The sequence below is a fragment of the Curtobacterium sp. ME12 genome (assembly GCF_903970855.1).
Taxonomy (GTDB): domain Bacteria; phylum Actinomycetota; class Actinomycetes; order Actinomycetales; family Microbacteriaceae; genus Curtobacterium; species Curtobacterium poinsettiae_A.
Genome location: NZ_CAJCKD010000014.1, coordinates 1 through 54,847, shown reverse-complemented (window position 1 = coordinate 54,847; position 54,847 = coordinate 1). Strand labels below are relative to the sequence as shown.

The 54,847-nt window shown below is 71.5% G+C and carries 59 protein-coding genes, 3 tRNA genes and 1 riboswitch (1 of these 63 cut by a window edge); of the genes, 20 read left to right on the top strand and 42 right to left on the bottom strand.

Annotated features, from left to right (window positions below; all coding sequences use genetic code 11):
• The 3 genes in view from H7A73_RS09065 to H7A73_RS09055 are tightly spaced (at most 2 nt apart) and all read right to left on the bottom strand, a layout consistent with a single transcriptional unit that may run on beyond the window.
• Window positions 1-573, bottom strand: the 5' portion of a protein-coding gene (locus H7A73_RS09065) for a UDP-N-acetylmuramate dehydrogenase (RefSeq protein ID WP_182065682.1). It extends 456 nt beyond the left edge of the window; 573 of the gene's 1,029 nt are visible here — the first part of the coding sequence; the start codon lies at window positions 571-573; its stop codon lies beyond the left edge, outside the window.
• A 2-nt stretch (window positions 574-575) separates the two neighbouring features.
• Window positions 576-1,001 (bottom strand): MaoC/PaaZ C-terminal domain-containing protein, encoded by a 426-nt coding sequence (locus H7A73_RS09060; RefSeq protein WP_182065681.1) that lies wholly within the window; start codon window positions 999-1,001, stop codon window positions 576-578.
• A complete protein-coding gene (locus H7A73_RS09055) occupies window positions 998-1,447 on the bottom strand; it encodes a MaoC family dehydratase N-terminal domain-containing protein (RefSeq protein ID WP_082047026.1) in 450 nt (149 codons plus the stop codon). The genes H7A73_RS09060 and H7A73_RS09055 overlap by 4 nt, the downstream gene beginning before the upstream one ends.
• A 131-nt stretch (window positions 1,448-1,578) precedes the next feature.
• Between H7A73_RS09055 and H7A73_RS09050 the strand changes: the two genes are divergently transcribed.
• On the top strand, window positions 1,579-1,977 hold the full coding sequence (locus H7A73_RS09050; protein ID WP_182065680.1) for a hypothetical protein: 399 nt from the start codon (window positions 1,579-1,581) through the stop codon (window positions 1,975-1,977).
• A 111-nt stretch (window positions 1,978-2,088) separates the two neighbouring features.
• Window positions 2,089-3,984, top strand: a complete 1,896-nt coding sequence (locus tag H7A73_RS09045; RefSeq protein WP_182065679.1) for an ABC transporter ATP-binding protein — start codon at window positions 2,089-2,091, stop codon at window positions 3,982-3,984.
• A gap of 75 nt (window positions 3,985-4,059) precedes the next feature.
• Here H7A73_RS09045 and H7A73_RS09040 read toward each other — a convergent pair.
• From H7A73_RS09040 to H7A73_RS09020, 5 genes are all read right to left on the bottom strand, one after another.
• Window positions 4,060-4,133: transfer RNA gene (locus tag H7A73_RS09040), tRNA-Met, on the bottom strand.
• Between the two features lie 32 nt (window positions 4,134-4,165).
• Window positions 4,166-4,237, bottom strand: a tRNA-Thr gene (locus H7A73_RS09035).
• A gap of 93 nt (window positions 4,238-4,330) precedes the next feature.
• The gene (locus H7A73_RS09030; RefSeq protein WP_182065678.1) at window positions 4,331-5,488 is read right to left on the bottom strand and encodes a M23 family metallopeptidase; all 1,158 of its coding nucleotides are present in this window, start codon (window positions 5,486-5,488) and stop codon (window positions 4,331-4,333) included.
• A 148-nt stretch (window positions 5,489-5,636) separates the two neighbouring features.
• A complete protein-coding gene (locus tag H7A73_RS09025; protein ID WP_182065677.1) occupies window positions 5,637-6,467 on the bottom strand; it encodes an inositol monophosphatase family protein in 831 nt (276 codons plus the stop codon).
• 58 nt (window positions 6,468-6,525) lie between these two features.
• Window positions 6,526-6,610 (bottom strand) — tRNA-Tyr (locus H7A73_RS09020).
• Between the two features lie 163 nt (window positions 6,611-6,773).
• On the opposite strand from H7A73_RS09020, the gene H7A73_RS09015 reads away from it, so the two are divergent.
• Window positions 6,774-7,262, top strand: coding sequence for a YajQ family cyclic di-GMP-binding protein (locus H7A73_RS09015; RefSeq protein WP_182065676.1), 489 nt, complete (start codon window positions 6,774-6,776; stop codon window positions 7,260-7,262).
• 39 nt (window positions 7,263-7,301) lie between these two features.
• Window positions 7,302-8,762, top strand: coding sequence for a cardiolipin synthase (gene cls, locus H7A73_RS09010; protein ID WP_182065675.1), 1,461 nt, complete (start codon window positions 7,302-7,304; stop codon window positions 8,760-8,762).
• 79 nt (window positions 8,763-8,841) lie between these two features.
• On the opposite strand, the gene H7A73_RS09005 is transcribed toward cls, so the two are convergent.
• From H7A73_RS09005 to H7A73_RS08990, 4 genes are all read right to left on the bottom strand, one after another.
• On the bottom strand, window positions 8,842-9,957 hold the full coding sequence (locus H7A73_RS09005; RefSeq protein WP_182065674.1) for a heparan-alpha-glucosaminide N-acetyltransferase domain-containing protein: 1,116 nt from the start codon (window positions 9,955-9,957) through the stop codon (window positions 8,842-8,844).
• A 7-nt stretch (window positions 9,958-9,964) separates the two neighbouring features.
• Window positions 9,965-11,338: an FAD-dependent oxidoreductase gene (locus H7A73_RS09000; RefSeq protein WP_182065673.1), complete on the bottom strand. Its 1,374-nt coding sequence runs from the start codon at window positions 11,336-11,338 to the stop codon at window positions 9,965-9,967.
• Window positions 11,339-11,420: 82 nt separating this feature from the next.
• Entirely contained in the window at window positions 11,421-12,497 is a 1,077-nt protein-coding gene (locus H7A73_RS08995) for a polyprenyl synthetase family protein (RefSeq protein ID WP_182065672.1), read from the bottom strand.
• A 31-nt stretch (window positions 12,498-12,528) separates the two neighbouring features.
• On the bottom strand, window positions 12,529-13,320 hold the full coding sequence (locus H7A73_RS08990) for a demethylmenaquinone methyltransferase (RefSeq protein WP_017888622.1): 792 nt from the start codon (window positions 13,318-13,320) through the stop codon (window positions 12,529-12,531).
• Between the two features lie 86 nt (window positions 13,321-13,406).
• On the opposite strand from H7A73_RS08990, the gene H7A73_RS08985 reads away from it, so the two are divergent.
• On the top strand, window positions 13,407-14,666 hold the full coding sequence (locus H7A73_RS08985; protein WP_182065671.1) for an isochorismate synthase MenF: 1,260 nt from the start codon (window positions 13,407-13,409) through the stop codon (window positions 14,664-14,666).
• 93 nt (window positions 14,667-14,759) lie between these two features.
• Here the strand turns inward: H7A73_RS08985 and menD are convergent, their stop codons facing one another.
• Both menD and H7A73_RS08975 read right to left on the bottom strand, forming a co-directional pair.
• Entirely contained in the window at window positions 14,760-16,508 is a 1,749-nt protein-coding gene (gene menD, locus H7A73_RS08980; protein ID WP_182065702.1) for a 2-succinyl-5-enolpyruvyl-6-hydroxy-3-cyclohexene-1-carboxylic-acid synthase, read from the bottom strand.
• Entirely contained in the window at window positions 16,501-16,860 is a 360-nt protein-coding gene (locus H7A73_RS08975; RefSeq protein ID WP_182065670.1) for a PLDc N-terminal domain-containing protein, read from the bottom strand. The genes menD and H7A73_RS08975 overlap by 8 nt, the downstream gene beginning before the upstream one ends.
• A gap of 64 nt (window positions 16,861-16,924) precedes the next feature.
• On the opposite strand from H7A73_RS08975, the gene H7A73_RS08970 reads away from it, so the two are divergent.
• Window positions 16,925-17,260 (top strand): DUF4229 domain-containing protein, encoded by a 336-nt coding sequence (locus tag H7A73_RS08970; protein WP_182065669.1) that lies wholly within the window; start codon window positions 16,925-16,927, stop codon window positions 17,258-17,260.
• Between the two features lie 47 nt (window positions 17,261-17,307).
• Here H7A73_RS08970 and H7A73_RS08965 read toward each other — a convergent pair whose 3' ends face one another.
• From H7A73_RS08965 to H7A73_RS08950, 4 genes are read right to left on the bottom strand one after another with little or no spacing between them, the layout of a single operon-like run.
• A complete protein-coding gene (locus H7A73_RS08965; RefSeq protein WP_182065668.1) occupies window positions 17,308-18,309 on the bottom strand; it encodes a 1,4-dihydroxy-2-naphthoate polyprenyltransferase in 1,002 nt (333 codons plus the stop codon).
• 40 nt (window positions 18,310-18,349) lie between these two features.
• On the bottom strand, window positions 18,350-19,489 hold the full coding sequence (locus tag H7A73_RS08960; protein ID WP_182065667.1) for an AMP-binding protein: 1,140 nt from the start codon (window positions 19,487-19,489) through the stop codon (window positions 18,350-18,352).
• Window positions 19,489-20,418: a 1,4-dihydroxy-2-naphthoyl-CoA synthase gene (locus H7A73_RS08955; RefSeq protein WP_182065666.1), complete on the bottom strand. Its 930-nt coding sequence runs from the start codon at window positions 20,416-20,418 to the stop codon at window positions 19,489-19,491. Before H7A73_RS08955 ends, H7A73_RS08960 begins: the two co-directional genes overlap by 1 nt.
• A gap of 31 nt (window positions 20,419-20,449) precedes the next feature.
• Window positions 20,450-20,794 carry a hypothetical protein gene (locus tag H7A73_RS08950; protein ID WP_182065665.1) on the bottom strand — a complete coding sequence of 115 codons (345 nt, stop codon included), beginning with the start codon at window positions 20,792-20,794 and terminating at the stop codon, window positions 20,450-20,452.
• Window positions 20,795-21,114: 320 nt separating this feature from the next.
• On the opposite strand from H7A73_RS08950, the gene H7A73_RS08945 reads away from it, so the two are divergent.
• Window positions 21,115-22,110 carry an o-succinylbenzoate synthase gene (locus H7A73_RS08945; RefSeq protein WP_182065664.1) on the top strand — a complete coding sequence of 332 codons (996 nt, stop codon included), beginning with the start codon at window positions 21,115-21,117 and terminating at the stop codon, window positions 22,108-22,110.
• A gap of 275 nt (window positions 22,111-22,385) precedes the next feature.
• On the opposite strand, the gene ccsB is transcribed toward H7A73_RS08945, so the two are convergent.
• The 6 genes from ccsB to H7A73_RS08915 all read right to left on the bottom strand — a co-directional run bounded on the left by ccsB (window position 22,386) and on the right by H7A73_RS08915 (window position 28,715).
• Window positions 22,386-23,405, bottom strand: a complete 1,020-nt coding sequence (gene ccsB / locus H7A73_RS08940) for a c-type cytochrome biogenesis protein CcsB (RefSeq protein WP_182065701.1) — start codon at window positions 23,403-23,405, stop codon at window positions 22,386-22,388.
• A 5-nt stretch (window positions 23,406-23,410) separates the two neighbouring features.
• Window positions 23,411-25,135: a cytochrome c biogenesis protein ResB gene (locus tag H7A73_RS08935; RefSeq protein ID WP_182065663.1), complete on the bottom strand. Its 1,725-nt coding sequence runs from the start codon at window positions 25,133-25,135 to the stop codon at window positions 23,411-23,413.
• Window positions 25,119-25,817, bottom strand: a complete 699-nt coding sequence (locus H7A73_RS08930; protein WP_110861628.1) for a cytochrome c biogenesis CcdA family protein — start codon at window positions 25,815-25,817, stop codon at window positions 25,119-25,121. The genes H7A73_RS08935 and H7A73_RS08930 overlap by 17 nt, the downstream gene beginning before the upstream one ends.
• A 45-nt stretch (window positions 25,818-25,862) precedes the next feature.
• A complete protein-coding gene (locus H7A73_RS08925) occupies window positions 25,863-26,501 on the bottom strand; it encodes a TlpA family protein disulfide reductase (protein WP_182065662.1) in 639 nt (212 codons plus the stop codon).
• Window positions 26,498-27,154, bottom strand: a complete 657-nt coding sequence (locus H7A73_RS08920) for a histidine phosphatase family protein (RefSeq protein ID WP_111038113.1) — start codon at window positions 27,152-27,154, stop codon at window positions 26,498-26,500. The genes H7A73_RS08925 and H7A73_RS08920 overlap by 4 nt, the downstream gene beginning before the upstream one ends.
• Window positions 27,155-27,221: 67 nt before the next feature.
• Window positions 27,222-28,715: a SulP family inorganic anion transporter gene (locus tag H7A73_RS08915; protein ID WP_182065661.1), complete on the bottom strand. Its 1,494-nt coding sequence runs from the start codon at window positions 28,713-28,715 to the stop codon at window positions 27,222-27,224.
• 42 nt (window positions 28,716-28,757) lie between these two features.
• Here H7A73_RS08915 and H7A73_RS08910 point away from each other — a divergent pair, with 42 nt between their 5' ends.
• Window positions 28,758-29,159: a MerR family transcriptional regulator gene (locus tag H7A73_RS08910; RefSeq protein WP_371830603.1), complete on the top strand. Its 402-nt coding sequence runs from the start codon at window positions 28,758-28,760 to the stop codon at window positions 29,157-29,159.
• On the opposite strand, the gene H7A73_RS08905 is transcribed toward H7A73_RS08910, so the two are convergent.
• Together H7A73_RS08905 and H7A73_RS08900 are read right to left on the bottom strand one after the other, a co-directional pair.
• Complete coding sequence (locus H7A73_RS08905) at window positions 29,136-29,357, bottom strand: hypothetical protein (protein WP_182065660.1); 222 nt, start codon at window positions 29,355-29,357, stop codon at window positions 29,136-29,138. The two genes, H7A73_RS08910 and H7A73_RS08905, sit on opposite strands and share 24 nt — an antisense overlap.
• On the bottom strand, window positions 29,357-29,692 hold the full coding sequence (locus H7A73_RS08900) for a hypothetical protein (RefSeq protein WP_182065659.1): 336 nt from the start codon (window positions 29,690-29,692) through the stop codon (window positions 29,357-29,359). Before H7A73_RS08900 ends, H7A73_RS08905 begins: the two co-directional genes overlap by 1 nt.
• A 171-nt stretch (window positions 29,693-29,863) precedes the next feature.
• Between H7A73_RS08900 and aspS the strand changes: the two genes are divergently transcribed.
• Entirely contained in the window at window positions 29,864-31,204 is a 1,341-nt protein-coding gene (gene aspS / locus H7A73_RS08895; RefSeq protein WP_182065658.1) for an aspartate--tRNA(Asn) ligase, read from the top strand.
• A gap of 125 nt (window positions 31,205-31,329) precedes the next feature.
• Here the strand turns inward: aspS and H7A73_RS08890 are convergent, their stop codons facing one another.
• From H7A73_RS08890 to H7A73_RS08870, 5 genes are all read right to left on the bottom strand, one after another.
• Window positions 31,330-31,623: a Dabb family protein gene (locus H7A73_RS08890; protein WP_182065657.1), complete on the bottom strand. Its 294-nt coding sequence runs from the start codon at window positions 31,621-31,623 to the stop codon at window positions 31,330-31,332.
• The gene (locus tag H7A73_RS08885) at window positions 31,620-31,874 is read right to left on the bottom strand and encodes a glutaredoxin family protein (protein WP_182065656.1); all 255 of its coding nucleotides are present in this window, start codon (window positions 31,872-31,874) and stop codon (window positions 31,620-31,622) included. Before H7A73_RS08885 ends, H7A73_RS08890 begins: the two co-directional genes overlap by 4 nt.
• A gap of 87 nt (window positions 31,875-31,961) precedes the next feature.
• Complete coding sequence (locus tag H7A73_RS08880; RefSeq protein ID WP_003792170.1) at window positions 31,962-32,060, bottom strand: 30S ribosomal protein bS22; 99 nt, start codon at window positions 32,058-32,060, stop codon at window positions 31,962-31,964.
• A 109-nt stretch (window positions 32,061-32,169) separates the two neighbouring features.
• Entirely contained in the window at window positions 32,170-32,364 is a 195-nt protein-coding gene (locus H7A73_RS08875) for a helix-turn-helix domain-containing protein (protein ID WP_182065655.1), read from the bottom strand.
• A gap of 157 nt (window positions 32,365-32,521) precedes the next feature.
• On the bottom strand, window positions 32,522-33,037 hold the full coding sequence (locus tag H7A73_RS08870; RefSeq protein ID WP_110861584.1) for an ArsR/SmtB family transcription factor: 516 nt from the start codon (window positions 33,035-33,037) through the stop codon (window positions 32,522-32,524).
• Between the two features lie 74 nt (window positions 33,038-33,111).
• Between H7A73_RS08870 and H7A73_RS08865 the strand changes: the two genes are divergently transcribed.
• Window positions 33,112-34,545 carry a TrkH family potassium uptake protein gene (locus H7A73_RS08865; protein ID WP_182065654.1) on the top strand — a complete coding sequence of 478 codons (1,434 nt, stop codon included), beginning with the start codon at window positions 33,112-33,114 and terminating at the stop codon, window positions 34,543-34,545.
• On the top strand, window positions 34,538-35,233 hold the full coding sequence (locus H7A73_RS08860; protein ID WP_217499818.1) for a potassium channel family protein: 696 nt from the start codon (window positions 34,538-34,540) through the stop codon (window positions 35,231-35,233). Before H7A73_RS08865 ends, H7A73_RS08860 begins: the two co-directional genes overlap by 8 nt.
• A gap of 85 nt (window positions 35,234-35,318) precedes the next feature.
• Here the strand turns inward: H7A73_RS08860 and proC are convergent, their stop codons facing one another.
• Window positions 35,319-36,149, bottom strand: coding sequence for a pyrroline-5-carboxylate reductase (proC, locus tag H7A73_RS08855; protein WP_182065653.1), 831 nt, complete (start codon window positions 36,147-36,149; stop codon window positions 35,319-35,321).
• 64 nt (window positions 36,150-36,213) lie between these two features.
• Here proC and H7A73_RS08850 point away from each other — a divergent pair, with 64 nt between their 5' ends.
• Entirely contained in the window at window positions 36,214-37,170 is a 957-nt protein-coding gene (locus H7A73_RS08850; protein ID WP_182065652.1) for a cation diffusion facilitator family transporter, read from the top strand.
• On the opposite strand, the gene H7A73_RS08845 is transcribed toward H7A73_RS08850, so the two are convergent.
• The gene (locus H7A73_RS08845; RefSeq protein ID WP_182065700.1) at window positions 37,151-37,585 is read right to left on the bottom strand and encodes a nucleoside deaminase; all 435 of its coding nucleotides are present in this window, start codon (window positions 37,583-37,585) and stop codon (window positions 37,151-37,153) included. The two genes, H7A73_RS08850 and H7A73_RS08845, sit on opposite strands and share 20 nt — an antisense overlap.
• Window positions 37,586-37,661: 76 nt before the next feature.
• Here H7A73_RS08845 and upp point away from each other — a divergent pair, with 76 nt between their 5' ends.
• The 5 genes from upp to H7A73_RS08820 all read left to right on the top strand — a co-directional run bounded on the left by upp (window position 37,662) and on the right by H7A73_RS08820 (window position 43,169).
• On the top strand, window positions 37,662-38,297 hold the full coding sequence (gene upp / locus H7A73_RS08840) for a uracil phosphoribosyltransferase (protein WP_110861591.1): 636 nt from the start codon (window positions 37,662-37,664) through the stop codon (window positions 38,295-38,297).
• A gap of 518 nt (window positions 38,298-38,815) precedes the next feature.
• Complete coding sequence (locus H7A73_RS08835) at window positions 38,816-39,583, top strand: winged helix-turn-helix domain-containing protein (RefSeq protein WP_182065651.1); 768 nt, start codon at window positions 38,816-38,818, stop codon at window positions 39,581-39,583.
• A 258-nt stretch (window positions 39,584-39,841) separates the two neighbouring features.
• On the top strand, window positions 39,842-40,354 hold the full coding sequence (locus H7A73_RS08830) for a MarR family winged helix-turn-helix transcriptional regulator (RefSeq protein WP_182065650.1): 513 nt from the start codon (window positions 39,842-39,844) through the stop codon (window positions 40,352-40,354).
• Window positions 40,351-41,700, top strand: a complete 1,350-nt coding sequence (locus tag H7A73_RS08825) for a cryptochrome/photolyase family protein (RefSeq protein WP_182065649.1) — start codon at window positions 40,351-40,353, stop codon at window positions 41,698-41,700. The genes H7A73_RS08830 and H7A73_RS08825 overlap by 4 nt, the downstream gene beginning before the upstream one ends.
• Window positions 41,697-43,169, top strand: a complete 1,473-nt coding sequence (locus tag H7A73_RS08820) for a serine hydrolase domain-containing protein (protein WP_182065648.1) — start codon at window positions 41,697-41,699, stop codon at window positions 43,167-43,169. Before H7A73_RS08825 ends, H7A73_RS08820 begins: the two co-directional genes overlap by 4 nt.
• Window positions 43,170-43,198: 29 nt before the next feature.
• Here the strand turns inward: H7A73_RS08820 and H7A73_RS08815 are convergent, their stop codons facing one another.
• On the bottom strand, window positions 43,199-44,170 hold the full coding sequence (locus H7A73_RS08815; protein WP_182065647.1) for a carbohydrate kinase family protein: 972 nt from the start codon (window positions 44,168-44,170) through the stop codon (window positions 43,199-43,201).
• A 153-nt stretch (window positions 44,171-44,323) separates the two neighbouring features.
• Here H7A73_RS08815 and H7A73_RS08810 point away from each other — a divergent pair, with 153 nt between their 5' ends.
• Window positions 44,324-44,905: a TetR/AcrR family transcriptional regulator gene (locus tag H7A73_RS08810; protein WP_182065646.1), complete on the top strand. Its 582-nt coding sequence runs from the start codon at window positions 44,324-44,326 to the stop codon at window positions 44,903-44,905.
• A gap of 149 nt (window positions 44,906-45,054) precedes the next feature.
• On the opposite strand, the gene H7A73_RS08805 is transcribed toward H7A73_RS08810, so the two are convergent.
• From H7A73_RS08805 to H7A73_RS08785, 5 genes are all read right to left on the bottom strand, one after another.
• Window positions 45,055-45,669, bottom strand: coding sequence for a superoxide dismutase (locus tag H7A73_RS08805; protein WP_027466323.1), 615 nt, complete (start codon window positions 45,667-45,669; stop codon window positions 45,055-45,057).
• 44 nt (window positions 45,670-45,713) lie between these two features.
• On the bottom strand, window positions 45,714-46,223 hold the full coding sequence (locus H7A73_RS08800) for a flavin reductase family protein (protein ID WP_027466322.1): 510 nt from the start codon (window positions 46,221-46,223) through the stop codon (window positions 45,714-45,716).
• A gap of 233 nt (window positions 46,224-46,456) precedes the next feature.
• Window positions 46,457-47,980, bottom strand: a complete 1,524-nt coding sequence (locus H7A73_RS08795; protein ID WP_182065645.1) for an MFS transporter — start codon at window positions 47,978-47,980, stop codon at window positions 46,457-46,459.
• 212 nt (window positions 47,981-48,192) lie between these two features.
• Window positions 48,193-49,200 (bottom strand): LacI family DNA-binding transcriptional regulator, encoded by a 1,008-nt coding sequence (locus tag H7A73_RS08790; protein ID WP_182065644.1) that lies wholly within the window; start codon window positions 49,198-49,200, stop codon window positions 48,193-48,195.
• Window positions 49,179-51,215, bottom strand: a complete 2,037-nt coding sequence (locus H7A73_RS08785) for an aldo/keto reductase (protein ID WP_182065643.1) — start codon at window positions 51,213-51,215, stop codon at window positions 49,179-49,181. The genes H7A73_RS08790 and H7A73_RS08785 overlap by 22 nt, the downstream gene beginning before the upstream one ends.
• 155 nt (window positions 51,216-51,370) lie before the next feature.
• Between H7A73_RS08785 and H7A73_RS08780 the strand changes: the two genes are divergently transcribed.
• Together H7A73_RS08780 and H7A73_RS08775 are read left to right on the top strand one after the other, a co-directional pair.
• Window positions 51,371-51,919, top strand: coding sequence for a TetR/AcrR family transcriptional regulator (locus H7A73_RS08780; protein WP_027466318.1), 549 nt, complete (start codon window positions 51,371-51,373; stop codon window positions 51,917-51,919).
• A gap of 66 nt (window positions 51,920-51,985) precedes the next feature.
• Window positions 51,986-52,156, top strand: a complete 171-nt coding sequence (locus H7A73_RS08775) for a hypothetical protein (protein ID WP_017888559.1) — start codon at window positions 51,986-51,988, stop codon at window positions 52,154-52,156.
• An 88-nt stretch (window positions 52,157-52,244) separates the two neighbouring features.
• On the opposite strand, the gene ribH is transcribed toward H7A73_RS08775, so the two are convergent.
• Genes ribH through H7A73_RS08760 form a run of 3 tightly spaced genes read right to left on the bottom strand, consistent with a single transcriptional unit; the run spans window position 52,245 to window position 54,063 of the window.
• Window positions 52,245-52,724, bottom strand: coding sequence for a 6,7-dimethyl-8-ribityllumazine synthase (ribH, locus tag H7A73_RS08770; protein ID WP_182065642.1), 480 nt, complete (start codon window positions 52,722-52,724; stop codon window positions 52,245-52,247).
• On the bottom strand, window positions 52,721-53,410 hold the full coding sequence (ribB, locus tag H7A73_RS08765) for a 3,4-dihydroxy-2-butanone-4-phosphate synthase (RefSeq protein ID WP_182065641.1): 690 nt from the start codon (window positions 53,408-53,410) through the stop codon (window positions 52,721-52,723). Before ribB ends, ribH begins: the two co-directional genes overlap by 4 nt.
• Window positions 53,410-54,063 carry a riboflavin synthase gene (locus tag H7A73_RS08760; protein WP_071247477.1) on the bottom strand — a complete coding sequence of 218 codons (654 nt, stop codon included), beginning with the start codon at window positions 54,061-54,063 and terminating at the stop codon, window positions 53,410-53,412. The genes ribB and H7A73_RS08760 overlap by 1 nt, the downstream gene beginning before the upstream one ends.
• A 93-nt stretch (window positions 54,064-54,156) precedes the next feature.
• Window positions 54,157-54,291: riboswitch (FMN riboswitch) on the bottom strand.
• Window positions 54,292-54,847 lie beyond the last annotated feature (556 nt).

Genomic DNA, 54,847 nt, shown 5'->3' with positions numbered 1-54,847 from the left:
GTACCGCACGGGCACACCGCGCTCGCCCGCGAGCCCGAGTCGGAACTCGACCGTCAGCACGACACCGCGCCGACCGTGCTTGAGGGTCGACGAGCGGTAGCCGAGCGCCAGCTCGGCTGCCGGGACCCACGCGCGCTCCCCCGTGGCGGCATCGAGGAACTCGACGCGGGTGAGCACGTCGGCGAGTTCGACCCCGTAGGCGCCGATGTTCTGCACCGGGGACGCACCGACCGTGCCCGGGATGCCGCTGAGGGCCTCCAGGCCGGTCCAGCCGTTCGCGACGGTCGTGGCGACGAACGGGTCCCACGGCTCCCCCGCGGCGACGCGGACGGTGACGCCGTCGGCGTCGCGGTCGGCTCCGACGCCCGTCGTCCGGACCAGCACGACGGTGCCGTCGAAGCCCTGGTCGGCGACCAGCAGGTTGCTGCCGCCGCCGAGGACGAGCCACTCGTGGTCGTCGAAGGCGTCGAGCGCGTGGGCGACGAGTTCGTCGGTCGTCGTGGCCGTGAGCAGCCGGGTGGCGGCCCCGCCGACGCGGAGCGTCGTCAGGTCGGCCAGCGCCGGCTCGGACACGGTCAGCGGAACACCACCGTGACCTGCGCCTTGCCGAGCACGGTCTGCCCGGCGGCGGTCACGGTGAGGTCGATGCGCTTCGGCCGACCGTCCTCGTCGACGGTGCCGACCTTCGCGACGATGCCGACGGTGGCACCCTGCTCCGGGTCCACGACGACGGGACGCGTGAAGCGGACGCCGTAGCCCGCGACCCAGCCGCGGTCGCCGAGCCACTCGGCGACCGGCTGCACGGCGATGCCCATCGTGAGCATGCCGTGGGCGAGCACACCCGGCAGGCCGACCGAAGCGGCGACGTCGTCGCGGTAGTGGATGGGGTTGAAGTCACCCGAGGCGCCGGCGTACCGGACGAGCGAGTCACGCGTGATGTGCACGTCACGCTCGGCGACGATGGTGCCGACCTCGAGCGCGGTTGCGGGTGCGGCGGTCATGCGTCGTCTCCTCGGACCACGAGGGTGGAGGTCGCCGTGACGACGTGCTCCCCCTCGGCGTCGTTCATGGTGCTCTGGGCGGTGACCATCGCGTTGCCGCCGAGGGTCTTCACACTGGTGACCGTCAGGGTCGCGGTGAGCTCGTCGCCGGCGACGATCGGCCGGTCGTAGGTGAAGGACTGCTCGCCGTGCACCACGCGGGAGAAGTCGATGCCGGCGTCGGGCTCGTTCAGGAGCTGCGCGAGCGTGGCCTCCTGCACGACGACGGCGAACGTCGGGGGTGCGACCACGTCGGCGTACCCGGCGGCACGTGCGGCGTCCGGGTCGTGGTGGACGGGATTGGTCGCGAAGACCGCACGCGAGAACTCGCGCACCTTCTCGCGGCCGACCAGGTAGGGCTGGGCCGGCGGGAACGTCCTGCCGACGAGCTCGGGGTTCACTGACACCACGGCAGTCTACCGACGCCCGTCCGGGGGCCTGTGATCCATGAGAACGCATCAGCTAGACTGTCTGAGACCGATTCGGGGGAATCGGGGCGTGCCGTGCGGCACGGGTTCGTTCGGGACGGGGAGGGCCGATGGACACCACGACGGAGTTCGCCGTGCACACGGGAGACCGGTGCACCGCCATGGAGGTCGCGGCCGCTGCGCTGCGCCGCACGGGCCACCACGTCGAGTCGACGGGTGGCACGATGACCGTGACGGCGGGCAGCCGGACGCTCACCATCCTGCTCGGCGCGCTCGTCCAGCCGGCCCGGGAGTACCGCCGCTACGAGCTGTCGACCGTCGTGGACGGTGCCACCACCACGATCACCCTGTGCCGGGCCGGGCACGGCACGGCCGTGTCCGGCGGCAGCATCGGCGCGAACCGTCGTCGCGCCGCCTGGCAGCAGGTCACCGCCGCGGTCGAGGACGCGTTCCGTGCGGCCGGGGTGCTCGCGACGCGGACGGACACCGGCTCCCACCGCACGCAGTAGGCGGCCGGACGGCCTCCGACGGGTCGCCGCGCGGCGCACCGTCACGGGAGCGGTCACCGAGGACCCGGCGAGCCATCTAGGTTGGGCCAGGGGCACCGGAGAGGAACCGCCATGAGCATGGAGAGCGCAGCCTGGAGCTCGCTGTACAAGATCTCGTCCGCGCAGGGCGGCAAGCACGGGTTCTCCCGCGCGTCCGTCCGGCGGATCCTGACGTTCGCGGTGCCGTACCGGGCGAAGCTGCTGGTCTTCATCGGTCTGTCCGTCGTCGGCGCCTTCCTCGCGGTCGCGACGCCGGTCCTCGCCGGTCGGGTGGTCGACGTCATCGTCGCCCGTGGTGAGGTCGCGACGATCGTCCGCTTGGCCGTGGTCATCGCCCTGGTGGCCGTGGCCGACGCCGCCGTGTCACTGACCACCCGCTGGTACTCGGCGCGGATCGGCGAGGGCGTGATCCTGGACCTCCGCACCGCCGTCTTCGACCACGTGCAGAAGATGCCCATCGCGTTCTTCACCCGCACCCGGACCGGTGCGCTCGTGAGCCGCCTGAACAACGACGTGATCGGCGCCCAACAGGCCTTCAGCGGCACGCTGTCCGGCGTGGTCACGAACCTCGTGGCGCTGGTCCTCACGCTGATCGTCATGCTCAGCACCTCGTGGCTCGTGACGGTCCTCGCCGTCGTCATGCTCCCGCTCTTCCTGGTCCCCGCCCGCCGGATGGGCAGCCGCCTCGCCGCCCTTCGTCGCGAGGCCGCCGACCACAACTCCGCGATGAGCACCCAGATGACCGAGCGCTTCTCGGCACCCGGCGCCACCCTCGTCAAGCTGTTCGGCCGACCCGACGAAGAGGCCGAGGAGTTCCGCGTCCGCGCTGCCCGTGTGCGCGACATCGGGGTCCGGACCGCGATGCTGCAGTTCGTCTTCTTCACCGCGCTGATGCTCGTCTCCGCGCTCGCCCTCGCGCTGGTCTACGGGCTCGGCGGCTTCCTCGCGCTCGCCGGCCGCCTGGACACCGGCGAGGTGGTCACCCTGGCGCTCCTGCTCACCCGGCTGTACGCCCCGCTGACGAGCCTGGCGAACGCCCGGGTCGAGATCATGAGCGCCGTGGTCAGCTTCGAGCGCGTCTTCGAGGTGCTCGACCTCGAACCACTCATCCAGGAGCAGCCCGACGCGGTCACCATCGCCGACGGGCCGGTCTCCGTCGAGTTCGACGACGTCCGGTTCGCCTACCCGTCCGCCGACAAGGTGTCCCTGGCCTCGCTCGAGGAGGTCGCCACGCTCGACACCCGCGGCGGCGAGGAGGTACTGCACGGCCTGTCCTTCCGGATCGAGCCGGGGCAGACCGTCGCCCTGGTCGGCTCGTCCGGAGCCGGCAAGTCCACGGTCGCGCAGCTGCTCGCACGCCTGTACGACGTCGACAGCGGCGCCGTGCGCCTGGCCGGGACGGACGTCCGTGACGTCACGTTCGCCTCGATGCGCCACACCCTCGGCATGGTGACGCAGGACGGTCACCTGTTCCACGAGACCATCCGTTCCAACCTGCGGTTCGCCCGGCCCGAGGCGTCCGACGACGAGGTGTGGGACGCCGTCCGCCGTGCGCGGCTCGAGCCGCTCATCCGGTCCCTCCCCGACCAGCTGGACACCATGGTGGGCGAACGTGGCTACCGGCTGTCCGGGGGCGAGCGCCAGCGGATGACGATCGCCCGGCTCCTGCTCGCCCAGCCGCGCGTCGTCATCCTCGACGAGGCGACGGCGGCACTCGACTCGACGTCCGAGGCAGCGGTGCAGGCTGCGCTCGGCGAGGCGCTCGAGGGACGGACGGCGATGGTGATCGCGCACCGGCTCTCCACGATCCGCAGCGCGGACGTCATCCTCGTGGTCGAGGACGGCTCGATCGTGGAGCGCGGCACACACGACGAACTGCTGGCCGCGGGTGGCCGGTACGAGGAACTGCACCGCACCCAGTTCGCCGCGCAGGAGAACGTCGCGACCGGTGTGCAGGCGGCGGACTGAACGCGCGGCGGGTCGGGAGCGGTAACAGAGAAGGCCCCCTGACCCAGGGGATCCTGGACGAGAGGGCCTTGCGTGTAGCGAGGGCGGGACTTGAACCCGCGACCCCACGATTATGAGTCGTGTGCTCTAACCAACTGAGCTACCCCGCCAGAGATCCGGAGCGGCACGCGCACCGGGTCGGAGCCCCGAGTCAGGATTGAACTGACGACCCCCTCCTTACCATGGAGGTGCTCTACCACTGAGCTATCGGGGCGATGTGCCGTGAACGGCACCACACGAGGATAGCAGACCTCCGACGCTGCTCCGGAACCGGACGAGACGCCCGGGCGTGCCGCGTCGTGGGCCGCTAGTTCGCGTTGGTCTTGAGCCACGCCAGCGGGTCCACCGGGACCCCGTCGACGTGCACCTCGAGGTGCAGGTGCGGACCCGTGGAGTTGCCCGTGCTGCCGACGAGACCGAGGATGTCGCCGACCTCGACGTGCTGACCGGTGACCACCTTGAAGGAGTTGTCCTCCATGTGGCCGTAGACGCTGACGAACTGCTTGCCGTCGACGTCGTGCTCGACCCAGACGTCGTTGCCGAAACCGCCGTCGTTCGCCTGCACCTTGATCACGGTACCGGCGGCGATGACGCCGATCGGGGTGCCCTCGCCCGGGGCGAAGTCGACGCCCATGTGGTTCGTCGAGCAGAACGAGCATCCGGCGACCTGACGTCCACCGAAGCCCGAGGTGATCGGCACACCGGTCAGGAACGGCCACTGGATCGTGCCGGTCGGGTCGTTCGTGAAGCTGGAGGAATCGACGTTCGCGTACTGCGTGGCGTCCGAGACCGTGAACTGGTCGCGAGCGGTCGAACCGTCAGCAGCGGCACCGACCTGCATCGACTGGGTCGCACCCGAGCTGGCACGGGCCGCGGTCGAGCCGGACTCCGGCACCCAGAGCGCCTGGGCCGGCAGCGAGGTCGAGACGACCAGGCCGGCCGCGAAGAGCAGGGCACCGACCGCGGTCACACGGGAGGCCGACCGACGGAACGACGCACCACGCTTCGGGGCCGGTGCGCTGACGGGGGTGCTGGAACGGATGTGGCGGGTCGCCCGGTCGACCGGGACCTTCGGCGCCGGACGGCTGGTGCGACGACGCGACGCGGGGACCTGCCCGGCGACCCGCCGCGACTGCGACACCGAGGCAGCGGGAGCGGCCGGCTGCGCCTGCACGACGGGCGAGGTGGGGGCCGGCGGCGTCACGATGCTGGAGGCCGGGCGCGCGGGCGAGGCCGGTGCGAGATCGATCGGCGACACCGGAGCCGCTGGGGTTCCCGGCGTGACCGCACCGATCACGTCGTCGAAGCTCGGACCCGTCGAGTCCTGCACCTCCTGCGCCGTGACCGCGCCCTTCGCCGCTGCTCGCTCCGCCTCGATCCGAGCGCGTCGGGTCTGGTGGACGACCGGGGTGGCGGCGTCGACGGAACCGTCGGTGGGAGCGGACGACAGAGGAGTACGGGGCATGCGTGCGGTGGCGATCCTGATCGGAGAAGGGCTCACTCGTTGGTAACGAGCAGATAACGGGACCTGAGCACGCTAGCAAACGTCGTTGCACGTCGCCAGTCGTGGTCGCGTCCACCCGGCACCCCCAGACCTGGGGCCCGGCGCGTCGTCAGGCCCGCACGGCTCCGAGCGCACCCGCCTCGAGCCCACGGACCAGGGCCTCGAGCTCGTCGACGACCGCCGGGCTCGCGAACAGGAATGAGCGGGTCCCCCCGGCCTCCCAGATGCGGATCGCCGCGCCGGCCTCCTGCGCGACGAGGGCCCCACCCGCCATGTCCCACGGGTTGATCCCGCGCTCGTAGTAGGCGTCCACCACGCCCGCCCCGACGGCGCAGCAGTCGAGCGACGCCGCTCCCCCACGGCGGATGTCCCGCACCTCGCCGATGAGTCCGGCGAGCACCGCGACCTGCTCTCGGCGACGGTCGGCCGTGTACCCGAACCCGGTGGCGACGAGCGTCTCGGCGAGCGAACCGGGCGTGGCGACGGACAACGGTTCCCCGTCACGGGTCGCACCCCGTCCGACCGCGGCCCGGAAGACGGTGCCCGTCGCGGGTGCCACGACGACGCCCGCGATCGGCTCCCAGGTCATCGGGTCGGGCGCGCCGCGTACGACGCCGATGCTCACGCCGTGCTCCGCGCTGCCGTACAGGTAGTTGACCGTGCCGTCGATCGGGTCCACCACCCAGGTGATGCCCGAGGCGCCGGAGGCCGAACCGGACTCCTCGCCGTGGAAGGCGTCGTCGGGGCGGGCCTCGGCGATGCGGGCGCGGATGAGTGCCTCGACCTCGCGGTCGGCGGCCGTGACCACGTCGACGATGCTCGACTTCCGGTCCGCGACCTCGACCCCCTCGGCGCGGCGGCGTGCGGCCAGCGCCGCTGCGTCACGGGCGATCGACTCGGCGAGGTCGGCGAACTGGGACGGAGTGAGGTCGGATGCCATGCGCCCATCCTCCCGGAAACACCATCGGCCCCGTCCGCAGTGGACGGGGCCGATCAGATGGTGGCAAGTGAGGGATTCGAACCCCCGAAGGCTACGCCGGCTGATTTACAGTCAGATCCCTTTGGCCGCTTGGGTAACTTGCCATGCGCACCCAGCCGGTGTGATCACCAACCGAAGGCGCGCACAAAAGCATAGCGGATGGCTGACGGTGGTCGTGACCATCGGCCCTGGACGCGACCACGCGCCCACCAGGGCCCGCGCACGGGGGCCGAACCGGGCCTCCCGTCCGCCGTTAGGCTGTTCCGCATGGCAGACAGTTCCTTCGACGTGGTCAGCAAGGTCGACAAGATGGAGGCGGAGAACGCCCTCAACCAAGCGGCCAAGGAGATCGAGCAGCGGTACGACTTCAAGGGTGCCGACGCCTCGGTCGCGTTCAGCGGCGAGGACGTCCTCATCAAGGCGAACTCGGAAGAGCGGGCCAAGGCGGTCCTCGACGTGCTGCAGAGCAAGGTGATCAAGCGGAACATCAGTCTGAAGAGCCTCGACGCCGGTGACCCGTACCCCTCGGGCAAGGAGTACCGCATCGAGGTGAAGTTCAAGAACGGCATCGAGCAGGACGTGGCGAAGAAGATCGGCGCCTTCCTGCGCGCCAACGCCCCGAAGTCGGTGAAGAGCCAGATCCAGGGCGACGAGCTCCGCGTCTCGTCGAAGAGCCGTGACGACCTGCAGAACACGATCCAGCTCCTCAAGGGTGAAGAGTTCGACGTCCCGCTGCAGTTCATCAACTTCCGCTGACCCGCGGCGCCTGCGACCGAGACCCGACACCGGCACCCCGTGGAGCACTGGCTCAGCGTCGTCATCACCGTCCTGCTCGTCCTGCTGGACCTGGCGATCCGCGTCTTCTCGATCATCTACGTCCCGATCAACCGGAAGCCGCAGACCGCGACGGCGTGGCTGCTCGCGATTTTCCTCATCCCCTACATCGGCTTCATCGTCTTCCTGGTCATCGGGTCGACGAAGCTCCCCCGCGCCCGTCGCGAGAAGCAGACCGAGATCAACGCGTACATCCTCGAGCAGACGGAGGGCATCGAGCGGGTCCGTCGTGACCACCCGTGGCCCGCGTGGCTCGAGAGCGTCACGCGGCTGAACCGTGAGCTCGGCGCGATGCCGTTGGTCGGCGGCAACTCCGCGGAGCTCTACCCCGACTCCGAGGAGTCCATCGCCGAGATGACCCGGGCGATCGACCAGTCCCGCCGGTTCGTGCACGTCGAGTTCTACATCGCGACGCTCGACGACACCACGCGCCCGTTCTTCGAGGCGCTCGCGCGGGCGCGGGCCCGTGGGGTGACCGTGCGGTTCCTGCTCGACCACTGGGCCAGCCGCGGGTACCCGGGCTACAAGGACACGCTGGCGTTCATGGACCAGGCGGGCATCGAGTGGCACCTGATGCTGCCCCTCCTGCCGTTGCAGGGCAAGTTCCAGCGCCCCGACCTCCGCAACCACCGGAAGATCATGGTGATCGACGGCTCGGTCGCGTTCACCGGCTCGCAGAACCTGATCGACGCGTCGTACGACATCAAGTCCCACGTCGAGAAGGGCATGGTCTACAAGGACCTGTTCGCCCGGTTCGAGGGTCCGGTCGTCGCAGGGCTCAACGCCCTGTTCGTCACCGACTGGTACAGCGAGACCGACGAACTGCTGCTGCGCGAGAGCGACCCCGTGCAGCGGGCCGACCGCAGCGACGCGCTTGACTGCCAGGTGGTGCCGTCCGGCCCGGGCTTCGACGGCGAGAACAACCTGCGCCTGTTCAACGCGCTGCTCTACTCGGCGCAGCAGAAGGTCTCGATCACGTCGCCGTACTTCGTCCCGGACGACTCGATGCTCTACGCCATCACCACGACAGCGCAGCGCGGGGTCGACGTCGAGCTGTTCGTCGGCGAGATGGGCGACCATGCGATGACGTGGCACGCACAGCGCTCGTACTACGAGGGACTGCTCCGCGCCGGCGTGCGGATCTGGCTGTACCGGGCGCCGACGATCCTGCACGCCAAGCACTTCACCATCGACGACGAGGTGTCGGTGATCGGGTCGAGCAACATGGACATGCGCTCGTTCAGCCTGAACCTCGAGGTCTCCGTGATGGTGCGCGGTCACCGCTTCGTCGACGCCCTGCGCGAGGTGCAGGAAGCGTACAAGGAGCACAGCTTCGAGCTCACGCTCGACGAGTGGGTCGACCGTCCGCGCCGGTCCAAGGTGCTCGACAACGTCGCGCGGCTCACGGCGGCGCTGCAGTAGCCGTCTGGAGGCCCGGTGCGGGTCCGCCCCGCACGGTGCGGCTCCAGCACCGGCACCGGCACCGGCACCGGCAGGACGCTCAGCGCATCGGGACGAGGGATGCCAGGGCCCCGACCATCCGCTCGAGCGGGCCGCGGCCGAGGAACCGCCGCCACAGCATCGCGAAGACCACCGAGCCGAGGGCGAACCAGCCCCAGGCCTCGGCCGACTCGGGGTAAGTCGGCAGCATCGCGATGACCACGAGGTGCCCCGAGTACACCGTCAGCGGCATCGAGCCGACGGCGGCCAGAGGGAACGCGATCCGCTCGGCGACAGGCCCGCGGCCGTCGAACACGAGCAGGCAGAGGGCGATCACCGCGACCGCGACCCCGGCTGTGCCGACCACGTCGACGACCGACGACGAGTGGTCGCGCGGGGACAGGAACAGCTGTGCGAGGGCCTGGCCGGGGCTCGAGGCCTCGCCTGCGTACGGGACCCCGGGGAACGCCAGGGCAGCGTCGTCCGGCAGCGGAGCGAGGACCGATCCGGCGACGTACGCGGTGGCAGCGACCAGTGCGCCGGACACGAGGATCAGGACCTGCCGGCCACGGTCCTCCAGCCCGACCCGGGCGACCGCGAGCCCCACCAGGACGTACGCCAGGAAGGTGACCACGGGGTAGACCAGGCCGAGCTGCACGCCGATCATGCCGGCGTCGGCGTAGGCCGGCGCGATCGCCAGCGCGGCGAGCGGCGACAGCACCGCGCAGAGCACGGCGATGCCGAGCAGCGCCCCCGGTCGGACGCGGAGCACCGGGACCACCAGCAGGAACAGCACCCCGTAGGTCGGCAGGATCACGTACACAGGGGTGTCGAGCGCCATCAGGGCGAACCCGATGACGACGACCACCGCGGCACGGATCGCGAGCCGGGCTCGGATGCGGCCGATGGTGGGCGGGCCGGGCGGCTCGGTCCGTCCGCTGGTCAGGCCGATCGAGACGCCGGCCAGGACCGCGAACAGCGTGGACGGACGCCCGTGGGCGACGGCGGTCCAGGTGGCGGGGTCGGACCAGTCGAGCTGCTCCGCGATGCCGCCGATGTGGGCGGCCATCATGCCGAGCAGCGCGACCGCACGGGCCACGTCGACGCCCTGCAGCCGCATCCCCGACGCGGACGCGCCCCGCACCGCTGTGGGCGGGACGGGGCGCGTGTCGGTCATGGCGTCGTCAGCTCGTCGGGGTGTCGACGCGTCCGAGCGAGACGTCGATCATCTCGTCGCGTGGCACCACCTTGATGCGTTCGCGCCCGTCGACCGCACCGAGCGCCTGCTCGTGGGTGTCGAGGTGGTGCCAGCCCTCGAGGTCGGTGTACTCGACACCGCGCTCCCGGAGCAGGGCCGGGATCGCCTCGTCGGACGGGTCCTCCGGGGTCCACCAGCTCGCCTGGTCGCTGACGATGTGCTGCACGGTCTCCATGGCGTCGGACTTCGTGTGCCCGATGAGCCCGACCGGACCGCGCTTGATCCACCCGGTGGCGTACACCCCGGGGATCTGCTGGTTGTCGTCGTCGAGGACCTGGCCCTCGTGGTTCGGGATGACACCGTGCCGCTCGTCGAACGGCACACCGGGCAGCGGGGAGCCGAAGTACCCGACCGCGCGGTACGCGGCCTGGATCGGGACCTCGCGGATCTCGCCGGTGCCCTCCACGCCGCCCTCGCCGTTCGGGCGGGTGCGCTCGTAGCGGATGGCGGTGAGCTTGCCCTGCTCGTCGCCGACGAACTCGATCGGCTTCGCGTAGAAGTGCAGGTGGAGCCGACGGCTGGCCTGGCCGACCTCGCGCGTGCGCCACTGCTCGAGGACGCGGTTGATCACCATCACCTGCTTGTTCGTCGCGATCGCGGTCCTCGAGGCCTCGTCGTGGTCGAAGTCCTCGTCGTAGACCACCATGTCGACGTCACGGACCTCGCCGAGCTCGCGGAGCTCGAGCGGCGTGAACTTCACCTGCGCCGGACCGCGGCGGCCGAAGACGTGCACGTCCGTGACGGGCGATGCCTTGAGGCCCTCGTAGACGTTCGCGGGGATCTCGGTCGGCAGCAGGTCGTCGGCGTGCTTCGCCAGGATGCGCGAGACGTCGAGGGCGACGTTGCCGACACCGATGACCGCGACGCTCTCGGCGTTCAGCGGCCAGGTGCGGGGGACGTCGGGGTGGCCGTCGAACCAGCTCACGAACTCGGCGGCGCCGTACGAGCCGTCGAGGTCGACACCGGGGATGTCGAGGTCGGCGTCCTTGATCGCACCGGTCGAGAACACGACCGCGTTGTAGTGCTTCTTGAGGTCCTCGAGGGTGATGTCCTCGCCGTAGCGGACGTTGCCGAACAGCCGGACGACACCGCGGTCGAGGACGTCACGCAGGGCGTTGATGATGCCCTTGATGCGCGGGTGGTCGGGGGCGACGCCGTACCGGACCAGACCGTAGGGCGCGGGGAGCTGCTCGAACAGGTCGATCGACACGTCGTAGCCGTGCGCCTCGCGCAGCAGGATGTCCGCGGCGTAGATGCCGGCCGGGCCGGCGCCGACGATGGCGAGTCGGAGGGTGGGCACTGATCGTCTCCAGTTCGTTCGGGTGGGGGTTCCCGGGGGCCTCCCGGCCGGGCCGCAGCGCGTGCGCCGTCGGGAGGGGTGTTCAGCGGCTTCGGTCGACGACGGAGTCCGCGAAGCGGGTGAGCGCCCGTTTCACGGTGCCGTCCGGGAGCGGGGCGAGGGCGGCGACGGCTTCGCGGGCCCAGGCGACGGCGACGGCACGGGTCGCCGCGGTGGCCTCGTGCTCGCGGAGCGCGGCGACGGCCGACTGGTACGGGGCGGAGTCGACCACGTCGTCGGGCGCACCGTTGACGTCGCGCTCGATGCGCTCGACCAGGTGCTGGGCGGACGGGTCGGTCGCGGCCATCCGGCGCAGCTGCAGGACCGGCAGGGTGTCCACACCGGCGCGCAGGTCGTTGCCCGCGATCTTGCCGGTCTTGTCCGTCGCGGGGGCGAGGTCGATGACGTCGTCCACGAGCTGGAACGCCACGCCGACCTTCTCGCCGAAGGTACCGACGGCGTCGAGGTAGGCGCGGTCGGCACCGGAGAACATCACGCCGGCGCGTGCCGCGGTGGCGATGAGCGAACCGGTCTTGTCGCTGAGCACCTGGATGTAGTGCTCGAGCGGGTCGTCGTCCGGCTGCGGCCCCGTGGTCTCGTGCAGCTGCCCCATGCAGAGCCGCTGGAAGGTCTCGGCCTGCATCCGGATGCCCTCGGTGCCGAGGTCGGCCGTGATCAGGCTGGCGCGGGCGAAGAGCAGGTCGCCGGTCAGGATCGCCACGTTGTTGCCGTAGGTGATCTGCGCGGCGGGGACCCCGCGGCGGACGGGCGCCTCGTCCATGACGTCGTCGTGGTAGAGCGACGCCAGGTGCGTGGTCTCGATGCTGACCGCGGCCTTGACCACGGCGTCGGTCACCCCGTCACCGAGCTGGGCGATGAGGAGCGTCAGAGTCGGACGGATGCGCTTGCCGCCGGCCGACAGCAGGTACCGGCTGGTGGTGTCGGCGAGGGTGTCGGTGGAGCGCATGGCCTCCTCGAGCCCCTGCTCGACGAGTTCGAGCCCGTCGTCGACCGCGGAGATGAAGCGTCGGTCGGCGGGCGTGGCGAACAACCGCTCGCCGATGCCCAGCGATGCGCGCAGGCTCGGCGCGCGACGTGCGACCGGGACGCTCGGATTCAAGTGCTGCTCCGTCTTCGGGGGTGGTGACCGGTCAGTCGGCGGCCGGGTCGACGCGCGGCTGCTCGCCGGTGTTCTGGTGGTCACGGCGAGCCTTCGCACGCCGTGCCGCGGACTCGCGCACCGTGTCGGCGACGGGCTTGCGGCCACGGTGCAGTGCGACGATACCGGCCGTCAGGTTGCGGTAGGCGACCACCGAGAACCCGACACCGCGGAGCCACTGGGTGAGCACCTGCTGGTCGGGCCACGCGTCGATCGACTCGGCGAGGTAGCGGTAGGCGGCCGGGTTGCTGCTCGAGAGCCGCGCGATGCCCGGGAGCACGCGCTTCAGGTAGGTGCCGTAGCCGAAGCGCAGCAGGGCGCGGGGCGGCGTCGAGAACTCACAGATGACGACGCGGCCGCCGGGCTTGAGGACGCGCAGCATCTCGGCGAGCGCCTGCTTCGGGTCGTTCACATTGCGCAGCCCGAACGAGATCGTGACGGCGTCGAACGTGTCGTCGTCGAAGGGCAGCTGCTCGGCGTCGCCCTCGACGAAGGTGATCTCGGGGTGGCGTTCACGGCCGACGGCGATCATGCCGGCGGACAGGTCGAGCGCGGTGACCTCGGCGCCCTTCTTGGCGAAGGCCGCCGCGCTGGTCCCGGTGCCCGCGGCGATGTCGAGGACCTTCTCGCCGGGCTGCGGGTCGACCGCGCGGACGGTGGCGACACGCCACAGCGGAGCGTTGCCCGCCGACAGGATGTCGTTCGTGAGGTCGTACTTGGCCGCGACGTCGTCGAACATCGCCGCCACCTCGTCCGGGCGCTTGTTCAGGTCCGCTCTGCTCACACGGTCAATCCTAGAGGTCCCGACCGAGCGTTCACCGGACTCGCAGCCACCCGGGCGGTGCGGGATCGGCGCGTAGCATCGGAGCCGTGACCCGAACCACCACGGCGGCGCCCCCGCTGACGGTCTCGACCCGGATCCTCGACGACCCGGGCGCCGTCCTCCGCCACACGCTCCGCGACCGTCCACTCGCCTTCGTCCGGAACGGCGACGGCATCGTCGGCATCGGCGAGGCGCTCCGGTTCACGTTCACCGGACCCGACCGGATGCGTGACGCCGCGGCCCTCTGGCGCAGCATCGTCGAGACCGCCGTCGTCGACGACCCGGTGCAGCTGCGCGGTTCGGGGCTCGTCGCGTTCGGGTCCTTCGCCTTCGCCGACGACTCCGCCGACGAGAGCGTGCTCATCGTTCCCCGGGTGGTCCTCGGTCGTCGGCGTGGCAAGGCCTGGCTGACCGCGATCGACACCACGCTCGGCGCGGAGCCCCTGGCCTTCACCCGGACCTCGGTCCCGGTCCCCCACGTCGGGCCGCACGTCTCCGTGGCGTTGCGTCCCGGACACATCGACGAGGACACCTACGCCGCCAACGTGACCGAGGCGGTCCGGCGCATCGTGGCCGGCGATGCCCGCAAGGTGGTGCTCGCCCGCGACCTGGTCGGGACGCTGCCGCCGGGAGCCGATCGACGGGCGGTCCTGCTCGACCTCGCGTCGGCCTACCCGCAGTGCGTGACCTTCGCGGTGGACGGACTGGTCGGCGCCACCCCCGAGACCCTCGCCCGCACCGACGGCACGCGGTTGACCGCGCGGGTGCTCGCCGGCAGCGCCGCCCGGGGCACCGACGAGGTGTCCGACCGGGCCGCCGCCGAGGCCCTGGCCAGCAGCGCCAAGGACGTCGAGGAGCACACCTTCGCGATCGACAGCCTGCTCGCGGCCCTCGCCCCGCTCGCGACGGACCTGCGCGCCGACGCCGAACCGTTCCGGCTGCAGCTGCCGAACCTGTGGCACCTGGCGACCGACGTGCAGGCCACGCTGCCGCCCGACACCACGTCGCTGGACGTCGCCGACGCCCTGCACCCGACGGCCGCGGTCGCCGGCACCCCGACGGACGTGGCCGTGCGGCTCGTCGCCGAGCTCGAGGGCGTGGACCGCGGCCGCTACGCCGGGCCGGTCGGCTGGATGAGCGCGACGGGTGACGGCGAGTGGATGCTCGCGCTCCGCAGCGCCCGGATCGACGACGACGGCACCGTCCGGGCCTGGGCGGGCGCCGGGATCGTCGCCGGTTCGGAGCCGACGCGCGAGGTCGCCGAGACGGCCCTGAAGTTCCGGCCGATCACCGACGCGCTCGCCTGAGGCAGTCGCGCGACCCGCGCAGTGATGCAGCCGCGCGGCCACGCAGCCGCGCGGGCGCGCGGTCGCTCGGTCGCGCAGTCGCCGCTCGACCGGTCAGTCCGCCAGCGGGACCTCGATCACGACCCGCTCGGCGGGGTCGGTGAGCACCCGCTCGAGGTCTCCCCACGTCACCGCCCGGCGGTACTCCCACCCGAGGCCGGTGACGACCCGCTCGACGTCGACGTGCTGCGGGGTCGACATCATCCGCCGCATGTCGGCTTCCGGCGTGGTCTTCGCCACCTCGAGCCCGCGGAAGATCGCACCGCCGTGGTCGTTGCCGACGACGACCTGCACCCGGTGGGTGCGTTCCTCCGTCCCGGTGACGAACGCTCCGAGGTCGTGCAGCAGCGTCAGGTCGCCGAGGAGCACGCGGGTGGTGCCCACCGAGGCCGAGGCCTGCTCGAGCGCCGCGGCGATGCCCAGCGCGGTCGAGACGGTCCCGTCGATGCCGGCGAGCCCGCGGTTCGCGTGCACCCGGATCTTCTTGCCGAGCACCCGGGCGTCGGCTTCACGGATGAGCTGCGACGCACCGAGGACCAGCCGGTCGTGCGGCCAGGTCACCCCCCAGACGGCCTCGGCGAGCATGGCCCGGTCGACGGGTCGGCGACGGAGCGCGACCTCGTCACGCAGGAACTTGTTCCGCGCAGCGCGGTCAGCGGAGCGCTTGGCATCGAGGTCCGGGCCGGCGTCGCCGTCCCCCAGGATCCGGCGGCTCGCGCCGACCCAGCGGCCGACCCACGCACGGTGCTCCGGACGGGTGCGGCCCGTCACGCGGACGTCGGACACGAAGGTGGTCGCGGCGTCCGGTCGGGAGGCGCGGGCCGGGTCGAAGGGGTCGGCCGCCGGTCCGCGGACCACGATGGTCTCGACCCCGTCGCGCTGCAGGAGCGCGGGGACCTCCCTGCTGAGGGTCGGGTGACCGAGCACGACGGCCCGGCGGACGGCGCCGCCGTGGTCCGGGTCGCGCAGCAGTTCGCGGTAGGCCACGACCAGGTTGCGACCGAAGCGCGCGCCGCTCGAGACCTCGGCGAGGAGCGGCGCCCCGAGTTCCCAGGCGATCCGCTCGGCGTCCTCGCCGGCGTCGTGCCCGGCGATGACGACGGTTCCGGGTTCGTCGTCCGGGGTGAGCTCGGCGACCGGCAGACCCGTGTGCGCCCGGCGGGTCGCGAACACCAGGTCGACCTCGTCGTCCGGCACGGGGCTGACGTGCTCCGGGGCGAGCCCGGCGGACAGCGGCTCACGGAACGCGACGTTGAGCTGCGCGGGACCGGGTTGCCCGGTGTGCCCCGCTGCGGCGGCGACGGCCTGTCGGGCGAGGGTGCGCAGGGTGTCGCGGACCGAGGCGTCGACGCCGTGCGCCGACGGGGCCTCGACGTCGCGCACGAAGGCCACGGCCCGGCCGAAGATCCCCGGCTGGACAGTGGTCTGGTTGCTGCCGATGCCGCGCAGTTCATCGGGTCGGTCGGCACTCAGCACGATCATCGGCACGCCGGAGTGGTGCGCCTCGAGCACGGCGGGGTGCAGGTTCGCCACCGCGGTGCCCGACGTCGTCACGACCGCTGCCGGCCGGTGTGTCTCGACCGCGAGCCCGAGTGCGAAGAACCCGGCGGTCCGTTCGTCCAACCGCACGTGCACGGTCAGCCCACCGGCGCGTTCGAGGGCGACCGCCGCGAGTGCGAGCGCCTGGGAACGCGAACCGGGGCTCACCACGACGTCGGTGACGCCGGCACGCACGAGCTCCTGCAGGAGGGCGAGCGCGGTGTCCGTCGCCGGGCTGCCCGAACCGGCGGGGCCGTCAGCGATCGGTGCGGCCGTCGTCGTCGCGCTCGTGGAACTGGTCTTCGAGGTCTCGGAGGGTCGCGTCGTCCTGGTCCTTGTCCGTGATGGTGGTGCCCGGCTCCGGCGTGGTGCCGAGGAAGTCCGGGTCGTCCTCGGGTCCACGGTACCGGGCCGAAGCGCCGGGGTCGGCCGCCGGGGTGCGACCGAGCAGGAACCAGAGGACGCCGCCGACGACGGGCAGGACGATGACGAGCAGGAGCCACACGCCGCGGCGCAGGGAACGGACGCGCTGACGGGGCATCGTGCCGCAGTCGATGGCCGCGTACACCGTGAAGGCGACGGCGGCCACGGCGACGATCAACCACAAGCGGACCATGTGGTGAAGTCTAGGTCGCGACCCTGTGATGCCCCTGCCGGTCGGCCGTCCGTAGACTCACCGTGTGAAAGCGTGGCTCCTGTACACCCTGGCTCGGCTCGGCATCTTCGTGGTGGCGCTCGTGCTCCTCCTGCTCCTGACGCCGATGCCGTGGTACTGGGCGACGATCGTGGCCGCCCTGGTGGGCCTGCTCATCTCGTACATCGCCCTGTCCGGACTGCGCACGCAGGTCGCCCTGAGCCTGGCGAACCGCCGCGGCACCCCGGAGCGCGACGCCGACTCGGACTTCGAGGACGACTTCGTCGACGCCGCCGACTCCGACGCCGCAGCCACTCCCGTCGTCCGTCCGGTGTCCGACGCGGACCGGCACGAGGCGCGCCGCGACTCCGACTCCGCCTGATCAGACGGAGCCGGGCGCTGGGCCGTCGGATCAGGGAGCCGGGACGGCTACGGCTGGACGGCCAAGGTGATCCCGAGCACCACCCCGAAGGCGAGCGAGGCGAACGACGACAGCTGCAGGGCCGTGATGAGCTCACGGGGCTTCCGTGACGACACCCCGATCGCCAGGGCCGGCAAGGCCAGCAGCAGCGAGAAGTACGTGAAGCCCGTGCGGAAGTACAGCAGCACGAACCAGAGCAGCACGACGTACGGCAGCATCAGGAACAGGCCGAACAGGACGCGGGCGACCGGACGGCCGACGACCACGGCGAGTGTGCGCTTGCCCGCCAGCTGGTCCTCGTCGATGTCGCGGATGTTGTTCACCATGAGGACCGCGCAGGCGAAGAAGCCGGCGGCCACCGCGGCTGCCCAGCCGCTGACCGTGACCTCGCGGATCTGCACGAACTGTGTGCCGAGCACGGCGACCAGTCCGAAGAACACGAAGACGAAGACCTCGCCGAGGGCGTTGTACCCGTACGGCTTCTTGCCGCCCGTGTAGAACCAGGCGGCGACGATGGCGGCGGCCCCCACGAGCAGCAGCCACCACAGCTGGGTGAGCAGCACGATGACCAGGCCGGCGACCGCGGCCAGGCCGAAGAACGTCAGGGCGACGGTGAGTACGGTCCGGGGCCTGGCCAGGCCGGCTCCGGTGAGTCGTGCCGGGCCGACGCGGTACTCGTCGGTGCCGCGGACCCCGTCGGAGTAGTCGTTGCTGTAGTTCACGCCGATCTGCAGGAACAGCGCCACGGCCAGAGCGAGCAGCGCGACGGCGAGGTGGCCGTCCTTCGCCAGGTAGTCGCCGAAGTCCCCGGGTTCCCCGCTGTCGACGAACGCGACGGCGGTGCCGAGCACGACCGGGACGACACCGAGGGTCAGGGTGCGCAGGCGTGCTCCGCCGATCCAGTCGCGCGCGGTCGCCTTCCGCTTGGTGCGGGCGGGGGCAGCGGCCTTCGCCGGGTTGCCGGACCGGCCCTGCTTCTGCGTCGAGTTCTTCGTTCGTGCCACGAGCACCGATCTTATTGCCGATGCGGCACCCGGCGGCTCGCAGTCCCTACGGGCGCCCCGGGTCGACGAGCGCCTGCACGGCCCGGCGGTCGGGTTTGCCCGACGGCAGCATCGGGACCCGCTCCACCAGGACCACGTCTGCCGGGCGGGCGGCACGCCCCAGGGTGGCTCCGACGTGGGCACGCACGGCCTCGACATCGAGCGGTCGCTCGGTGACGACGACCGGGACCTCGCCCCACTCCCCCGCCGGGCGCCGGGCGACGACCGCGCTCTCCTGCCCGGGGAGGCCGCGGACGAGCCGTTCGACCGCACCGAGCTGGACCTTCTCGCCGCCGGAGATCACCACGTCGTCGAGGCGTCCGAGCACGCGCACCACGCCGTCGGACAGGGTCGCCGTGTCCCCGGTCCGGTACCAGCGCAGCCCGTCCCGTTCGACGAAGACCGACGCCGTGCGGGCGTCGTCGTCGAGGTACCCCTCGGCGAGCATCGGCCCGGCCAGGTGCAGCTCGCCGTCGACCAGCGCGGTGCGCACCGTGCCGAACGGGACGCCGTCGTACACGCATCCGCCGCTCGTCTCGCTCGCGCCGTACGTCGTCACGATCCGGACCCCGGCGTCGAGCGCCCGCTGCCGGAGTGGCGCCGGGGTGGCCTGCCCGCCGACCAGGACCGCGTCGAAGCGGGCGAGCGCACGGGTGGCGTCCGGGTCGTCGAGGACCCGGGCGAGCTGCACCGGCACCAGCGAGGTGTAGCGACGCGGCGCGGCCGGACCGGTGACGAGCCGTTCGGCCGCCGCGGTGAACGCGGCGGCCGCGAAGTGCCCGGGTGGGACGACGACGGGTTCGGTGCCCGCGGTGATCGAGCGGGTCAGGACGTTGATGCCGGCGATGTAGTGCGTCGGCAGGGCGAGCACCCAACGCCCGGGCCCACCGAGTGCCGCGTCGGCCGCGGCGGCACCGGCGAGGAGCGCCTCGGACGAGAGCGCCACGCGCTTGCCGGTGCCGGTGGACCCACTCGTCTCGACCACCAGGGCGACCGCCTGCCGGACCTCGGCCGGAGGCGGTGTCGGCAGCGCCGGGGCCCCCTCGGCGACGGGGAGCAGTGCGGGGCCGCCGGCGAGCGCTGCCTCCAGGCCGCGCAGCACGGCCGTCGGGTCCGACGTACCGGTCGCGACCAGCGGACGGGGCATCAGTAGTGCCAGGGGAACGCGGTCCACTCGGGAGCACGCTTTTCGAGGAACGAGTCGCGGCCCTCGACGGCTTCGTCGGTGCCGTAGGCCAGCCGCGTCGCTTCGCCCGCGAACACCTGCTGCCCGACCATGCCGTCGTCCACGGCGTTGAACGCGTACTTGAGCATCCGGATCGCCGTCGGGGACTTGCCGAGCACGATCTCGCCCCAGCGGATCGCCTCACGCTCCAGGTCGACGTGCGGCACCACGGCGTTCACCGCACCCATCTCGTACGCGCGCTGGGCGGAGTACTCCTGGGCGAGGAAGAAGACCTCGCGAGCGAACTTCTGCCCGATCTGCTTGGCGTAGTAGGCGCTGCCGTAGCCACCATCGAACGAGCCGACGTCGGCATCGGTCTGCTTGAACTTCCCGTGTTCGGCGCTCGCGATGGTGAGGTCGCAGATCGCGTGCAGGGAGTGCCCACCGCCCGCCGCCCAGCCGGGGACGACGGCGATGACGACCTTCGGCATCATCCGGATCAGCCGCTGAACCTCGAGGATGTGCAGCCGCCCCATCGATGCCTGTGCGGCCGCGGGGTCCACACCCTCGGGCGGTGCGCCCTCGTCGCCGACGTACTGGTAGCCGCTCCGCCCCCGGATGCGCTGGTCGCCGCCGGAGCAGAACGCCCACCCGCCGTCCTTCGGGCTCGGGCCGTTGCCGGTGAGCAGCACGACGCCGACACGGGGGTCCTGCCGCGCGTCGTCGAGGGCACGGTAGAGCTCGTCGACCGTGCGCGGACGGAAGGCGTTGCGGACCTCGGGGCGGTCGAAGGCGACCCGGACGATGCCCTCGGAGACGTGCTTGTGGTACGTGATGTCGGTGAACTGCTCCGCGATCGGAGCGGTGGTCCAGACGTCGGGGTCGAACAGGTCGGAGACGGGAGCAGGCATGCTCCCAACGTACCGCCGGGCGTCTGCCGGGTCAGGCGCCCATGTCGGTCAGGATCTCCGGCGCGACGAACACCATGATCACGATGAGGATCACGGGGTTCGCGAAGAACGCCAGGACGACCCCGACGGCGCCGTACCAGCGTCCGAACGAGCCGACGGCGGCGACGAACCCGAGCACGGCGGCGATGAGCGTCAGGAACACGACGACGAAGCAGATCCCGAAGGCGAAGTTCGTGTCACCGCCCATGAACACGGCGAACGCACTGGCGTCGACCGCGGCGGAGACCACGGCCAGGCCGAGGGCGATCTTGCCGACGACCGGGTTGCGGCGCTTCGTGCGACCCGTCTGCCGGACGTCGACGGTGCCGCGCTGCATGAGGCGTGCGAAGTCGTCGGAGTCTCGCCCTGGAGCCGCCGCGGATCGAACGCCCGCTGCCGGGCGGGTCGCCGCCGAGGGTCGGGCTGCAGCTGCCGGACGAGCCGACGCTGCCGGGCGTGCCGCTCCGGCGCTCGACGGGTCGGACGGGCGCTGCGATGCGCGCTGCTGTGCTGCGCGCTGCCGCGGATCCACCGCCACCGAGCCTCCCTCGTTCCGGGTCGTTCCCCTCGCCGACCGAGGCCGACCGATGCATGCTAGTGCCCTGCCCTGGCGGTCCCCTCCGAGGAACCGGCAGGGGCCCTGGGTGCGGTGGGAGGATGGCGGACGTGCTCCCCGACCTCGCCGAACTCCTCGCCGACGCCCACGTGGTCGCCCTGCCCATGCGGGTCCGGTTCCGCGGCATCACGACGCGCGAGGCGGTCGTGCTGCGCGGCCCCGCCGGCTGGACCGAGTTCTCGCCGTTCGTCGAGTACGACGACGCCGAAGCCGCCGCCTGGCTGCGGGCCACGGTCGACTTCGGGTGGATCGACCACGAACCCGCCGCCGACTCCGTGCCGGTCAACGCCACCGTCCCGGCGATCGCCGCCGACGACGTCGCCGACCTGCTCGGGCGGTACCCCGGCTGCACCACGGCCAAGGTCAAGGTCGCTGAGCCCGGCACGACCGTCGACGACGACGTCGCCCGTGTCGCCGCGGTCCGGCGGGTGATGGGGCCCGAGGCCGCGGTCCGGGTCGATGCGAACGGCCTGTGGAGCGTCGACCAGGCCGCCGCGGCACTCGAACGCCTCGCTCCCTTCGACCTGCAGTACGCCGAGCAGCCCTGCGCGACCGTGCCCGAGCTGGCCGAGCTCCGGACACGGACGGCCGGCCTCGGCGTCCGGGTCGCGGCGGACGAGAGCGTCCGGAAGGCGACCGACCCCCTCGCCGTCGCACGGGCCGGTGCCGCCGACGTCCTGGTCGTGAAGGCCCAGCCGCTCGGGGGGATCACCGCGGCGCGTGCCGTCATCGCCGACGCCGGGCTGCCGTGCGTCGTCTCGAGCGCGCTCGACACCTCGGTCGGGCTCGGGATGGGGGCGTTCCTCGCCGCCGCGGCGATGACCCCGGGGTACGCCGCAGGGCTCGGGACGGCGGCGATGTTCGCCGGGGACGTCACGGCCGATCCGCTGCTGCCGGTCGGCGGTCGGGTGCCGGTGCGTCGGGTCTACGTCACGCCGGAGCTGGTGCAGCGCTCCGCCGCGTCGCCAGAGCGCACGGCGTGGTGGCGTGAGCGGGTGGCGCGCGTGCACGCCGTGCTCGCGGCCGCCGCCGGGTAGCGCACCCGCACCCGGTCGGGTCCGTCGAAGGCGCAGGACACGCCGCTCGCGTTCACCGAGATCGCGCGTTCCGTCGTTCGGACGGCCCCGGAACGACGGTTCGTGCGCCCGCGCCGCTCCGCACACGGCATGTCGTGACCACTACCGGGGTCCACCGGACCGGTCGCGGCTCTCGACGCACCCCGGACGACGGACGGGAGGCACGGTGCCAGCTGGCACCGTGCCTCCCGTCCGATTGTGGTCGCGACCAGGGCCGCGTCAGCGACCCACGCGGCTCACAGACCCGAGTAGCTGTGCAGGCCCTTGAAGAAGACGTTCACGACCGAGAAGTTGAACATCACCGCGGCGAAGCCGATGAGGGCCAGCCAGGACGACCGCGCACCGCGCCAGCCGCGGGTCGCACGGGCGTGGATGTAGCCCGCGTAGACGACCCAGATGATGAAGGTCCAGACCTCCTTGGTGTCCCAGCCCCAGTAGCGACCCCACGCACGCTCGGCCCAGATCGCACCGGCGATGAGGGTGAAGGTCCAGAGGACGAAGCCGACGAGCAGGACGCGGTAGGTCAGGACCTCGAGCCGGTCGGCGTCGGGCAGCGTCGCCATGAAGCGGAGCCTGCCGGTGGCCGTGCGGCCCTGGCGGTACGTCTGCACGAGTTGCGCCACCGCGAGACCCGCGCCGAGCGCGAAGAACCCGGTGCCGGCGATCGCCACGAACACGTGGATGACCAGCCAGTACGACTGCAGGGCCGGCTGGAGCGGGACGACGGGGACCCAGTAGTTCACCGTCGCGATGCCGAGCAGGATGATCGTCAGGCCGGTGATGAAGACGCCGAGGAACTTCAGGTTCTGCCAGAACTGCACGAGCAGGAAGATCAGGGTGATCAGCGCCGTGCCGGTCAGCGAGAACTCGAACATGTTGCCCCACGGCACACGGTCGGCCGCGATGCCGCGGAGGACGACCGAGGCGACGTGCAGGACGAGCGCGAGGATCGTCATCGCCATGCCGACGCGCTCGAACTTCGTGCCGCGTCCGGCGGAGCCACCCGACGGTGGCGCGGCGACCTGCTCGAGCACGACGGTGCCGCCGCGGACGGTCGCCACCGTCTTCGCTCCGCGTGCTGCCGCAGCGCTGGACGCCCTGGCCGAGCTGTCGTCCGCACCCGCGTTCTTCGCGGCGGCCGTGACGTCGCCGGAGCGTTTGGCCATGTCGAGGGCGAACGAGATGAACGCGACCACGTACACCGCCATCGCGGAGTACGTGAGCACGACCGAGTAGGTCGCGAGGTTCGTGGTCATGTCGTTCACTGGGGCATCCTAACTCCGAGGTCCGACGTGTGGCGCTGTGCGATGTCCGCGACGGCCCGTTCGAGGTTCGGGTCCTCGCCGCGCGCGAGTCCGGCGTACTCGAGGTCGTACTCGCCGCCCGGTGCGTCGCGGCGCGGGACGACCTTCACCCAGACGCGGCGGCGCGGGACGAACAGCGAGGTGAGCAGGCCGAGGGTGGAGAGCAGGGCGAACCCGCCCACCCAGAGCTGCGACGGGTCGTGGTGGACGTCGAGGGAGACGTACCGCTTGACGCCGTCGAACGTGATCGACCCGGCGCCCTCGGGGAGCTTCTTCGTCTGGCCGGGCTGCAACGCGATGCTCGCGGTGTCCGACTGCCGACCGGCGATCTGGTCGAGTCCCTTGGTGCTGAGCGTGTACACGCTCTGCGGCACACCGCTGTCGAGCCCGAGGTCACCCGTGTAGACCTGCAGCGTCAGCAGCGGGTTCTGGGTGTCCGGGTAGGCACTCGAGTACGCGCCGCTCGCGAGCTTCGACGCGGTCGGGTAGAAGAACCCGACCATGCCGAGCTGGTCGGGCTTGGCGTCCGGCACCTTGATGACGCCGGTGGAGGTGTAGTTCGCGTCCTCCGGCAGGAACGGCACGACGTCCTTGAAGGCCACGTTGCCGTCGCCGTCGCGCACCGTGACCTGCATCGCGTAGCCGTTGCCGAGCAGGTAGACGTTCGTGCCACCGACGTGCAGCGGGTCGTTCACACCGAGGCGACTCGTCTTCGGCTGGCCGCCCTTCTCGGTGCTCGTGACGGTGGCCGAGTAGTCGAGCGCCTGCCCGAGGGCGTCGAGGTTGCGCTCCTCGTACTTCGTCACGAACTTGTCGAGCCGGAGGTTGTAGCCCTGCAGGTCGGTCTGCTGGAACCAGCGACCGGGGTTGAACGAGTCGTACGAGCCGAGCACGTTCGAGAACGTCTGGCCCTCGACCAGCAGGCGCTGTCCGGTGAAGCCGAAGCCGCCGCCGACGCCGACCGCCAGGAGCACCCCGACGAGGGCGGCGTGGAACACCAGGTTGCCGGTCTCGCGCAGGTAGCCGCGCTCCGCGCTCACCGAGTCACCGAACCGCTCGACGCGGTACCCGGACCGCTTCAGGATCGCCATCGCGCGCGTCACCGCGTGCTCGGCGGACGGGAGGCCCGTGGTCGCGTCGATCCCGGTCGTCCCGTCGATCATCGCGTCCGGCTGCACCGCCACGGTGCGGAAGCCCGCCAGTCGCGTCAGGCGCGCGGGGGTCTTCGGTGGACGGGTCCGCAGTGCCTGCCAGTGGTGCTTCGTGCGGGGCACGATGCAGCCGATGAGCGAGATGAAGAGCAGCAGGTAGATCGCGGAGAACCACACCGAGGTGTAGGTGTCGAAGACCTGGAGCTTGTCGAGGACCGGGTAGAGCTGCGGGTGGTCCGCCTTGTACTGCACGACGCCGTTCGGGTCGGCGGTGCGCTGCGGGACGAGCGAGCCCGGGATCGCCGCGAGGGCGAGCAGCATGAGCAGGAACAGCGCCGTGCGCATGCTCGTCAGCTGCCGCCAGAAGAAGCGGAGGTACCCGACGAAGCCGAGCTTCGGCTGGTTGACGCCGCCGTCGGTGGGGCCGGAGCCGTCGACGTGGTCCGACGGTCGCTGCGGGTCGGAGGCGCTGTCGGCCCCGTCGCCCGTACCCGTCGGGACGTGCTCGTTGAGGTCAGACCGCGGGGACAAAGCTCTGGATCACCGCCCCGACGCTCGACATGACGGCCGACCAGATACCGGTGACCATGAGCAGACCGATGACGATCAGGATCGCTCCTCCGATGATGTTGACGGTGCGCATGTGACGCTTCACCGCCGCGATGGCCCCCGTGGCCCAGCCGGCGCCGAGGGCGACGAGGACGAACGGGATGCCGAGCCCGAGGCAGTACGCCACCCCGAGCCACATGCCCTGCCAGGCACTGCCCGACTGCACGCTGAGCAGGTTGATGGCCGCCAGGGTCGGGCCGAGGCACGGGGTCCAGCCGAGCCCGAACACGATGCCGAGCAGGGGGGCACCGAGGAGCCCCGTGGCCGGGGTCCAGCCGGGCTTGATGGTGCGCTGCAGGAACGTGAACCGACCGACGAACACCAGGCCCATCGCGATCACGACGACCCCGAGCACCTGCGTGATGAGGTCGCGCCAGCGGACGAGCCAGAAGCCGAGCGCCCCGAACACGGTCGTGTACGCCACGAACACCGCGGTGAACCCGGCGATGAACAGCAGCACGCCGAGCACTACACGACCCCGACGCTGCCCGCCCTCGGCGACACCGCCGACGTACCCGAGGTACCCCGGCACGAGCGGCAGCACGCACGGGGACAGGAACGACACGAGCCCGGCGAGCGCCGCCACGGGCAGCGCCACGGCCATCTGGCCGCTCAGGATCGCGTCGGCGAAGGGGTTGGAGGTCACGGGTCAGGAGGCCTTGCCGGCGTCGAGCTCGTCGCTGACCAGGGTCTGCAGGATGCTCGTGCCGTCGATCGCCCCGAGGACCCGGGCGGCCACGCGCCCCTTGGTGTCGAGGACGATCGTGGCGGGCACCGCGTTCGGTGCGATCTGACCGGACATCGCGAGCTGCATCGTGCCCGTGCGCTGATCGAGGACGGTCGGGTACCGCACGTCGAAGGTGCGCTCGAAGGCGGCCGCGGTCGCCGCTTCGTCACGGACGTTGACACCGATGAACGCGACGTCGTCGGCGTCGGCGTACTCGTCGTGCACCTGGTTGAGGTACTTCGCCTCGGCGCGGCACGGGGGGCAGCTGGCGTACCAGAAGTTCAGGACGACGACCTTGCCCCGGAGGTCCTTCGACGAGACGGTGTCACCGTTCGAGTCCTCGGCCCGGAAGGTGACCGGGTCGGTGCGGTCCTTCGCGGAGACCTCGGTCACGGCGCCGTCACCGGAGATGTAGTTCTGGGTCGTGCCGTTGCCGTACTGCTTCGCGATGCCGCCGCTGTCCGACGAGCAGCCGGACAGGACGAGGACGGCGGCGACGGCCGTCGCTGCGAGGACCGCGAACCGCTTGCTGATGATGCGCACACTGCTCGTGCTGTTCACACTGCTCCTTCGTCGACGGCGGTCGCGCGCAGCTCCTGCGCGGGGTCCGCGTACCCGACCTCGGTGAACCGACCGGTCGACGTGGCGGGCACACGTTCGACGGTGGTGATGCTCGACAGGTCACAGCGGCGCTTGCGCGGGTCGTGCCACAGCGGCTCCCCCGCGAGCTTCCGGTGGACCATCCAGATCGGCAGCTGGTGGCTGACCAGGACGACGTCGCCCTCGTCCACGCTCTCCCACGCCGTGGTCATCGCCGCGAGCATGCGGTTGGCGATCGACTCGTACGCCTCGCCCCAACTCGGACGCAGCGGGTTCGCGATCCACGGCCACTCCGCCGGGCGGCCGAGCGAGCGCTTCGTGAACCCGGGAGGCTGCCCCTCGTAGCGGTTCGTCGGTTCGATCAGGCGCTCGTCGAGCGTCACGTCGAGGCCGTAGGCGGCCGACCAGGGTGCGGCGGACTCCTGCGTGCGCTGGAGCGGGGAGGCGACGATCCGTCGCACGTCGACACCGGCGTCCTTCCAGGCGGTCGCGGAGGCCTGCGCCATCCGCGTGCCGAGGTCGCTCAACCCGAAGCCCGGGAGCCGGCCGTAGAGGACGCGGCCCGGGTTGTGCACCTCTCCGTGCCGGACGAGGTGGAGACGGGTCGCAGGCATGGGTTCCAGTGTAGGTCGCCCGCCGTTCCCACCGCCCCCTCAGGTGATTCACCGGATGCGGAAGCACTCAGCCGCCGAGTTCACCGGAGAGCCGCCCGTGCAGCGCGATCGACCCCGTGTCGAGGTTCACCACCTCGACCGTCGAGCCGTGCTTCGCGAACCGCTGTTCGACCCCGTCGAGCGCCGCGACCGTCGACGCGTCGAACACGTGGGCGTCGGCCAGGTCGATGATCACGTGTTCCGGGTCCTCGGCGTACGAGAACCGTGTGACGAGGTCGTTCGACGAGGCGAAGAACAGCGCCCCCCGGACCCGGTACCGCACGGTGCGGTCGTCGACGGGCTCGCGGACCACGGTCACCACGTGCGCCACCCGGCGGGCGAAGACCAGGGCCGCCACGACCACACCCACGAGCACCCCGGTCGCGAGGTTCTCGGTCACGACCACCACCACGACGGTGACGAGCATGACCGCGGTCTCGCCGAGCGGCATCCGTCGGAGGGTGCGCGGTCGGATGCTGTGCCAGTCGAAGGTCGCGACGCAGACCATGAGCATGACCGCCGTCAGTGCCGCCATCGGGATCTGGGCCACGAGGTCGTGGAGCACGATCGTCAGGACCAGCACCGAGACGCCGGCGGCGAAGGTCGAGACGCGGGTCCGGGCACCCGCGGTCTTCACGTTGATCACCGTCTGGCCGATCATCGCGCAGCCGCCGGTCCCACCGAAGAAGGCGGACGCGATGTTCGCGACGCCCTGGCCCCACGACTCGCGCCACTTGCTCGACCCCGTCTCCGTGATGGAGTCGACGAGCTGCGCGGTGAGCAGGGTCTCGATCAGACCGACGATCGCGACGCCGAACGCGTACGGGGCGACGACCTGCAGCGTCTCGAAGGTGAACGGCGTCGTGATGCCGCCGAAGCCCGGGAGCGCCGTCGGCAGGGCGCCCTCGTCGCCGACCGTCGGTACGGCGACGCTGAACACCATCGTGATGCCGGTGATCACCACGACCGCGATGAGCGGTGCGGGGATCGCCTTCGTCAGGAACGGGAAGCCGACGATGATCGCGATGCCGAGCACGGTCAGCGGCCAGACGACGAACGGCACGTCGTCGCCGAGCAGGTTCGGCAGCTGGGCGGTGAAGATGAGGATGGCGAGGGCGTTCACGAACGCGACGTTGACGCTGCGCGGGATGAAGCGCATCAGCCGTGCCACCCCGAGGAACCCGAGCACGAGCTGGAACACGCCACCCAGCACGATCGCGGGCACCAGGTACTCGATCCCGTGCTCGCGGACGAGCGGGGCGATGACGAGCGCCACGGAGCCGGCGGCGGCGGAGATCATCGCGGGGCGACCACCGACGATCGAGATCACGATCGCGATGACGACGCTCGAGAACAGGCCGACCGCGGGATCGACCCCGGCGACGACGGAGAACGAGATCGCTTCGGGGATGAGGGCCAGCGCGGTGACGATGCCGGCCAGGACCTCTCGGGTGAGCATGCGGGGCGAGCGGAGGGCGGCGAGGACGCTCGGGGCCGTCGGCGCGTGGGTGATCACGGACATCACTCGGAACTCTACCCTCACGTGAGGGTAGAGTCGTGCGCTGTGAGCACCAGCGACGTCCCCGACACGATGCACATCGGCGAGCTCGCCGACCGCGCCGGCATGTCCCTGCGCACGATCCGGCACTACGACGAGGTCGGACTGCTCGTTCCGAGCGGCCGCACCACCGGCGGGTTCCGGGTCTACACGGCGCAGGACCTCGAACGGCTGCTCGTGATCCGCCGGATGAAGCCACTCGGGTTCACGCTCGACGAGATGGCCGAGCTGCTCCGCGTGGTCGACGCCCTCGCGACGAAGGACCCCGAGGACGAACCAGCGCTGGCGGCCCGCCTCGACGCGTACCTCGAGGACGCCCGAGCCCGCCACGCCAAGCTCGTCGAGCGGGCCGGCATGGCCGAGGAGTTCATCGGCACGCTCGGATCACTCCGCGCTTCGCTCCCCTGAGAGCTGTCCGGACTCGATCAGCCTCCGGCGCTCCGACCGCGCTGCCCGCCACTCGGCCTGCCGCCGGATCAGTTCGTCGTGTTCCCAGATGAGCCGCCGGGCCTTCCACGGCCGCAGGCGGTACTTCCGCCGGATGCGTCGGCGCCACTCCTCCTGCCGCCGCGCGACCAACGCGAGCACCGGATCCTCCACCACCATCACTGCTCCTTCCCCGTGATCAGTCCCAGCACCATCGTGCCGAGCACCGCGTCGTCTTCGCGAAGCATCTGCATGTCGTACATCGCGTCGGCACCGACGAGACCGACCTCGGCCCGCCCGACGTCGCGGTCGCACGCCTGGTCGACGATCCACACGAAGCGCTGCCAGGCGCGGTCACGCTCCTCGCGCGCGACGTCCCGCCGCCATCGCAGCACCGCCCACAACCCGCCGACGACCGCCACGAGCAGCGTGAAGGCCGCCGTGCAGAGTGCCGCCACCACCACCGCGACCGCCGCAGGCGGCCAGGTCGCGAGCTCCCCTGTCCCCGTCCCCACCCGGTCCCCCTCTCGTCCCGCGACCCGGCCACGTCGAGAACGCTACGGACCGCACGCACGCCACCACGGGCCTCCCGGCCATCGGTGGAGAACGCCGGACGCAGGCGGCCCTGTGGAGGGAGGAACCCTGCCGCCCACGCCCCCGGACGCAGGCGGTTAGACTCGACCACCGTGATCGAACGCACCCGCATCGCCGACCTGGCAGCCCTCCCCGACGGTCCCGTCTCCGTGGCCGGATGGGTCGAGACCGTCCGAGACCAGAAGAAGGTGCAGTTCGTCGTGCTGCGCGACGAGACCGGCGCCGTCCAGCTCGTGAACCCGGCGACGCGCGAGGCCGAGGACGGCGACGACGCCGCACAGTCCGCGCTCGCGACCACCACCGAGATCTCCGGCTTGGCACACGGCACCTTCGTGCACGTCACCGGCACGCTGAAGCACGACGAGCGCGTGAAGCTCGGCGGGCTCGAGGTCAAGATCGGTGCGCTGCAGGTGGTGAGCGCCGCGATCCCGGAGACCCCGATCGCCGACGACTCGTCGCTCGACAAGCGTCTCGACTGGCGCTTCCTCGACCTGCGCAACCGCAAGCAGAACCTGATCTTCCGCATCCAGACGACGCTGGAGCACGCCTTCCGCACGTACTGGGTCGACCGCGACTACATCGAGATCCACACCCCGAAGCTCATGGCGTCGGCGTCCGAGTCGCGCGCCGAGCTGTTCCAGCTCGAGTACTTCGAGACGACCGCCTACCTGGCCCAGTCGCCGCAGAACTTCAAGCAGATGGCACAGCCGGCCGGCTTCGGTGCGGTGTTCGAGATCGCCGACGCCTTCCGCGCCGACCCCTCGTTCACGAGCCGCCACGCGACCGAGTTCACCAGCATCGACGCCGAGTTCTCGTGGATCGAGTCCCACGAGGACGTCATGGCGATGCACGAAGCGGTCCTGGTCGCCGGCATCACCGCCGTCAAGGAGAAGTACGGCAAGGACATCGAGGAGGTCTTCGGCTTCGAGCTGCAGGTCCCCGCGACGCCGTTCCCCCGCGTGACCCTGGCCGACGCGCGCAAGATCGTCGCCGACAGCGGCTACGACGTCGTCCGCGCCGACGGTGACCTGGACCCCGAGGGCGAGCGCCGCGTCGCCGCCTGGGCGAAGGAGCACCACGGCTCGGAGTTCGTGTTCGTCACGGAGTACGACGCCTCGATCCGCCCCTACTACCACATGCGCAAGCCGGGCGACCCGTCGGTCACCAACAGCTACGACCTCATCTTCAACGGTGCCGAGATCTCCACGGGTGCCCAGCGTGAGCACCGAGTCGACGTGCTCGAGGCGCAGGCCGTCGAGAAGGGCCTCGACCCGGAGGAACTCGGCTGGTACCTCGACTTCTTCCGCTACGGCGTCCCGCCGCACGGCGGCTTCGGCATGGGCCTCGCGCGCGTGCTGATGCTGATGCTCGGTGAGCCGTCGATCCGCGAGGTCACGTACCTGTTCCGTGGCCCGACGCGCCTGACCCCGTAGGCACCGAGCGCGGCGAGGCCGCGCGCACTTCGTGAGCAGCAATGGTCGCCTCCCGGTGCGGGAGGCGACCATTGCTGCTCACGAAGCGACGAGCGCGAGCGCCGGACCCGGACGGGAGGCCCGGCTCAGCTCTGCCAGTCGATGGCGGCCCGCGCCGTGACCAGTTCACGGATCTCCGCTGCCGCGGCCTGGTGCTCCGGGTGCACCTGGTACGCGTCGAGCCCGGCGAGGTCGTCGAAGGTGGCTACCACGGCGACGTCGTGGTTCTTGTCCGGGTAGGCGACGTTCTCGACGACCTCGAGCGAGCGGATCGACTCGACGGTGCCGACCAGGCCGGTCAGGAGTTCACGGATGCGGGCGATCGACGCGGTGCGGTCGAGGTCGTTCCGCAGGGACCAGGAGACGACGTGGGAGATCATGCGCGGGCACCGGCCTTCTCGAGCGCACGTGCGAGCCGGTCGGCGTCGACGTGCCAGTTGCTGTGGACGCGCCCGTCGATGAGCACGACGGGGATGTCCTCCGCGTACTCCTGGCGGAGGGCGTCGTCGTCGAGGATCGAGCGTTCCTGCAGGGTGACCCCCGGGTGGTCGGCGACGACGCGTTCGACCACGGGTCGGGCGTCGTCGCAGAGGTGGCATCCGGGCTTCGTCAGGAACGTCACTGCGGGCATGGTCCCAGCGTAGTCCGGGAACGCGAAAGCCCCGGCGAACCGGGGCTTCTCGTGCAGGTCCTCCGACCTGCGCAGACCTGTGCGGGTCTACTTCTTGTTGCGGCGCTGGTGACGCGTCTTGCGAAGGAGCTTGCGGTGCTTCTTCTTCGCCATGCGCTTACGACGCTTCTTGATGACAGAACCCATGTGGACCTCGCTCGGACTGATGCTGATGTACGGACACCGGGCCGAAGAGACCGCGGAAAATCAACCTGCCCGAGTCTACCGGCTGCCCGCTGTGATGTCGAACGCGCGCTCAGCCGACGTCCGCCACGCCACCGCGCAGCACGTCGGCGACGGCCGACTCGGGGACGCGGAAGGAGCGGCCGAAGCGGATCGCGGGGAGCTCACCGGCGTGCACCATCCGGTACACGGTCATCTTCGAGACGCGCATCATGTCGGCGACCTCAGCGACGGTGAGGAAGCGCACGTCGTCGAAACTGCCGGTCATGATCCGCCTTCGGGGCTCGCACGCGCGCTGCGCACGGGAGTGGTGTGACCTGTGTGGTCAGTGGCAACTGTAGAGGCGTGTGCGACCCGGTGTCCAGGACCGGTCCGAGCAGCGCGCACCGGTCCCGCCCGGTGCTCGGAAGCCCGTGCGGCAGGGCTCAGTCCTCGTCGCCCCGGCGGGTGAAGCGCTTGCGGCTGCGGTCGACGACACGCTCCCAGCCCTGCTGGGCGCCGGAGATCGCCGCGGTGGCCCGGTACGACGCCTCGGCCATCACACGGCCGAGTTCGGTGCCCACCTCGACGGTCGCCTTGCCAGCCGCGCCGTTCCGGCGGATCGACACGGGCTGACCGTCCGGCGTCCACGCGGTGGTGGCCGGGGTGCCGTCGGCGTCGACCGCGCCCGTGAACGGCAGGACCCAGTCCTCCAGGCGCACGAGCGGCTCGGGGTCGAGCCGGTAGTAGCGGTGCTGCCCTTCTTCGCGACTGGTGACGAGACCGATGTCACGCAGGACACGCAGGTGCTTCGACACCGTGGGCTGGCTCACCCCGAGGCGTTCGACGAGCTGGCCGACGCTGAGCTCCCCGCCGGTGACGTCCGAACCGTAGGCGGACAACAGCGTGCCGAGCAGCTCGCGCCGGGTCGGGTCCGCCACGACGGAGAAGATGTCGGCCATGGGGCAAGGCTAGCCGGGGCACCACGGATGTACCATGACGAACCGTCCCGGCCCATGTCCTCGGAGGCATACGCATGCTCGACCGAACCGAGCCGATCCCGCACCACGTGAGTGTCGGCCGACGGCGAGCGAGCCGGATCGCGACGGTGCTGCGCTCGTCGCCGTCCCGACTGGCGATCGTCGTGTTCATCGCGCTGATCTTCCTGTTCACGGTGCTCTTCATGACGCCGTGGGCCACCGCGGACCGCAGCAGCACCCACTTCGCGGACGCCCTGTTCACCGCGGCGTCGGTGGTCTGCGTCACCGGGCTGTCCACGGTCGACATGGCGACGCACTGGTCGGTGTTCGGCAAGGTCCTGGTGGTCATCGGCACCCAGATCGGTGCCGTCGGTGTCCTGACCTTCGCGTCGATCCTCGGCCTCTTCGTCACCCGCAGGCTCGGCCTGCGCGCCAAGCTCATGGCGGCCGGCGACTCGAACCCGCTCCGCACCCACCACGGCGCCGTGCCCGAGGGACAGGCCGTCCGGCTCGGCGAGGTCGGCACCCTGCTCGCGACCGTGGCGGTGAGCACGCTGTCGATCGAGATCGTCCTCGGCCTGCTGCTCCTGCCGTCGGTGCTCATCGCCGGCATCCCGTTCTGGACGGCGGTCGGCGACTCCTTCTACTACGCGGCGATGGCCTTCACGAACACCGGGTTCTCGCCGAACGCCGACGGCCTCGACCCGTTCGCCCACGACTACTGGTTCCTGACGCTGCTGATGATCGGTGTCGTGGCGGGCTCCATCGGGTTCCCGGTGATCCGTGCCCTGACGAAGCAGCTGCGCACCCCGCGGCGCTGGCCGATCCACGTCAAGCTCACCCTGGCGACGAGCGCGGTCCTGCTCTTCGGTGGCGCGGTCGTCTACACCGCACTCGAGGCGTCGAACCCGACGACCTTCGGCGAAGAAGGAGCCGGGCGCACGGCGTTCCAGGCGCTCTTCCTGTCGACGATGACCCGCTCCGGCGGCTTCTCGCTCGTCGACTTCGACCAGCTCAACGGCTCGAGTCTGCTCGTCACGGACATGCTCATGTTCATCGGCGGCGGATCCGCGTCGACCGCCGGCGGCATCAAGGTGACGACCCTCGCGGTGCTGTTCCTGGCCGCGGTCGCCGAGGCGCGTGGACGCCAGAGCATGGAGGCCTTCGGCCGCCGGATCCCGAGCGACGTCCTGCGGGTCGCAGTGGCCATCGTGCTCTGGGGAGCGACGATCGTGGCCGTCGCGACCGTGGTGCTCCTGCAGATCACCGACGACTCGCTCGACCGTGTGCTGTTCGAGGTGATCTCGGCGTTCTCGACCAGTGGGTTGTCCTCCGGCGTGTCCGCGAACCTGCCGGAACCGGGCAAGTACGTGCTCGCCGCCACCATGTTCCTCGGCCGGGTCGGTACAGTGACCATCGCCGCTGCCCTGGCCGCCAGCCAGAGCCGGCAACTGTTCCGCCGTCCCGAGGAGAGGCCGATCGTTGGCTGACCGCACCCGTTCGTCGCACCAGCACGGTGCCATCAGTCACGACGCTCCCGTCCTGGTCATCGGCCTCGGTCGCTTCGGGGCCGCCACCGCCGGCCAGCTCGAACGTCAGGACCGCGAGGTGCTCGTCGTCGACACCGACGCCGGACTGGTGCAGAAGTGGTCCGACCGGGTCACCCACGCGGTGCAGGCGGACGCGACCGACATCGACGCGCTCCGGCAGATCGGCGCGCAGGACTTCGCCATCGCCGTCGTCGGCACGGGCAGCGACCTCGAGTCGAGCGTCCTGATCACGGCGAACCTGGTCGACCTCGGCGTCCCCCAGATCTGGGCGAAGGCGATCAGCCGCTCGCACGGCACGATCCTGTCCCGCATCGGGGCGAACCACGTCGTCTACCCCGAGCGCGAGGCCGGCGAGCGAACGGCACACCTGGTCTCCGGCCGGATGCTCGACTTCATCGAGTTCGACGACGACTTCGCCGTGGTCAAGATGTTCCCGCCGCGCGCAGTCCGCGGCAAGGACCTCGCCACCACCGTGATCCGCACCCGCTTCGGCCTGACCGTGCTCGGCATCAAGCCGCCCGGCAGCCCGTTCGTACCGGCGACGCCGGACAGCGTCATCGGTGAGGACGACGTCATCATCGTCTCGGGTTCCGAGACCGACCTCGAGCGCTTCGCCGCCTACGAGTAGCGAGCGCGGCCCGGGTCGCGACCAGGGCCGGACGGGAGGCCCGCGGCGGCGTCGCCACGGGCCTCCCGTCCGCCTCGGGGTGCGTCTACGACGCGGCGATCTCCTCGGCCCGCGCGATCGCGGCACGCGACGCGCGCAGCAGCGTGTCCGCCAGGTCGGCGTCCTGCAGCACCGCGACGGCCCGCTCCGTCGTGCCCTTCGGGCTCGTCACCGCACGGCGCAGGTCGGCGGGCTCCCGGCCGGACCGCGCGAGCAGCTCGACCGCGCCGCGGACGGTGCCCTGCACCATCGTCGCCGCCTGCTCGTGGGTGAACCCGAGCTCCTCGGCGGCACGTTGCCACTGCTCGACCAGCAGGAAGACGTAGGCGGGACCGGAACCGGACACGGCGGACAACGCGTCGAGCTGCGACTCCGGCACCTCGATGACCTCCCCCGAGGCGGTGAACACCGACGACGCCAGCGCGACGGCCGCGGCGTCGGCCGAGGTGCCCGCGCTGACGCCGGTGACGCCGCGGCCGACGCCGATCGGGGTGTTCGGCAGGGCACGGACGACCCGGACGCCGCCGGGCACCCGAGCCTCCATGCTCGCGGTGGTGGTGCCGACGGCGACGCTGACCAGGACGGCGCCGGGTTCCAGGTCGTCGGCGACCTCGTCGAGCAGGTCCGCGATCATGTACGGCTTCACGCCGACCACGACGAGGGCCGCGCCGCGGACGGCCGCCCGGTTGGCGTCGGGGTCGGTGTCGCTCGCGGTGGCGTCGAGGCCGCGCTGCCGGTGGGCAGCAGCGGACGCCTCCGACTTCGTGGTGAGGGTCACGGTGGCCGGGTCGAGTCCCGCTGCGAGCAGGCCGTCGAGGACCGCGCCGGACATGGAGCCGACGCCGAGCAGGGCGGTGCGGGGCAGGTCGATCGTCATGCTCCCGACCCTACCGACGCCACCCGCCTAGGATCGTGTCGCAGACCACGAGAAGGGGACAGCTGTGAGCGCTTCCGGAGGCACGAAGGCGATCTTCGCCGCACTCGGTGCCAACATCGGCATCGCGATCGTGAAGTTCATCGCGGCGGCGATCAGCGGATCGGCGTCGATGCTGGCCGAGGGCGTGCACTCCCTGGCCGACTCCGCGAACCAGCTCCTGCTGCTGCTCGGTGGCCGCAAGGCACGGCGAGCTGCGGACCAGGAACACCCCTTCGGCTACGGGCGTGAACGGTACGTCTACGCGTTCGTCGTCTCGATCATCCTGTTCTCGGTCGGTGGCGTCTTCTCGCTCTACGAGGGCATCGAGAAGCTCGCCCACCCGCACCCGCTCGAGAACTGGTGGCTCCCCCTCGTGGTGCTCGTCATCGCCATCGGGCTCGAGGGCTTCTCGCTCCGCACCGCCCTGAAGGAAGCCCGGCCGCAGAAGGGCTCGCAGAGCTGGGTGCAGTTCGTCCGCCGCGCGAAGGCCCCGGAACTGCCCGTCGTGATGCTCGAGGACACCGCCGCCCTGCTCGGCCTGGTCTTCGCCCTGTTCGGCGTCGGCCTGACGGCGATCACCGGCAACGGGGTGTTCGACGCGATCGGCACCATGCTCATCGCGGCGCTGCTCATCGCGGTCGCGGTGGTGCTCGGCATCGAGACGAAGAGCCTGCTCGTCGGTGAGGGCGCGACCGCCGCCGACGTCGAGCGCATCAAGCAGGCGGTGCTCGACGGCCCCGAGGTCGACGCGATCATCCACCTGAAGACCCTGTACCTCGGGCCGGACGAGCTGATGGTCGGCGTGAAGGTCGCCGTGGACGGGGACCGCCGGCTCGGTGACGTCGCCGCCGGCATCGACACCGTGGAGCAGCGGGTCCGGGGTGCCGTGCCGATCGCCCGGGTGATCTACGTCGAACCGGACGTCCTGCGCACCGGGCCGCAGCCGCCGACCGAGGCGATCGTCATCCTCGCCGCGGACTGAAGAAGTCGTCGAGCAGCTCGGCGCACGCCGCCTCGAGCACGCCTCCGATGACCTCGGAGCGGTGCGGCAGCCGGCGGTCCCTGGCGATGTCGTAGACGCTGCCGCTGGCACCCGCCTTCGGGTCCCACGCGCCGAACACGACCCGGGGCACCCGTGCGGCCATGACGGCACCGGCACACATCGGGCAGGGCTCGAGCGTCACGACGAGCGTGTGCTCCTCGAGGTGCCAGTCCCCCGCCACCGCCGCCGCAGCACGCAGCGCGATGACCTCGGCGTGGGCCGTCGGGTCCTGTCGCGCCTCGCGCTCGTTCCGGCCGGTGGCGACCACGACGCCGTCCCGGTCGAGCACCACGGCGCCGACGGGGACGTCGTCGGTCTCCAGGCACCGTCGGGCCTCGTCGAGCGCACGCTCCATCGCCGGGACGAACGGGCGGGCTGCGGGCTCCTCCACGGGACCTCCTGACGGTCGGCGGCACGCTAGGCTCGACCCTATGCGAGTCCACGTCGCCGACCACCCGCTCATCACCCACAAGCTCTCGGTGCTCCGCGACCGTACGACGCCCTCCCCCACGTTCCGCGCCCTGACCGAGGAGCTCGTCACGCTCCTCGCGTACGAGGCCACGCGGGGCGTCCGGGTCACGGCGACGCCGATCGACACGCCGGTGGCGCACACCATGGGCGTCGCGATCGCCAAGCCGCGGCCGCTCGTCGTCCCGATCCTCCGCGCCGGGCTCGGCATGCTCGAGGGCATGGTCAAGCTCGTCCCGACGGCCGAGGTCGGCTTCCTCGGCATGGCCCGCAACGAGGAGACGCTCGAGCCGCAGACCTACGCCGAGCGCCTGCCCGACGACCTGTCCGGTCGGCAGTGCTTCGTGCTCGACCCGATGCTCGCCACCGGTGGCACCCTCGCCGCCGCGATCGACTTCCTGTTCGCCCGCGGTGCGCAGGAGGTCACGTGCGTGTGCATCCTCGGTGCTCCCGAGGGGCTCGCCATGGTCGAGCAGGCCGTCGGCGACCGCAACGTCTCGATCGTCCTCGGTGCGCTCGACGAGAAGCTCGACGAGAACGGGTACATCGTCCCGGGCCTCGGCGACGCCGGCGACCGGCTCTACGGCCTGGCCGAGTAGGCAGTCGACGCCACCGACGATCGACGGGAGGCCCGTGGCGACACCGCCACGGGCCTCCCGTCGTCCGTCAGCCCGGTCCACCGCCGCCGGTGCGCGGAGGGCACCGTCCGCGCGGACGGTTGACACCGCGTTGGTATACCGCTGATACTCGTCACATGACTGCAACCGTGTCCACCCGCGTCCTCTCCGAGGCGTGCTCCTCCGCAGGGGCAGTGGGGACCGTCGGCGTGATGATGCCGACCATGCCGGTCATGCGTTGTCGAATGTGTGCCTGATCGGCACCCGTTCCAGCCGGATCCCCCGCGACACCACCCCCGTCGCGAGCGCGTGATCCCCGGGTGACGGACACCGTCGGCGACGCGCACCACGTCACGAGGTCTGTCTCCCGTTCCCCCGGGTCGGCCCCGGTCCGCAGCAGGACCGCAGGGCACATCGGCGCACCGCCGTCCCCGGGATGACGCATTCGACACCGGCCGCCGCGCCACCCGCGCACCGGCCACACCGCCCGGAGAACCACCATGTCGCTCACCATCGCCCAGCCCCGCACCGCGCTCCGCTCCGCACCGGCCCCGACCGACCTCGGCACCGTCACCCCGATCCGTCCGCGCCCGGCCTCGCCGGCGGCGACCGGACCGGGCACCGTTCCGACGAGCCCCGTGGTCGCGCCGCAGCGGAACCGCGCACTCCCCGAGGGCACCGAGGCCCGCGGCTTCGCCCTGTACGTCGGCATCGACGAAGCGAAGGCCGCCGCCGCCGGCACGACCCTGGCCGCGGTGGTCGAGCAGCTCAAGGCCCTCACCGCGCAGCTCGTCCCGTCGTCCGAGACGTACGCGGCCGTCGCCGTCGCCGCCGAGCACTCCGGTGGCCGGGACGTCGACGTCGTCCGCCTCGCCCTGCAGGACCGCTCCGCGGTGGCCGCCCGCAAGCAGGCCGAGAAGCCCGAGCCCGAGGAGACCGGTGTCGTCATCGACATCTCGCGGAAGCGCGTGACCCTCGACGGCGAAGCGGCACCCCTGACCTACAAGGAGTTCGAGCTCCTGCAGTTCCTGGTCCTCCGCGAGGGCCAGACCGTCGACCGTTCCGCGATCATCGAGGGCCTCTGGTCGGACGGCGAGGACGAGACCCCGAACGAGCGCACCATCGACGTGCACGTGCGTCGGCTCCGCTCGAAGCTCGGCGCGTTCGAGGAGATCGTCCGCACGGTGCGCGGCGTCGGCTACCGCTTCGACCGGCACGCGGACGTCGCCGTGCGGTACGCGTCCACCCCGTCGCCCGACCTCTTCTGAGTTCGATCGGCTGCTCTTGGTGAACTCGCAGCGAACCGGCCCCGGACAGGCTGGCGCGCCGTTACCGCTTCGTTATACAGTCGATGGTGCAGACGGTGTTTGCTGTGGCACCGCCTGTGGAATGTGATTGCAGGAAACTCTTGGTGCAAGGGAGAGGGCCGGTCGCCGACAGGCGGCCGGCCCTCGTGCATGTCGCCCGGCTCCTGTCGGACCCCGTCGGTAGTGTGGTCAGACCGTACGACCGGAGGGAACGCGAACGTGAGCGAGACACGCCGCAGTGAGAAGGCGACTGCCGTCGCCGCCTGGGAAGCGCTCTTCCGCGCCCAGGTCGCCGTGATGCGGAGCCTCAACGCGGACTTCCCCGGTGACGAGATCTCGTTCAACGAGTACGACGTCTGCTTCAACCTGTCGACCCAGCCCGGACGTCGCTGCCGGATGCGCGACCTCACCGGGCACCTGCTCCTCACCCAGCCGAGCGTCAGCCGCCTGGTCGACCGGCTCCTCGCCCGCGGCATCGTCGAGAAGCAGCCGGACCCCACCGACGCCCGCGGTGTGATCGTGGCGCTGACCCCGCACGGCTTCGACGTCTACCGCCAGGTTGCCGTGCAGCACGCGGCGAGCATCGCGCAGCAGGTCGGTGCCGGGCTTTCCGACCCCGAACTGCGCACCCTCACCGAACTCTGCACGAAGCTCCGGCTGGCGGTCGGCACGGCACCGGGCCGACGGTCGACGGCTCGCTCGGTGGTCGCTCCGGATGCGGCGACGGTGTGACCGGCGCGATCGTCTGGCTCCGTGACGACCTGCGGCTGTCGGACAACCCCGCGCTGCGTGCGGCGATCGACCACGGTGGCGACGTCACGGTGGTGGTCGTCCTCGACGAGCAGTCCCCCGGGCTCCGTCCGATCGGTGCCGCGAGCCGCTGGTGGCTGCACCACTCCCTGACCGCCCTCGACGCCGACCTGCGCGACCGGGGTTCCCGGCTGGTCCTCCGGCGCGGTGCCGCGGCGACGGTCATCGACCAGCTCGTCGCCGACACGGGGGCGGACGCGGTGTACTGGAACCGTCGGTACGGCGCCGTCGAGCGGGACATCGACGCCGGCATCAAGGCGGCCCTGCACGACCGTGACGTCGAGGCGCACAGCTTCGCCGCGAACCTGCTCTGGGAGCCGTGGACGGTGCTCACCGGGCAGGGCGAGCCGTACAAGGTCTTCACCCCGTTCTGGAACGCCGTCCAGGCACTGCCCGAACCACGCCACCCCCTGCCCGACCCCGACGACCTGCCCGCTGCGGCCGACGTCACAGGTGATGCACTCGCCGACTGGGCACTGCTGCCGACGAAGCCCGACTGGGCGAGTGGGCTCCGTGACGCCTGGACCCCGGGCGAGCACGGCGCCCGCCAGCAGCTCGAGCACTTCGTCGAGCACGCGCTCGAGGACTACGACCAGCGCGACGAGCCAGCGATGGAAGCCACCAGCAGCCTCTCCCCGTTCCTGCGGTGGGGCGAGATCAGCCCCTACCAGGTGTGGCACCGCCTGCACGAGCGGCTCGAGCCCGCGCAGCGCCAGAACGCCGCCGCGTTCCTCCGGCAGCTGGCGTGGCGTGAGTTCAACTGGAACGAGTACTTCCACTGCGACGACATCGCCACCGTCAACGTCCGTCGGAACTTCGACGCGTTCCCGTGGCGTGATCCGGAACCGGCCGAGCTGGACCGCTGGCGGCAGGGCCTGACCGGCTTCGACCTGGTCGACGCGGGCATGCGGGAGCTCTGGCACAGCGGCGCCATGCACAACCGGGTGCGGCTGGCCGCCGGCAGCTTCCTCGTGAAGAACCTGCTCGTCGACTGGCGCGTCGGGGAGCAGTGGTTCTGGGACACCCTGGTCGATGCCGACCCCGCCAACAACGCGGCGAACTGGCAGTGGGTCGCGGGCTCCGGCTTCGACGCCGCCCCGTACTTCCGGGTCTTCAACCCCGATCGGCAACTCGAGCGCTTCGACCCGCACCGCGAGTACGTCCACCGCTGGGTCCCCGCCGACGAGCTGCGCCCCGAGCCGATGGTCGACCTGAAGGCGTCGCGGCAGCGGGCGCTCGACGCCTACGAACGGATGCGGCGCTCGTGACCGGGCCGCATCAGGCGATCGCCACCGTCGTCGACCGGGTCGACGAGCTGTTCCGGTCGCGTGTCGAGCAGGGCATCGCTCCGAGCAGCGTGTGGGGCGTGTTCGACCGCTCCGGGCTCGTCGCGTCCGGTGGGCACGGTGACCGCGGTGACGGACGCCGACCGGACGCCGACACCGTGTACCGCATCGCCTCCTGCACCAAGAGCGTCACCGCCGCGACCCTGCTGACCCTCGTCGCCCGGGGAGCGCTCGACCTCGACGCACCGATCACCGACTTCGTGCCGGCCTTCGGCGCCGTCGACCTGCCGACCGCGGACTCCCCCGTCCCCACGGTACGGATGCTGCTGACGATGTCGGCCGGGTTCCCGACCGACGACCCCTGGGCCGACCGGCAGGAGTCGATCTCGGACGCCGAGCTCGACGAGGTCCTGCGCGGCGGCCTGCTGTTCGACTCGCTCCCGGGCACCCGCTTCGCCTACTCGAACCTCGGCTACGCGCTGCTCGGCCGGGTCGTCGCCGTCGTGACCGATCAGCCCTTCACCGCGGCCGCCAGCGAGACCGTGCTCCGTCCCCTCGGACTCACCGACACCGTGTTCAGCGCCGACGAGTCGACCGGCTTCGTCGTCACCGGTGTCCGCGGACACGAGGGCGACTGGGAACCCCTGCCGATGACCGGCCCCGGTGCCTTCTCGTCGATCGGCGGGCTCTTCTCGACCGTGCGTGACCTGGCACGCTGGGCGACGCACCTCGGTTCGGCGTTCTCGGCCGCACCGGAACCCGGCCCGGTCTCCCCCGCTGACCGCCGACTCATGCAGCAGGCGATGCGGGTCGTCCCCCCGCCCGTCGTCCCGGGTTCGGCCCGGGCGACGGCGTACGGCTTCGGACTGTTCGTCGAGCAGGACGATCGCTTCGGTGAGCTCGTCTCGCACTCCGGCGGCTACCCGGGCTTCTCCGCGCACATGCGGTGGTCCGTGCGCGACGGCGTCGGGGTCGTCGCCTTCGAGAACGCCACGCAGGCCAAGGTCTCCGCGGCCGCCCAGCGAGCGCACGACCTCGTGCTCGACGCGGTGCTGACGGCCCCGGCACCCGACCCGGCGGGAGCCGGCACCGACCTGACCGGAGCGAGCAGCGGGGTGGCGGCGACCACCCGCGCGACGCGAGCCGCCCAGTCCGCCGTGACGCGCCTCCTGGCTGACTGGCGCGACGACCTGGCGGACGCGATCTGCACCCCGAACGTAGCGATGGACGTGCCGTACGACCGACGCCGGCGGGCGGTGGCGCAGGCCGTCGCCGAGGTGGGCGCCGACCTCGGTGCGGCACCGGTCGCCGAGTACGCGGCGACACCGTCGCACCTGCGCTGGTGGCTCCCCGGCACGTGCGGGCGCCTGCGCGTCGAGATCCGCCTCGCGCCCGCCGCCGCGGGGCGCGTCCAGACCCTGAACGTCGTCGCCGAACCGGCGGAGCGCTGACCAAGGGGTGTGACTCGGGCCGGGACGGCTCAGACCGGCGGTCGACCGCCCACGAAGCCGAGCGCCCGCGCGGCGACCCGGGTGCCCTCACGGGCTGCCGCACCGACGCGGACCGGATCCGTCGCCCATGCACGGACGAACCCGGCGACGAAGGCGTCCCCGGCCCCGATGGTGTCGACGACGGTCGCCGGTGTCGCGGGCACCCGGTGGACGCTGCGGCCCCGGCGTCCGATGAGCGCGCCGTCGGCCCCGGCCGTGACGACGACCAGCGGGACGTGCTCGGTCAGCCGACGCACCGCGGCGTCGAGGTCGTCACCCCCCGCGAGGGCGAGCGCCTCGTGCTGGTCGGGGAAGAGCACGTCGACGCCCCGCAGGGCCTCGAGGAACCGGTCGGCACCGATCGTCTCGATCACCGCGACGGACGAGGGATCCACCGCCACGCGCGCCGGGCCGGTCCGGGCGCACGCCACCAGGTCCGCGAGCCGGTCGGCCCCGCCGCCGAGCATGGCGGCGCCGGCCAGGTGCACGATGTCGGCGCGGGCGACCACCGACGGCGGAACGTCGGCGGCACTGATCTTCCCGCTCGCGGCGGGGTCCGACATCGCGGTGCGGCCGTGGTCGTTGCGGACCGAGACCACGACCCCGGTGGACGTCATCGCGTCGTAGCGCAGGTGGGCGCGGACCCCGGCGTCCTCGAGCGCGCGCTCGTGGCGGTAGACGTCGTCGACCCCGACACGGGCGACGACGTCGACCTCGGCCCCGAGCCAGCCGAGCCAGGTGGCGGTGTTGCCACCGGCACCGGTCGGCCGGTGGCGGATCTCCGCGGCGGGATCGTGCACCCCGATCCGGTGCGCGGTGGTGTGCACGAGGACGCCGTCCAGGACGTCGCCGACGACCAGGAAGCGTTTTCCGGCGCCGCGACGACGGCCCGCGACCACCCGTCCGGCGCGGGTCCCCTCGGGCTGGGACGGCGGTAGAGCGCCCTCGTACGGCATGGACATCCGCAACAGTGTACCTGGAACCGAGTTTTACTCCGTTTCTATCGGTGAAAACGGAGGTTCACAGCGGTTCCGGCAAGCCCATCCGACGTGGGACTGATATACCGACTGCTAGTATGTGGACGGTCGCGCGACCACCCCGACGACGGAGAAGCCATGCCCAGGAAGCCCGACCCCACTCGCAAACCCGCGATCCTCGAGAAGGTCGTCGACCACTTCGTCGAGACCAAGATCGAGGACGTCACGGTCCGGGGCCTCGGCCGCGTGCTCGGGACGAGCGCCTACCCGGTCGTCTACCACTTCGGCTCGCGCGACGCCCTGATCGACTCCGTCGTCGAGCACCTCGCGACCTCGCACCGAGCGCCCGCGCTCGACCCTGCCGCCGACACGGACGCCCTCGCCGACCACCTGATCGCGACGTTCGGCGGGCTCGACGACCCACACCGCGCACTGGCTGCACGGCTCACCTTCGAACTCGGGTCGGTCGAATCCCTCGACGGGCGCGACCGGCAGCGCCGCGCGCACCGCTGCCAGGTCGCAGCCATCCGGGCGTGGTGCCGAGCACACGGCGCCGACCCCGTCCTCGCCGAACGTGCGGCCCAGCACACGGTCTTGGCCGCGCGCGGAGCCCAGTGGGGCGCACTCGTGGACCGTGCGCACATCGACGCCGACGCGGCACTGCGTCGCATCGCCCACGACCTCGCTGCCAGCACGGCTGACGCAGACCGCGTGCGCTGAGCGCACGCACGCGATCGCGGTCCGCTCGCGTCCCCGGCGACGGCGCACGGCCCGGAACGGCACCTGGGCCACGAACGGGAGGCACGGTGCCAGCTGGCACCGTGCCTCCCGTTCGTCAGGTGGTCACCGTGGTGACCCGCCGACGCGGATCAGAGCGTGACGAACCGCTGCGACTTCGCGTTCTCGAAACGAGCGGCGACGTTCTCCCAGTCGACGATGTTCCAGACGGCCTTGACGTAGTCCGCCTTGACGTTCAGGTAGTCGAGGTAGAAGGCGTGCTCCCACATGTCGAGCATGAAGATCGGGACGAGACCGAACGGGATGTTGCCCTGCTGGTCGAAGAGCTGGAACGTGGTGAGCTTCTGGCCCACGGTGTCCCAGGCCAGCACGGACCAGCCGGAGCCCTGGATGCCGTTCGCGACGGCGGCGAACTGTGCCTGGAACTTCTCGAACGAGCCGAAGAACTCGTCGATCGCCGCGGCGAGCTCGCCCTCGGGGACCTTCGTGTCCGGGCCGAGGTTGGTCCAGAAGATCGAGTGGTTCACGTGGCCACCGAGGTGGAACGCGAGGTCCTTCTCGAGCTTGTTGATCGCACCGAAGTTGCCGGACTCACGGGCCTCACCGAGCTGCTGCAGCGCGGTGTTGGCACCGGTCACGTAGGCCTGGTGGTGCTTGTCGTGGTGCAGCTGCATGATCTTGCCGCTGATGTGCGGCTCGAGCGCGGCGTAGTCGTACGGCAGTTCCGGCAGGGTGTACTCAGCCATGTGAGGTCCTTTCGATCAGTGGGTTGTGGACGCGGCTCCGCGGCTCACGAGAGCCGGGAACGATCGGTGAGGGAGTGGAATTCCCGGTTGTGGTAGACCAGCGGCTCGCCGCGGTCGGCACCGACGATGATGTCGAGCACCTCGGCCACGACGACGGTCGAGCTGCCGATGGGCGTCGTCGACAGCGGTCGGCAGCGGAGCGCACTCGCCGCACTCGGCAGGTAGCGGTCGCCCGACGGCAGGGTGCCCCAGATAGGGTCGTCCGCCGCCGGGCTGCCGGTCGAGGCGAACCGCTTGGCGAGTGCGACCCCGAGGGAGTCGACCAGGTGCACGACGAACAGCGGCGCACCGAGCACGACCCCGGCCGAGCCGGAGTTCGTCGAGAGCGAGAAGACGAGGACGGGCGGGTCGACGGCGACACTCGCGACGCTCGAGGCGGTGAGGCCGGTCGGTCCGTCCGGGCCTTCGGCCGTGATGACGGCGACGCCGGCAGGGTGCCCGCGGAAGGCGGACTTGTACGCGTCGGCGATGGTGGCCGGTGCTTCGTCGGGCATGGTGATCGTGGTCGTTCCTTCGGGAGGGGCTGCCGTCACTCGGCGGCTGCCACCCAACGTATGACCTGAACCCTGGTTGAGGTCAACGATTCACAGGTTCGGGCGCGGCCGGGCGCGCCGTGAGGGGCACTTCGTGAGCAGGAACGGTCGGGTCACACACGGCGACCCGACCGATCCTGCTCACGAAGCGCAGCGAAGCGAGCGGAGCGACGTGCGCGCGCCCGCTCGACCGCTCAGCGGCGCTTGAGCATGACGAGCGCACCCGCGGCCGCCACGACCATGAGCACCGCCGCGACGCCCGCCGTGATCGTCACGCCGGAGTCGAACGCGGCCCGTGCCGACTCGAGCAACACCTGCCCGGCGCTGCCACCGAGCTGCCCCGCCGCGGCGACCGCGCCGCCGAGGGTCTCCTGCGCCGCGACGTGCGCCGCCGAGGACAACCCGTCGGGCACCACGACGTGCGCCCGGTAGGTCGTCGCCAGGATCGTCCCGAGGACCGCGGTCCCGAGCACGGCGCCGATCTCGTACGCCGTCTCGGACATCGCCGACGCCGCACCCGCCTTGTCCGCCGGTGCCGTCGAGATGATGAGGTCGTTCGTCACCGTCTCGGACGCCCCGATCCCGATGCCGAGCAGCACGAACGCGAACGCCAGGGCGGCGATGGAGGCGTGGTGCCCGAGGACCGCGACGAGGGCGTACGCCGCCGCCGAGAACAGCAGCGCGACCGACACGACCCAACGCGGGGCGACACGTGCCACGACCGGCACGACCGCGAGCCCGGCCACGATGGTCAGGACCGACCCCGGGATGAGCACGACGCCGGACGTGAACGGGTCGAGCCCGGCCACGAGCTGCAGGTGCTGGGCGATGAAGAACAGGAACCCGGTGAGCGAGAACATCGCCGCCAGGTTCATCAGCACGCTGCCGGTGAAGGCCGTGCTGCGGAACAGGCGCAGGTCGAGCATCGGCGTGCGGGACCGCAGCTGCCGACGGACGAACGCGATGCCGCACACGACACCGACCGCGAGCATCGCGATCGCGAGGCCACGCTCCTCGGGGTGCACGACCGACTTGATGGCCCAGGCGATCGGTGCGAGGGCGCCGAGGGACAGGAACATGCTCGGCAGGTCGACCGGCCCGGGCATCGGGTCACGGGACTCCGGCACGCAGAACGGCACACCGACGAGCATGAGCACGAGGATCGGCACCGCGACCAGGAACACGCTGCCCCAGTGGAAGTGCGCGAGCAGCGCGCCGCCGACGAGCGGGCCGAGCGCGTTGCCGGCAGCGAACATCGTCGACCAGACGGCGAGCGCCATCCGCCGCTCCCCCGCGTCCACGAACACGTTGCGGATGATCGACAGCGTCGCGGGCATGAGCATCGCGCCGAACACGCCCATCGCGATCCGGGCCGCGACGAGCATCCAGGCGTCGGTCGCGAAGGCGGCGGCGACCGAGAACAGGGCGAACCCGGTCGCGCCGATCACCAGGATCCGCCGTCGGCCGATGCGGTCACCGATGCTGCCCATCACGACGAGCAGGCCGGCGAGCACCAGCGGGTACGCGTCCACGATCCAGAGCTGCGTGGTGGCGTCCGGGTTCAGCGCGCGACTGATCGACGGCAGCGCGAAGCTCAGGATGGTGTTGTCGACCGAGATGAGCAGGACCGGCAGCATGAGCACCGCGAGCGCCAGGAACCGTCGGGCGCGGCTCCCGGTGACGCGGGTGGCGACGGGGCTGGTGAGCAGTGCGGACACAGCGGACTCCTGGGATTTCGAGCCGGACCAGGTCGACGGCGGGTGGTACGTGGGGCAGACGAGACGGGACGCGGAATCGACACGCGCCCCGTCAGGACTCCGTTAGTGTACCGTCTGGACGGTTTTGGTTGCAAATGCAACCGCCATGGCCGGGAGGCCCGTGGCGATCCCGCCACGGGCCTTGTGTCGGTCCACTGGTCGCGTCGTCGGGCCTACGCCGATTCGCGGAGCAGCAACCGGTGTCGCACGGTGCGCTCGACGGCCTCGCCCGAGCGCGGCAGCTCGCCCGCGAGCATGCCGAGCGCCAGGTCGAGGGCCTGGCCCGCGACCTCGTCGAGGTCGACGGCCAGCGTGGTGAGCGTCGGTGCGACGAGCGTCCCGAGCGGCAGACCGTCGACGCCGACCACGCGGACGTCCCCGGGGACGTCGACCCCGGCACGACGGCAGGCCGACAGCACGCCGAGGGCCAGCACGTCGTTGAACGCCAGCACCGCGTCCACCCGGCGGTGCTCGGCGAGGATCCGTTCGGTTCGTTCGGCACCGGCCTCTGCGGTGGGGGCGGCCACGATGACGAGGTCGGGCAGGTACCCGCGACGCCGGAGTGCCGCGGCCGTGTGCTCCCCGCGCTGGCTCGGCACGCCGTCGGCGGCGGCGTCGAGCACGACGGGGTGCTTGACCCCGGTGTCGACGAGGTGGTCGGCGAGGGCCTCGATCGCGGTGGTCGGGTCGATCCGGACCGCGGCGCGGGTCACCGGCCCGGAGGGGTCGAGCTCGACGACCGGGACCGAGCCGAGCCGTTCGATCCACTCCGGCGCACGGGACCCGAGGTAGCCGATCACGACGTCCGTCTGGGCGCCGAGGGACTCCACCATCCGGTCCGAGTCGCTCGCGAGCCCGACGTCGGCGAGCATGACGTTCCACCCGCGGGCGGCGGCCAGGCCGAGCACCGCGGACGCGAGTGCCGGTGCGTAGGGGTTCCGCAGGTCGTTGACGACGAGCCCGAGCTGGTGGTCGCCACCCGTGACGAGCCCACGGCCGAACCGTGACGGACGGTAGTCGAGCGCGGCCGCCGCCTGGAGCACGCGGTCCTTGGTCGCCGCGCTGATGCCGGACATGCCGTTCATCGCGCGGGTGACGGTCTGCCGGGACACCCCGGCGGCCGCGGCGACGTCGATGATCGTCGTGCGGCCGCCCGGGGTCAGGCGCGGAGGTCCAGCCATGCCACCTGTTCCGGGGAGAGGTCGACGGAGAGGCCCGTCATGGACGACCGGGCCTCCGCGATCGTACGGGGTCCGAAGAGCGGGAACGTCGGGAACGGCTGGTTGAGCACGTACGCCAGGGCGATCGCCGTCGCCGGGACACCGAACTGCTCGCCGAGCTCGCGCGCACGCCGGAGCCGCTCGAAGTTGTCGTCCGAGTAGTAGCAGCGGACGAGTTCGGCGTCGCTGGTGTCCTCGGGCGTCGCACGGCCGGTGAAGAACCCGCGGGCCTGCGAGGACCACGGCAGCAACGGGACCTGACGTTCCTCGAGCCAGGCCTTCGATGCCGCATCGGTCGCGTGTTCGCAGCCGTCCCACGGCACGTCGTACGCCTCGGCGAGACCGAAGTGGTTGCTGAGCACCTCGAACCCGTGCTTGCCGTTGGCACGCGCGTAGGCGTTCGCCTCGTCGAACCGTGCGGGGGTCCAGTTCGAGCCGCCGTACACGCGGATGCGCCCGGCTCGGCGGTGCTCGTCGAGGACGTCGACGAACTCCCCCACCGGGACGTCGGGGTTGTCGCGGTGCATCATGTAGATGTCCGCGTAGTCGGTGCCCTGACGATCGAGGCTCTCGAGCAGCTGCCGGGTGATCGACTCCGGGTCACAGTGCGGGGTGTGGGCGCCCTTCGTGATGACGACCACGTCCTCGCGGATCCCCCGGTTCTGGATCCACCTGCCGAGCCGCCCCTCGAGCACACCGCCGCCGTAGATGTACCCGGTGTCGAACACGTTGCCGCCCTGCTCGACGAACAGGTCGAAGATCGCACTGGCGTGTGCCAGGTCGGGCTGGTTGTCGACACCCATCACCAGGCGGGACATCCGCTTGCCCACGCCCGGCACCTCGCCGGAGCGCATCGGGTTGCCGTCCTGCACGGCGAGCGGTCGGCCGGACACCGTCGGGATGTCGGCGCTCTCGGCCTCGAAGGGGTAGCGCATGCCGATCGCCGCGCGCCACCGGTCGAGCGTGCGGGCGGTGGCGAGGGTCTCGTCGATGGTCATCTGCGCCGCCTCGACCGCCCCGGCCCGCAGGGCGTCGGTGGTGGCGTCGGCTTCTCGGGCGTAGGGGTGCTCACCCGCGAACGACAGCGAGCGAGGGGGTTCGTCGACGGTGTGGATCTCGATGGTGGGGTCATCGCCGAGGGTCCACGGGTCCGTGAGCACGATGCGACCGCGCGAGCCGTACACCGACACGGCGTTGTCGTCCTGCACGAAGACGCCGGTCCGGACCGTCGCCGTGGTCCCGCCCTTGTAGGTGAGCTGCGCGACCGTCCACTCGTCGACCCCGGTCGGCCCGAGGGTTCCGGTGGCGGTGAGGTCCACGGGCTCGGCGACGGCGACACCGGTGGCGGCCTGCACGATCGCGGCGGCCATCGTCACCGGGTACCCGCCGACGTCGAGGATCCCGCCGCCGGCGGTCTCGACGTCGAACAGGCGACCGGTGCGCTCGCCCGTCCGGAAGGCGAACGAGGCGTCGACGTGGGTCACGTCGCCGATCTCGCCGTCGCGGACCAGGTCGAGCAGCGCCGCGGTCTGCGGGTGGAAGCGGTACATGAACGCTTCGACGAGCGGCAGGCCGGCCTGCCGTGCGGCGTCGGTGAGCGCCATCGCGGTGCCGTGGTTCACGGCGAGCGGCTTCTCGCAGAGGACGGCCTTGCCGGCCTCGAGGGCGGCGAGGACGAGCCGGGCGTGCCCGGTGTGCACGGTCGACACGTAGACGGCGTCCACGCGCGGGTCGGCGAGGACCTGGTCGTAGGTACCGGCGGTCACGTCCGCGAACCCGAAACCGGCGGCCTCGTCGGCGAAGACCTGCGCCCGCTCGGCCGACGAACTGCCGGCCGCGACCAAGACGCCCCCGCTGGCGGGCAGCTGCGAGAGGAAGCGTCGTGCGATGCCGCCGGGGCCGAGGACGGCCCACCCGGGGCGGTCGGTGCTGGTCGAGGTCGGGGTGGTGGCGGTGTTCGCCGTCTGCGCTGACATGCGGATCCTTGTCGTCTCGTGAACCTTCACGGTCGGTTCGAAGCTAGCGGACACCGGAGCGATCGGCAACGGTCCTGCGGTAATTCGTGAACGTTCACGGCGGCGATGGACGAGCTGGCGTCCGCTCCCCCGAGAACTGCTCCTAGACTCTCGGCATGGCCAGTGCCCGCGACCGCGTCCTCGACAGCTTCGTCGCCATCGTGTGCGAGGAGGGCGAGCGTCCTGCCACGCTCGACGCCGTCGCCGCGCGCGCCGGTGTCTCGAAGGGCGGGCTGCTCTACCACTTCGGCTCCAAGGCCGCGCTGGTCGAGGGGCTCTGCGAACGACTGTCGGACCTGTCCGCGATCGACGTCGAGCGGATGCAGGAGGCCGAGGACGGCGCCGCGCGCTACTTCGTCCGCAACTGCCTGTTCGTCGGCAGCGAGCTGGACCTCGCCCTGCTCGCCGCGAGCCGCCTGCAGCAGGCCGGCTACGAAGAGGCGGGACGCACCCTCGACGACACCGAGAACGCCTGGCTCGCGACCCTCGTCGACGCCCTCGGCGACGAGCCGACCGCGCAGGCCGTCAAGCTCCTCGGCGACGGGCTGTACCACCAGGCCTCGCTCGGAGCTGCGAGCGAGGTGCGGCCGAAGCGGGGCAGCGTCGACATGGAGACCCTGCTCACCGTCGTCGACCGTCTGATCGCGACGCGACCCGGAGCGTGAACCGGCACACCCCCGGCTGGGGATAGACTGGGGAACGATCCACTCGTCGACACCCGGAGGTATCCCGTGGGCCGCGTCATCGCCGCTGTTTTCTCGATCCTGCTGCTGCTGGTGTCGATGTACCTGTTCGGGTTCGCCTTCCAGGTCGAGTCGGGCCAGGCCTTCGTCTTCATGGCCGGCGTGCTCCTGATGAGCCTCTCCTTCTTCCTGCCGATCCACGTGTTCGGCAAGCGCTAGCCAGCAAGCGCTGACCAGCGAGCGCAGAACGGCCCCGCACCTCACCGGTGCGGGGCCGTTCTGCGTGGAGCGTCAGGTCACGAGCCGATCAGACCAGGACCCGCAGGGTCCGCAGCGTCACCGCGGTGCTGATCGCCGCGTGCGCGGCCTCGGCGCCCTTGTCCTCCTTCGAGCCGGGCAGCCCGGCGCGGTCGAGCCCCTGCTGCTCGTCGTCCAGCGTGAGCACACCGAACCCGACCGGCTTGCCGGTGTCGATCGCGACCTGCGTCAGGCCGCTCGTCGCCGCGCCCGACACGTACTCGAAGTGCGGGGTGCCGCCGCGGATGATGACGCCGAGGGCGACCGCCGCGTCGAAACCGGCCTCGAGCGCGGTCTTCGCGACCACGGGCAGCTCGAAGCTGCCGGGCACGGGGATGACGTCGGCCGTCGCACCGAGCCGCTCGACCTCGCGCTGCGCCCCGGCCAGCAGGCCCGCGGCGATCGTGTCGTGCCACTGTCCGGCGATGATGGCCACCCGGATCCCGGTGCCGTCCACCTGGTCGCGGTCCGCCGCGCCTGCTCCGCTCATCGTGTCGTTCCTTCCGTGGGCGCTGCGGTCGCTGCCGCCGCCCGGTCTGCCGCGTCCAGCCACTCGGCGAGCGCGGCGATGGTGATGACGGGCACGCCCTCGCGTGCCCCGAGTGCGACGAGCGCCGGCAGCCGCATCATGCTGCCGTCCTCGTCGACGATCTCGCAGATCGCCGCAGCGGGCCGGAGTCCGGCCGCGGTGACGAGCTCGATCGCTGCTTCGGTGTGCCCGGCGCGCTCACGGACCCCGCCCGGTCGTGCGCGCAGGGGAACCACGTGTCCGGGTCGGTGCAGGTCGTCGCGCACCGAGTTCGGGTCGGCGAGGACCCGCAGCGTGCGGGCGCGGTCGTGGGCGCTGATGCCCGTGGTCACGCCGACGGCCGCGTCGACGGTGACCGTGTAGGCCGTGCCGCGGACGTCCTCGTTGTGCGCCACCATCGGCGGCAGGTCGAGGGCGTCGGCGATCTCGGTGCTGACCGGCGCGCAGATGAACCCGGACGAGTGCGCCACGGTCCAGGCGATCCACTCCGGCGAGGCGAGCTCGGCGGACAGGATGACGTCGCCCTCGTTCTCGCGGTCCTCGTCGTCGACGACGATCACCGGGCGACCGGCGGCGATCGACGCGATCGCGGCCTCGATGCTCGACGACCCGAGTGCCTGCGTGGCGGCACCGGCCTCGGCCACCATCACCGGGCCTCCGATCCGACGGTCTCGAGCGACTGCGCCGCGGCGTCGAGCCGCAGCATGCGGCGGACGTGCCGTGCCAGGACGTCGGTCTCGACGTTCACCCGGTCGCCCGGCACGCGGAGCCCGAGCGTCGTCGCCTCGAGCGTCTCGGGGATCAGGCTCACCTCGAACCAGGCGGCGTCGGGCGCGGTGTCCTCGGGCGAGACCGCGCTGACCGTGAGCGAGACGCCGTCGAGCGCGATCGAGCCCTTGTCGACCACGAGCGGGCTGAGCGCCGGCGCGAGCGAGAACCGCACGCGCCGCCAGCCGTCGCCGTCCGCCGTCTCGAGCACCGTGGCGGTGCCGTCGATGTGGCCCTGCACGATGTGCCCGCCCAGGCGGTCACCCACCGAGGCGGCGCGCTCGAGGTTCAGGCGGTCCCCCACCCGGAGCGCGCCGTGTGCGCTCATGTCGAGGGTCTGCTTCATGACGAAGGCCGTGAAGGTCTCGGGGGTCTGCTCGACGACGGTCAGGCAGACACCACTCGTCGCGATCGAGTCGCCGTGCCGGGCGTCCTGCACGACGACGGGGCCGTGGACGGTGAGCGCGACGGAGTCGCCCTGCTGCTCGACGGCGGTGACGGTGCCGAGTTCCTCGATGATGCCGGTGAACACTGGTGTCCTCTCAACGGGACTCCGGGGGCGTTCGACGATCGTCGGCATCGACGGACGGGTCGCACCCCACGGGTCGCGGGGTCGTCCTGTCCGCCAGCGCGCCTCCCATCCGGACTTTCACCGTCGGTCCCGGAATCCCACCGGGTCAACCTCTGGCGGGTTCGCACCCGTCATCAGTTCGTGGACTGTCACCACCGGCTCGGAATTCCACCGACCCCGGAGCGCTTGCGTAGTCGGAACGATACCCCAGGCCGCTGACGGCCGCGTCGTTCTGCTCCACCGGCCGTCACGGGGCGTCGCACCCTCGGCGCGCGTGGGCGCATCAGGTGCACCGGCATGTTCCGACAGAGCACTCGTCGATCGACTGGTGTCCTTTCGAACCATGCACGCACATCCGATGCTCGGGCATCTTCCGACGAAGCACGCGTCGATCGACCCGCGTTCCGTCGTGGCATGCACACGCATGCTCCGCCGGGCGGCGTGACGACGAGGGGCGCCGCGGGTGCGGCGTCCCTCGTCGTCCTGTCGGTCAGTGCCGACGACGGAGCACGAGCGTGCCCGCTCCGGCGAGGAGCAGCAGGAGCGCGAACCCGGCCGGCAGGACCGGCGAGCCGGCTCCCGTGTAGGCGAGCTCCGGCTCGTCTGAACCCCGGTCGCGGGCGGCCCCCGCGGGGGCCGCCGGCCGCCCGCGGCCCCGCGGGGGGGGGGGGGGGGGGTGGGGAGGGGGGGCGCTGGGGTGCACGCGAACGAGTCACACTCCGCGGGGGCGCCGTCTTTTTGGAAC

Excerpts from the sequence above, each read along its gene's own strand:
- H7A73_RS09060 (WP_182065681.1), bottom strand. The coding sequence starts at position 1,001 with ATGACCGCCGCACCCGCAACCGCGCTCGAGGTCGGCACCATCGTCGCC.
- H7A73_RS08905 (WP_182065660.1), bottom strand. The coding sequence starts at position 29,357 with ATGGTGGTGGAGGATCCGGTGCTCGCGTTGGTCGCGCGGCGGCAGGAG.
- H7A73_RS08785 (WP_182065643.1), bottom strand. The coding sequence starts at position 51,215 with ATGTCAGCGCAGACGGCGAACACCGCCACCACCCCGACCTCGACCAGC.
- H7A73_RS08880 (WP_003792170.1), bottom strand. The coding sequence starts at position 32,060 with ATGGGTTCTGTCATCAAGAAGCGTCGTAAGCGCATGGCGAAGAAGAAG.
- H7A73_RS08790 (WP_182065644.1), bottom strand. The coding sequence starts at position 49,200 with ATGGCTGGACCTCCGCGCCTGACCCCGGGCGGCCGCACGACGATCATC.
- ribB (WP_182065641.1), bottom strand. The coding sequence starts at position 53,410 with ATGGTGGCCGAGGCCGGTGCCGCCACGCAGGCACTCGGGTCGTCGAGC.
- H7A73_RS08845 (WP_182065700.1), bottom strand. The coding sequence starts at position 37,585 with ATGGAGCGTGCGCTCGACGAGGCCCGACGGTGCCTGGAGACCGACGAC.
- H7A73_RS08930 (WP_110861628.1), bottom strand. The coding sequence starts at position 25,817 with ATGGCCGTGGCGCTGCCCGTGGCGGCGCTCGCCGGGCTCGTGTCGTTC.
- ccsB (WP_182065701.1), bottom strand. The coding sequence starts at position 23,405 with ATGACCACGAACCTCGCGACCTACTCGGTCGTGCTCACGTACTCCGCG.
- H7A73_RS08815 (WP_182065647.1), bottom strand. The coding sequence starts at position 44,170 with ATGTCCATGCCGTACGAGGGCGCTCTACCGCCGTCCCAGCCCGAGGGG.
- H7A73_RS09015 (WP_182065676.1), top strand. The coding sequence starts at position 6,774 with ATGGCAGACAGTTCCTTCGACGTGGTCAGCAAGGTCGACAAGATGGAG.
- H7A73_RS08800 (WP_027466322.1), bottom strand. The coding sequence starts at position 46,223 with ATGCCCGACGAAGCACCGGCCACCATCGCCGACGCGTACAAGTCCGCC.
- H7A73_RS08960 (WP_182065667.1), bottom strand. The coding sequence starts at position 19,489 with ATGCCCCGTCCGCTGGTCGCGACCGGTACGTCGGACCCGACGGCCGTG.
- H7A73_RS08890 (WP_182065657.1), bottom strand. The coding sequence starts at position 31,623 with ATGATCTCCCACGTCGTCTCCTGGTCCCTGCGGAACGACCTCGACCGC.
- H7A73_RS08955 (WP_182065666.1), bottom strand. The coding sequence starts at position 20,418 with ATGCCTGCTCCCGTCTCCGACCTGTTCGACCCCGACGTCTGGACCACC.
- H7A73_RS09025 (WP_182065677.1), bottom strand. The coding sequence starts at position 6,467 with ATGGCATCCGACCTCACTCCGTCCCAGTTCGCCGACCTCGCCGAGTCG.
- H7A73_RS09050 (WP_182065680.1), top strand. The coding sequence starts at position 1,579 with ATGGACACCACGACGGAGTTCGCCGTGCACACGGGAGACCGGTGCACC.
- H7A73_RS08975 (WP_182065670.1), bottom strand. The coding sequence starts at position 16,860 with ATGGTCCGCTTGTGGTTGATCGTCGCCGTGGCCGCCGTCGCCTTCACG.
- H7A73_RS08865 (WP_182065654.1), top strand. The coding sequence starts at position 33,112 with ATGCTCGACCGAACCGAGCCGATCCCGCACCACGTGAGTGTCGGCCGA.
- H7A73_RS09005 (WP_182065674.1), bottom strand. The coding sequence starts at position 9,957 with ATGACCGACACGCGCCCCGTCCCGCCCACAGCGGTGCGGGGCGCGTCC.
- H7A73_RS08920 (WP_111038113.1), bottom strand. The coding sequence starts at position 27,154 with ATGCCTGCGACCCGTCTCCACCTCGTCCGGCACGGAGAGGTGCACAAC.
- H7A73_RS08875 (WP_182065655.1), bottom strand. The coding sequence starts at position 32,364 with ATGACCGGCAGTTTCGACGACGTGCGCTTCCTCACCGTCGCTGAGGTC.
- ribH (WP_182065642.1), bottom strand. The coding sequence starts at position 52,724 with ATGAGCGGAGCAGGCGCGGCGGACCGCGACCAGGTGGACGGCACCGGG.
- H7A73_RS09045 (WP_182065679.1), top strand. The coding sequence starts at position 2,089 with ATGAGCATGGAGAGCGCAGCCTGGAGCTCGCTGTACAAGATCTCGTCC.
- H7A73_RS08780 (WP_027466318.1), top strand. The coding sequence starts at position 51,371 with ATGGCCAGTGCCCGCGACCGCGTCCTCGACAGCTTCGTCGCCATCGTG.
- H7A73_RS08915 (WP_182065661.1), bottom strand. The coding sequence starts at position 28,715 with ATGTCCGTGATCACCCACGCGCCGACGGCCCCGAGCGTCCTCGCCGCC.
- H7A73_RS08950 (WP_182065665.1), bottom strand. The coding sequence starts at position 20,794 with ATGCAGCGCGGCACCGTCGACGTCCGGCAGACGGGTCGCACGAAGCGC.
- H7A73_RS08835 (WP_182065651.1), top strand. The coding sequence starts at position 38,816 with ATGTCGCTCACCATCGCCCAGCCCCGCACCGCGCTCCGCTCCGCACCG.
- H7A73_RS08805 (WP_027466323.1), bottom strand. The coding sequence starts at position 45,669 with ATGGCTGAGTACACCCTGCCGGAACTGCCGTACGACTACGCCGCGCTC.
- H7A73_RS08810 (WP_182065646.1), top strand. The coding sequence starts at position 44,324 with ATGCCCAGGAAGCCCGACCCCACTCGCAAACCCGCGATCCTCGAGAAG.
- proC (WP_182065653.1), bottom strand. The coding sequence starts at position 36,149 with ATGACGATCGACCTGCCCCGCACCGCCCTGCTCGGCGTCGGCTCCATG.
- H7A73_RS08945 (WP_182065664.1), top strand. The coding sequence starts at position 21,115 with ATGGCGGACGTGCTCCCCGACCTCGCCGAACTCCTCGCCGACGCCCAC.
- H7A73_RS08885 (WP_182065656.1), bottom strand. The coding sequence starts at position 31,874 with ATGCCCGCAGTGACGTTCCTGACGAAGCCCGGATGCCACCTCTGCGAC.
- H7A73_RS08870 (WP_110861584.1), bottom strand. The coding sequence starts at position 33,037 with ATGGCCGACATCTTCTCCGTCGTGGCGGACCCGACCCGGCGCGAGCTG.
- upp (WP_110861591.1), top strand. The coding sequence starts at position 37,662 with ATGCGAGTCCACGTCGCCGACCACCCGCTCATCACCCACAAGCTCTCG.
- H7A73_RS09030 (WP_182065678.1), bottom strand. The coding sequence starts at position 5,488 with ATGCCCCGTACTCCTCTGTCGTCCGCTCCCACCGACGGTTCCGTCGAC.